The sequence below is a fragment of the Gordoniibacillus kamchatkensis genome (assembly GCF_000829455.1).
GTDB lineage: Bacteria > Bacillota > Bacilli > Paenibacillales > NBRC-103111 > Gordoniibacillus > Gordoniibacillus kamchatkensis.
Genome location: NZ_JXAK01000013.1, coordinates 56,760 through 114,430, shown reverse-complemented (window position 1 = coordinate 114,430; position 57,671 = coordinate 56,760). Strand labels below are relative to the sequence as shown.

Annotated in this window: 50 protein-coding genes and 5 pseudogenes (2 of these 55 cut by a window edge); 14 read left to right on the top strand and 41 right to left on the bottom strand. The window is 58.2% G+C overall.

Annotation, left to right across the window (positions count from 1 at the left end):
* The 4 genes from SD70_RS09810 to SD70_RS09795 form a co-directional block, all read right to left on the bottom strand.
* Positions 1-32, bottom strand: the start of a protein-coding gene (locus tag SD70_RS09810) for a class I SAM-dependent methyltransferase (RefSeq protein ID WP_041047380.1). It extends 691 nt beyond the left edge of the window; 32 of the gene's 723 nt are visible here — the first part of the coding sequence; its start codon is at positions 30-32; the stop codon falls past the left edge of the window.
* Between the two features lie 251 nt (positions 33-283).
* Positions 284-1,009 carry a S1C family serine protease gene (locus tag SD70_RS09805; protein ID WP_041047379.1) on the bottom strand — a complete coding sequence of 242 codons (726 nt, stop codon included), beginning with the start codon at positions 1,007-1,009 and terminating at the stop codon, positions 284-286.
* A 119-nt stretch (positions 1,010-1,128) separates the two neighbouring features.
* On the bottom strand, positions 1,129-1,563 hold the full coding sequence (locus tag SD70_RS09800) for a hypothetical protein (RefSeq protein ID WP_156157950.1): 435 nt from the start codon (positions 1,561-1,563) through the stop codon (positions 1,129-1,131).
* 32 nt (positions 1,564-1,595) lie between these two features.
* Positions 1,596-2,021 (bottom strand): Hsp20/alpha crystallin family protein, encoded by a 426-nt coding sequence (locus tag SD70_RS09795; RefSeq protein WP_041047378.1) that lies wholly within the window; start codon positions 2,019-2,021, stop codon positions 1,596-1,598.
* Positions 2,022-2,280: 259 nt separating this feature from the next.
* Here SD70_RS09795 and SD70_RS09790 point away from each other — a divergent pair, with 259 nt between their 5' ends.
* The 3 genes from SD70_RS09790 to SD70_RS09780 all read left to right on the top strand — a co-directional run bounded on the left by SD70_RS09790 (position 2,281) and on the right by SD70_RS09780 (position 4,815).
* The gene (locus SD70_RS09790; RefSeq protein WP_052487224.1) at positions 2,281-2,826 is read left to right on the top strand and encodes a DUF1003 domain-containing protein; all 546 of its coding nucleotides are present in this window, start codon (positions 2,281-2,283) and stop codon (positions 2,824-2,826) included.
* Positions 2,827-2,914: 88 nt separating this feature from the next.
* The gene (locus SD70_RS09785) at positions 2,915-3,604 is read left to right on the top strand and encodes a metal-dependent hydrolase (RefSeq protein WP_041047377.1); all 690 of its coding nucleotides are present in this window, start codon (positions 2,915-2,917) and stop codon (positions 3,602-3,604) included.
* Between the two features lie 107 nt (positions 3,605-3,711).
* Positions 3,712-4,815 carry a citrate synthase/methylcitrate synthase gene (locus SD70_RS09780; RefSeq protein ID WP_041047376.1) on the top strand — a complete coding sequence of 368 codons (1,104 nt, stop codon included), beginning with the start codon at positions 3,712-3,714 and terminating at the stop codon, positions 4,813-4,815.
* Between the two features lie 312 nt (positions 4,816-5,127).
* Here the strand turns inward: SD70_RS09780 and SD70_RS09775 are convergent, their stop codons facing one another.
* Both SD70_RS09775 and SD70_RS36825 read right to left on the bottom strand, forming a co-directional pair.
* On the bottom strand, positions 5,128-5,379 hold the full coding sequence (locus SD70_RS09775) for a hypothetical protein (protein ID WP_041047375.1): 252 nt from the start codon (positions 5,377-5,379) through the stop codon (positions 5,128-5,130).
* Positions 5,380-5,413: 34 nt separating this feature from the next.
* Positions 5,414-5,578, bottom strand: coding sequence for a hypothetical protein (locus tag SD70_RS36825; RefSeq protein ID WP_197080973.1), 165 nt, complete (start codon positions 5,576-5,578; stop codon positions 5,414-5,416).
* Between the two features lie 128 nt (positions 5,579-5,706).
* On the opposite strand from SD70_RS36825, the gene SD70_RS09770 reads away from it, so the two are divergent.
* The 4 genes from SD70_RS09770 to SD70_RS09755 all read left to right on the top strand — a co-directional run bounded on the left by SD70_RS09770 (position 5,707) and on the right by SD70_RS09755 (position 9,510).
* Complete coding sequence (locus SD70_RS09770; RefSeq protein ID WP_041047374.1) at positions 5,707-5,919, top strand: hypothetical protein; 213 nt, start codon at positions 5,707-5,709, stop codon at positions 5,917-5,919.
* Positions 5,920-6,231: 312 nt separating this feature from the next.
* A complete protein-coding gene (locus SD70_RS09765) occupies positions 6,232-7,194 on the top strand; it encodes a carbohydrate ABC transporter permease (protein ID WP_052487229.1) in 963 nt (320 codons plus the stop codon).
* A complete protein-coding gene (locus SD70_RS09760; RefSeq protein ID WP_041047373.1) occupies positions 7,191-8,018 on the top strand; it encodes a carbohydrate ABC transporter permease in 828 nt (275 codons plus the stop codon). Before SD70_RS09765 ends, SD70_RS09760 begins: the two co-directional genes overlap by 4 nt.
* A 91-nt stretch (positions 8,019-8,109) precedes the next feature.
* Positions 8,110-9,510, top strand: coding sequence for an ABC transporter substrate-binding protein (locus SD70_RS09755; protein WP_041047372.1), 1,401 nt, complete (start codon positions 8,110-8,112; stop codon positions 9,508-9,510).
* 93 nt (positions 9,511-9,603) lie between these two features.
* On the opposite strand, the gene SD70_RS33095 is transcribed toward SD70_RS09755, so the two are convergent.
* Positions 9,604-10,323, bottom strand: coding sequence for a YdeI/OmpD-associated family protein (locus SD70_RS33095; RefSeq protein ID WP_052487223.1), 720 nt, complete (start codon positions 10,321-10,323; stop codon positions 9,604-9,606).
* Between the two features lie 498 nt (positions 10,324-10,821).
* Between SD70_RS33095 and SD70_RS09745 the strand changes: the two genes are divergently transcribed.
* On the top strand, positions 10,822-11,613 hold the full coding sequence (locus SD70_RS09745; RefSeq protein WP_041047371.1) for a VOC family protein: 792 nt from the start codon (positions 10,822-10,824) through the stop codon (positions 11,611-11,613).
* Between the two features lie 344 nt (positions 11,614-11,957).
* Here SD70_RS09745 and lpdA read toward each other — a convergent pair.
* From lpdA to pdhA, 4 genes and pseudogenes are all read right to left on the bottom strand, one after another.
* Positions 11,958-13,375: pseudogene (gene lpdA / locus SD70_RS09740) on the bottom strand (dihydrolipoyl dehydrogenase).
* Between the two features lie 3 nt (positions 13,376-13,378).
* A pseudogene (locus SD70_RS09735) lies at positions 13,379-14,694 on the bottom strand (dihydrolipoamide acetyltransferase family protein).
* Between the two features lie 378 nt (positions 14,695-15,072).
* A complete protein-coding gene (locus SD70_RS09730) occupies positions 15,073-16,053 on the bottom strand; it encodes an alpha-ketoacid dehydrogenase subunit beta (protein ID WP_041047370.1) in 981 nt (326 codons plus the stop codon).
* A gap of 80 nt (positions 16,054-16,133) precedes the next feature.
* Positions 16,134-17,201: a pyruvate dehydrogenase (acetyl-transferring) E1 component subunit alpha gene (gene pdhA, locus SD70_RS09725; RefSeq protein ID WP_041047369.1), complete on the bottom strand. Its 1,068-nt coding sequence runs from the start codon at positions 17,199-17,201 to the stop codon at positions 16,134-16,136.
* A gap of 234 nt (positions 17,202-17,435) precedes the next feature.
* On the opposite strand from pdhA, the gene SD70_RS09720 reads away from it, so the two are divergent.
* Positions 17,436-18,176 carry an alpha/beta hydrolase gene (locus SD70_RS09720; protein ID WP_041047368.1) on the top strand — a complete coding sequence of 247 codons (741 nt, stop codon included), beginning with the start codon at positions 17,436-17,438 and terminating at the stop codon, positions 18,174-18,176.
* 125 nt (positions 18,177-18,301) lie between these two features.
* Here the strand turns inward: SD70_RS09720 and SD70_RS09715 are convergent, their stop codons facing one another.
* A complete protein-coding gene (locus tag SD70_RS09715; RefSeq protein ID WP_052487222.1) occupies positions 18,302-19,159 on the bottom strand; it encodes a lipoate--protein ligase family protein in 858 nt (285 codons plus the stop codon).
* A 248-nt stretch (positions 19,160-19,407) separates the two neighbouring features.
* On the opposite strand from SD70_RS09715, the gene SD70_RS33090 reads away from it, so the two are divergent.
* Positions 19,408-20,691 carry an ATP-binding protein gene (locus tag SD70_RS33090; protein ID WP_052487221.1) on the top strand — a complete coding sequence of 428 codons (1,284 nt, stop codon included), beginning with the start codon at positions 19,408-19,410 and terminating at the stop codon, positions 20,689-20,691.
* Here the strand turns inward: SD70_RS33090 and SD70_RS09705 are convergent.
* The 22 genes and pseudogenes from SD70_RS09705 to cymR form a co-directional block, all read right to left on the bottom strand.
* Complete coding sequence (locus SD70_RS09705; RefSeq protein WP_041047367.1) at positions 20,660-22,450, bottom strand: peptidoglycan D,D-transpeptidase FtsI family protein; 1,791 nt, start codon at positions 22,448-22,450, stop codon at positions 20,660-20,662. The two genes, SD70_RS33090 and SD70_RS09705, sit on opposite strands and share 32 nt — an antisense overlap.
* Before the next feature lie 408 nt (positions 22,451-22,858).
* Positions 22,859-25,051, bottom strand: coding sequence for a methyl-accepting chemotaxis protein (locus tag SD70_RS09700; RefSeq protein ID WP_231571140.1), 2,193 nt, complete (start codon positions 25,049-25,051; stop codon positions 22,859-22,861).
* Positions 25,052-25,234: 183 nt separating this feature from the next.
* On the bottom strand, positions 25,235-26,524 hold the full coding sequence (locus SD70_RS09695; protein WP_041047366.1) for a peptidase U32 family protein: 1,290 nt from the start codon (positions 26,522-26,524) through the stop codon (positions 25,235-25,237).
* A gap of 20 nt (positions 26,525-26,544) precedes the next feature.
* Entirely contained in the window at positions 26,545-27,480 is a 936-nt protein-coding gene (locus SD70_RS09690; RefSeq protein ID WP_041047365.1) for a peptidase U32 family protein, read from the bottom strand.
* Positions 27,481-27,486: 6 nt separating this feature from the next.
* Positions 27,487-28,578, bottom strand: a complete 1,092-nt coding sequence (gene mltG, locus SD70_RS09685) for an endolytic transglycosylase MltG (RefSeq protein WP_231571139.1) — start codon at positions 28,576-28,578, stop codon at positions 27,487-27,489.
* 77 nt (positions 28,579-28,655) lie between these two features.
* Positions 28,656-28,949, bottom strand: a complete 294-nt coding sequence (locus SD70_RS09680) for a DUF1292 domain-containing protein (RefSeq protein WP_041047364.1) — start codon at positions 28,947-28,949, stop codon at positions 28,656-28,658.
* Positions 28,946-29,254: a DUF1292 domain-containing protein gene (locus SD70_RS09675; protein ID WP_041047363.1), complete on the bottom strand. Its 309-nt coding sequence runs from the start codon at positions 29,252-29,254 to the stop codon at positions 28,946-28,948. Before SD70_RS09675 ends, SD70_RS09680 begins: the two co-directional genes overlap by 4 nt.
* A 5-nt stretch (positions 29,255-29,259) precedes the next feature.
* Entirely contained in the window at positions 29,260-29,676 is a 417-nt protein-coding gene (gene ruvX / locus SD70_RS09670; RefSeq protein ID WP_041047362.1) for a Holliday junction resolvase RuvX, read from the bottom strand.
* Between the two features lie 13 nt (positions 29,677-29,689).
* Positions 29,690-29,950, bottom strand: coding sequence for an IreB family regulatory phosphoprotein (locus SD70_RS09665; protein ID WP_041047401.1), 261 nt, complete (start codon positions 29,948-29,950; stop codon positions 29,690-29,692).
* 261 nt (positions 29,951-30,211) lie between these two features.
* Positions 30,212-32,846 (bottom strand): annotated as a pseudogene (alaS, locus tag SD70_RS09660) (alanine--tRNA ligase).
* Positions 32,847-33,223: 377 nt separating this feature from the next.
* Positions 33,224-34,147 carry a hypothetical protein gene (locus tag SD70_RS39760; RefSeq protein ID WP_331436761.1) on the bottom strand — a complete coding sequence of 308 codons (924 nt, stop codon included), beginning with the start codon at positions 34,145-34,147 and terminating at the stop codon, positions 33,224-33,226.
* On the bottom strand, positions 34,147-34,863 hold the full coding sequence (locus tag SD70_RS39755; protein ID WP_331436760.1) for an extracellular solute-binding protein: 717 nt from the start codon (positions 34,861-34,863) through the stop codon (positions 34,147-34,149). Before SD70_RS39755 ends, SD70_RS39760 begins: the two co-directional genes overlap by 1 nt.
* A gap of 108 nt (positions 34,864-34,971) precedes the next feature.
* Entirely contained in the window at positions 34,972-35,868 is an 897-nt protein-coding gene (locus tag SD70_RS09650) for a carbohydrate ABC transporter permease (RefSeq protein ID WP_041047361.1), read from the bottom strand.
* Between the two features lie 15 nt (positions 35,869-35,883).
* Positions 35,884-36,849, bottom strand: a complete 966-nt coding sequence (locus SD70_RS09645; RefSeq protein ID WP_052487220.1) for an ABC transporter permease — start codon at positions 36,847-36,849, stop codon at positions 35,884-35,886.
* Positions 36,850-37,105: 256 nt separating this feature from the next.
* The gene (locus SD70_RS37845; protein WP_231571138.1) at positions 37,106-37,750 is read right to left on the bottom strand and encodes a helix-turn-helix domain-containing protein; all 645 of its coding nucleotides are present in this window, start codon (positions 37,748-37,750) and stop codon (positions 37,106-37,108) included.
* Entirely contained in the window at positions 37,666-39,345 is a 1,680-nt protein-coding gene (locus SD70_RS09640) for a PDC sensor domain-containing protein (protein ID WP_231571137.1), read from the bottom strand. Before SD70_RS09640 ends, SD70_RS37845 begins: the two co-directional genes overlap by 85 nt.
* Positions 39,346-39,424: 79 nt before the next feature.
* Positions 39,425-40,663: an alpha-L-fucosidase gene (locus SD70_RS09635; RefSeq protein ID WP_041047360.1), complete on the bottom strand. Its 1,239-nt coding sequence runs from the start codon at positions 40,661-40,663 to the stop codon at positions 39,425-39,427.
* A 119-nt stretch (positions 40,664-40,782) separates the two neighbouring features.
* Positions 40,783-41,848 (bottom strand): annotated as a pseudogene (locus tag SD70_RS09630) (AI-2E family transporter); the annotation flags it as partial.
* 139 nt (positions 41,849-41,987) lie between these two features.
* Positions 41,988-42,191 (bottom strand): hypothetical protein, encoded by a 204-nt coding sequence (locus SD70_RS09625; protein ID WP_041047399.1) that lies wholly within the window; start codon positions 42,189-42,191, stop codon positions 41,988-41,990.
* A gap of 53 nt (positions 42,192-42,244) precedes the next feature.
* Positions 42,245-42,739 (bottom strand): PRC-barrel domain-containing protein, encoded by a 495-nt coding sequence (locus SD70_RS09620; RefSeq protein WP_041047359.1) that lies wholly within the window; start codon positions 42,737-42,739, stop codon positions 42,245-42,247.
* A gap of 50 nt (positions 42,740-42,789) precedes the next feature.
* On the bottom strand, positions 42,790-43,950 hold the full coding sequence (locus tag SD70_RS09615; protein WP_041047358.1) for a cysteine desulfurase family protein: 1,161 nt from the start codon (positions 43,948-43,950) through the stop codon (positions 42,790-42,792).
* 14 nt (positions 43,951-43,964) lie between these two features.
* A complete protein-coding gene (cymR, locus tag SD70_RS09610) occupies positions 43,965-44,384 on the bottom strand; it encodes a cysteine metabolism transcriptional regulator CymR (RefSeq protein WP_041047357.1) in 420 nt (139 codons plus the stop codon).
* Positions 44,385-44,610: 226 nt separating this feature from the next.
* On the opposite strand from cymR, the gene mnmA reads away from it, so the two are divergent.
* Both mnmA and SD70_RS35895 read left to right on the top strand, forming a co-directional pair.
* On the top strand, positions 44,611-45,753 hold the full coding sequence (mnmA, locus tag SD70_RS09605; protein WP_197080972.1) for a tRNA 2-thiouridine(34) synthase MnmA: 1,143 nt from the start codon (positions 44,611-44,613) through the stop codon (positions 45,751-45,753).
* 242 nt (positions 45,754-45,995) lie between these two features.
* A complete protein-coding gene (locus SD70_RS35895; RefSeq protein ID WP_156157949.1) occupies positions 45,996-46,136 on the top strand; it encodes a hypothetical protein in 141 nt (46 codons plus the stop codon).
* A 92-nt stretch (positions 46,137-46,228) separates the two neighbouring features.
* On the opposite strand, the gene SD70_RS35890 is transcribed toward SD70_RS35895, so the two are convergent.
* Both SD70_RS35890 and SD70_RS09595 read right to left on the bottom strand, forming a co-directional pair.
* On the bottom strand, positions 46,229-46,630 hold the full coding sequence (locus tag SD70_RS35890; protein ID WP_156157948.1) for a hypothetical protein: 402 nt from the start codon (positions 46,628-46,630) through the stop codon (positions 46,229-46,231).
* Positions 46,627-47,979, bottom strand: coding sequence for a replication-associated recombination protein A (locus SD70_RS09595; RefSeq protein ID WP_052487219.1), 1,353 nt, complete (start codon positions 47,977-47,979; stop codon positions 46,627-46,629). Before SD70_RS09595 ends, SD70_RS35890 begins: the two co-directional genes overlap by 4 nt.
* A gap of 315 nt (positions 47,980-48,294) precedes the next feature.
* On the opposite strand from SD70_RS09595, the pseudogene katG reads away from it, so the two are divergent.
* A pseudogene (katG, locus tag SD70_RS09590) lies at positions 48,295-50,468 on the top strand (catalase/peroxidase HPI).
* 93 nt (positions 50,469-50,561) lie between these two features.
* On the opposite strand, the gene SD70_RS09585 reads toward katG, so the two are convergent.
* From SD70_RS09585 to SD70_RS09570, 4 genes are all read right to left on the bottom strand, one after another.
* Entirely contained in the window at positions 50,562-51,314 is a 753-nt protein-coding gene (locus SD70_RS09585) for a tRNA threonylcarbamoyladenosine dehydratase (RefSeq protein WP_041047354.1), read from the bottom strand.
* Positions 51,315-51,327: 13 nt separating this feature from the next.
* Positions 51,328-53,103: an aspartate--tRNA ligase gene (aspS, locus tag SD70_RS09580; protein ID WP_197080976.1), complete on the bottom strand. Its 1,776-nt coding sequence runs from the start codon at positions 53,101-53,103 to the stop codon at positions 51,328-51,330.
* A 25-nt stretch (positions 53,104-53,128) separates the two neighbouring features.
* Positions 53,129-54,382 carry a histidine--tRNA ligase gene (hisS, locus tag SD70_RS09575; RefSeq protein WP_041047352.1) on the bottom strand — a complete coding sequence of 418 codons (1,254 nt, stop codon included), beginning with the start codon at positions 54,380-54,382 and terminating at the stop codon, positions 53,129-53,131.
* A gap of 401 nt (positions 54,383-54,783) precedes the next feature.
* Positions 54,784-55,101 (bottom strand): winged helix-turn-helix transcriptional regulator, encoded by a 318-nt coding sequence (locus SD70_RS09570; RefSeq protein WP_041047351.1) that lies wholly within the window; start codon positions 55,099-55,101, stop codon positions 54,784-54,786.
* A gap of 368 nt (positions 55,102-55,469) precedes the next feature.
* Between SD70_RS09570 and SD70_RS09565 the strand changes: the two genes are divergently transcribed.
* Complete coding sequence (locus SD70_RS09565) at positions 55,470-55,853, top strand: hypothetical protein (RefSeq protein ID WP_041047350.1); 384 nt, start codon at positions 55,470-55,472, stop codon at positions 55,851-55,853.
* A 465-nt stretch (positions 55,854-56,318) separates the two neighbouring features.
* On the opposite strand, the gene SD70_RS09560 is transcribed toward SD70_RS09565, so the two are convergent.
* Positions 56,319-57,671: the 3' portion of an FAD-dependent oxidoreductase gene (locus SD70_RS09560; RefSeq protein WP_041047397.1), read on the bottom strand. Its footprint extends 606 nt past the window's final position; 1,353 of the gene's 1,959 nt are visible here — the last part of the coding sequence; the start codon falls outside the window, past its right edge; its stop codon occupies positions 56,319-56,321.

Below are 57,671 nucleotides of genomic sequence, written 5' to 3'. Positions count from 1 at the left end.
CCGAGGCGGGCCAACATTTCCAAATATTCCATACGCCATGTCCTTTCCGTAATCGGGATCTGTATTGTATCGTATGGCAATCGTCCCGATGCGGAATGGACGAACGCCCTGCCCAGGGCAAATGCTCCAAAAAAAAAACGGATCGGGTGCCGCTCTAGGCGTAAGCTGACCGTGTGACGCCCGGCACGCTGCTCGCCGTTACTCCTCCAGCTTAACGCCTTGGCGTTAAGCTGGCCGTGTGACGCCTAGCACGTTGCTCGCCGTTACTCCTCCAGCTTAACGCCTAGGAAGTCAAAAAGCGGCCGATCCGGCTCTTGATGCTGTCGATGCCGATCGCGAAGCCCAAACCTTGGTTATCTTTGACGACGAAGGCGTTCATGCCAATCGCTTGCCCGTTCAAATTAATGACGGGACCGCCGCTGTTGCCTGGGTTGATGGCGCAATCGGTCTGCAAAATGTCTTCATACACTTTCTTGTTTCTGATGCTGCTCATTTGCCTGTTTTTGGCGCTGACGACTCCGGTCGTAATCGTGTGCTCGAGCCCAAGCGGGTTGCCGACCGAGATGACCATCTCGCCGACCTTCGTCGCCGCAGACGAGCCTAACGGCAGCGGGCGCAGCGCCTTGCCGGCATGGATGCGCAGGACGGCGATGTCGCGCGTCGGGTCCGACCAGACGAGCTGGGCCGGATATTTACTGCCGCTGTGCAGTTTGACCTGAATCGATTCGGCATCATGCACCACATGCTCGCTTGTCAAAATATAGCCGTCACGGTGAATAATAAATCCGGTGCCGACGCTCTCCGTTGCCGAATCCTCTTCCTCGTCGAACGGCCACGACAGCGATGGCCAAAAAGCGTTAAGGCGCCGCGGCTTGGGCGATCTCAGCTTGGCCCGGATCGAGATGACGCTGCGCTTCGCCCGCTCTGCGATCGGGACGAAATAGTTTCCGGGATGCCGGAAGGCCGGCCTGCGGACCGGGGATTTGCTCGATACCGCAATTCGTTTCATGGCACACACCTCCGTTGTGTACCAGTGTATGTAGCGGAGCGAGGACCCGTATGGGTTCGTGCCCTCCGGACGCGGTGGGAGCCCGGCCTATTGTCGGGGGCATGTCCTGCGTCGGCGGCTCAGCGGCGCGCACGGATATGCACCTTCGGTTCGCTCTGCGGCGCATTTTTTCCGCTGCGCTCTTCTTCTCCTTCCGTCTGCCCGGCGGTCTCATCCTTTAACGCATCCAGCGACTGCAGCCCTTCCTTGGCTTCCTCCGGCAAGTCGTCCTTGCGAATCATATAGTTGGCCCCGATATTCAGCTTCCCGCTCAGCTCCTTGACGCCGAGTGCCCCGAAATTGTTGTGATGTTCGATCTTCTCGACCACCACTTTGTCGATGCGAATTTGCTCGATCACGATCGGCGCCTCCCGGCAGCCGCTATCCTCCGTGCGCAGCCGCCGCTCCAGCTCGGCGAGCCGGCGCCGCAGCTCGTCCATTTCGCGGCCGCGCCCCCCTAGCCGCTGCGCAAGCCGCCTAAGACAGGCGGCGATGCCGCTACGCAAATGTGCCATAGGCATTCCCACTTCGATTCCGACATAAAATTTCAGTCAATCTGCACGACGGTTTGCGGCCTCGTCTGCCGGCCGATTCGCACCTCCAGCAGTCCGCTCTCGAACTTGGCCGATATTTTCCCGGGCGATGCCTGTTCCGGCAGCCGGATCGCCCGCTCGAACGAGCCGCTGAACCGTTCCGACTGGATGATTTGCAGTTCCTGGTAATAGTGCCGGGCTGTGCCTTTCACATAGAGAAAATCGCTCGTTACAGACAACTGCACGTCCTCCTTGCGCACGCCGGGAATATCGATGAGAACGATGAATTCGCTATTTCCCCTGATGATGTCCACGCGCGGGTACAACGCCTGTACATCGGTTTGTCCCATATCGGAGAACTCGTTCATGAACTGTTTCGTAAAATCTTGATCGAACACGCCGGTCCAAAATTTTGCCGTGAAACTTTTGCGCCATCTCAAACCATTGACGCAGCTTATCGAAGTCCATCGCCGACCGCCCTTTCTCCCGCGCCGGTATGTTCCACTCCGCCTCGCCGTACTTGGATTTCAGCTTGAAAAAGGAGGAGGAGATTTGGAGATGAGTGCGCCGTCTATTGTATAAATATTTTCATCCTCAAGATTCATGCCTTATAAAACGCAGCGGACGCTGGCTCTGCTTAAATATTGCGCGGCGCGGCATCCTAACATCATCCAATCGAAATAACGGGAGTATGAGGCCATGAGTCAACCGGACGACGAATTGCTGCGCGGCGGCGCCTTCCCCGAAGCGTCCGACATCGAGGGCTTCGACATCGAGCTCGACGAGAGCAGCGCCGGGCGCATCGACCGGCTCGTCAACGATTACGAGGAAACGATTCTCCAGCATTTGAACAGCGAGTACGTGCGCACGACGACGTGGGCCGACCGCATCGCCGACCGGATGGTTGCTTTCGGCGGCAGCTGGCCCTTCATCGTCGTGTTTGCCGTACTGCTTGTCGCCTGGATCGTATGGAACGTACTGCCGTTCATGCCGCATTTCGATCCGGCGCCGTTCATTTTGCTGAATTTGATGCTTTCATTGCTGGCCGCCTTCCAGGCCCCGGTCATTATGATGAGCCAAAACCGGCAGGCGGCGCGGGACAAAAACGAGTCGATCATCGATTTCGCCATCAATTACAAAGCCGAGCAGGAAATCGACGATATGCAAAATCATTTGCACCGCATCGAAGGCGAGCTGCGCGAAGTGAAGAAGCTGCTGCTGGAGCTGAAGGGACGGTCGGAGTGACGCCCGCGGCTCTTTTTTCTTTTGGCTGCCGTTGCATTATACTGGTATTGTTGGCGGATGATCTCATTATCGAAGGAGGAGTTCACTGATGAACGTTCAGTTTCTCGGCCATTCCTGCGTACGGATTACGACCGGCGGCACCAGGCTGCTAATCGACCCGTTCCTGTCCGGCAATCCCCTCGCCGGCGCCAAGGCGGACGATCTGGAGGCGGATTACGTGTTGCTGACTCACGCCCATGGCGACCATATTGCGGATGCCGCATCGATAGCGGTCCGCACCGGCGCGACGGTCGTCGCCACGTTCGAGCTCGCGCAGTATATGCGCTGGCAAGGGGCGAAAACGCATGAAATGAATCTCGGCGGCTCGTTCCGCTTCGACTTCGGCACCGTACAAATGGTACCCGGCTTCCATAGTTCCGGCATCGTGAACGAGGAGACGAAGACGATCGTGTACGGGGGCATGCCGGCCGGATTCGTGCTGACGCTGGAGGGCAAACGGATATACCATGCGGGCGATACTTGCCTGTTCTCCGACATGAAGCTGATCGCCGCGAAAGGGGCCGTCGATCTCGCTTTCCTGCCGATCGGCGACAATTATACGATGGGCCCGGACGACGCCTTGACCGCCGCCGAATGGGTCCAAGCGAAAGCCGTCGTGCCGCTTCATTACAACACGTTCCCGGTCATTCGCCAAAATGCGGAGCAGTTTGCCGCCGCTTTGAACGAACGCGGCATTCGGGGCATCGTGCTTGAACCGGGACAGTCGACGCAGCTGTAGATTGATAAATATTAATTTTCACTCAAATAGAAAACAATAAATTTACAATATCGTGAATTCCGAGTATGCTCATCATATAGCGGTTAAATCAGAAGGGAGCGACCGGAATGGCAAAAGTAACAGGACTGGAAGGCGTCGTCGCCGCCGAGACGGACATCGGGCTTGTCGACGGCGAACGCGGTCATTTGATTTATAGGGGATACTGGGCGAAAGATTTGGCGGTGAACTACAGCTTTGAGGAAGCGGCGCATCTGCTTTGGTACGGCTCGCTCCCGGACGGGCGGGAGCTGGCTGCGCTTCAGACGCGGCTGCGGGAAAGCCGCAAGCTGCCCGAACAGGTGCGGCTGCTGCTCGATGCGCTGCCGAAGACGCTGCCCATGATGGGCGTGCTGCAGGCGGTTGTCGCCTCGCTCGCCACAGAGGAAGAAGCGGTGTGGCCGCCGAAGGTTTCGCAAGCGGAGCGGTTGACGGCGCTGCTGATTGCGATCATCGCTTACCGCCACCGCAGCCTGCAAGGACTGGCGCCGATTGACCCCGACCCGGAGCTGGACCACGCAGCGAACTATTTGTACATGCTGACCGGCGAAAGGCCGAATCCCGACCACGCCAAGGCGCTCACCGCCTACCTTATCCTCGGCATGGAGCACGGCATGAACGCCTCGACATTCTCGGGGCGCGTGACGCTGTCGACACAGTCGGATCTGTTCGCTGCCGTCAGCGCGGCGATCGGCACTATGAAGGGCCCGCTGCACGGCGGGGCGCCGTCGGAAGTCATTGCCATGCTCGAGGAGATCGGTACGAAAGACCGCGCCGAGGCGTGGATGAGGAACGTGCTGGAGAACGGCGGCAGACTGATGGGCTTCGGCCATCGCATTTACAAAACGAAAGACCCTCGCGCCGAAGCGCTGCGCATCGTGACGGAACGGCTGACCGGCGGCGATCCGTCGTTCGAGCTCGCACTCCACGTTGAAGAGACCGCGATTCGGCTGCTGGCCGAATATAAACCCGGACGCAGGCTGTACACGAACGTGGAATTTTTCGCCGCAGCCGTCATGATGGCGATCAAGCTCCCGACCGAGCTATTTACGCCGACGTTTACCGCGGCGCGCACCGTCGGCTGGACAGCGCACATGCTGGAGCAAGCGGGCATCAACCGCATTTTCCGGCCGCAGTCGACGTACACCGGACGGATGCCCGTTTTCGGCGACTGATGCTCGTACACCGGGTGCGGCTGGGCCGTACCTGCAAACGGCAACGGCTTAGGCCATCTTCCGGTACAGGCTGCAATTGGAAGAGGCGATCTCCGAGGTCATCAGTGATGGCCGCGGGATCGCCTCTTTTTCATTTCATCGGAAGAGTATATGCTTTTGCGTTTACGTAGGCAGGTTCCGCTGCTAGACGTTGAGCTGGAGGAGTAAACGGCGGGCAATGTCCGGGCATCGCACAGCCGGCTTAACGCCGGTATATGGGCACGCCCCAAAGGAAAGCGTCAGCGGCGAACTGCTCCACATGCCGCGAGCCGCTTATTTGCCGCCTTTGCGTTCTTTCCGCTGCGCTTGCATATCCCCTGCGCTGATGCCGCCGATGTCGGCGCGCACGTTTTCGCCGGTTGCATCTTCCTTCACGTCGTTGATGCCTACGCTGGAGTACGTGTAAATGTCGTCCAGCTTCTCATCCGTTGCTGCGCTGATACTGTCCGCAGATGCCGCTTTCGTCACATCCCGCTCCGCAGTATCGGCCGCACCCGGCTGTGCGTTTGACCGTACGTCGTCCATCCGGTTCCACCTCCTTCCGCACCGTCTGCTACTTTCAATCCTCCGGCGTCCGGTCAAGGAACAGGCGGGTTACTTCCGTGTATTCGCCCTGCTCGATGTCTTGTTCTGTAGCTTTTTCCTCCAAAGCATCGTGCGTATTCATGCCCGGAGCGATCGTCGGCTCCTGCTCGCCGCGGTCAGCCTGCTGATCTGCTGTCATTCATATAGCCTCCTTCTCATTGCATTCCTCCTTCTACTATGCGCGGAACCGCCATGTTTTATCGATAACGGCGCATACGTTGCAGGCCGAAGGGAATCGTAGAAACGAGCAAAGGAGGGATTAGCGGCATGTCCATATCCGACAGCCGATCGCTTCAAGACAAGCTTAGCGGCCAAACGGCGAGCTGGGAGCAGCTCTCCGGCCCCGACACCGGCGTGCAAGCCGGCGCGCAGCCCGATTCCGGCGCCGTCGAAGTGCCGACAAGCTACCGCAGCATGGGCGAGAGTTACGCGGACATATCGGACTTCGAGGTAAACCGCGAGTCCACAACGCTGGACTAGCGCAAGCAGCCGGCGTTAAAGCCCGCTGGCCGCCCTTTTCATCCCGAGACGCTTTGATGCTTTGAGCAAAGCGGAAGGCGACGCACGGTTAGCGAATGTACCGCGCTGCATCAACAAAACGAAGACTCTGTCACCCCAATTCGAGGGGACGGAGTCTTTTTGCATGCGGCGGCAGCTTCGGTTCACAAAACCTTAACGCCGAATTGACGCGCCTCAAACAATGCACTTGTACACTAGCAAGTGGAAAACATATGTCATTTTTGCCAAATCACGATGAACCTCAAGTTTGGAAAGGAAGCGACGAGTGTGGAAATGTTGGAACAGGAAATGCCTTTTGTAGCGCCGCAGCAAGCCAAATCCGCCCAGCTGAAGGCTGCCGCAAAGCTTGAGTCCGCCGCCGGCGCGCGCCGGAAAGAACATGCGCTGGCCTATTTGTTTTTGGCACCCTCGCTCCTCATCTTCGGCATTTTCTTGTTTTACCCGCTGCTGAAATCCGTTTATTTGAGCTTGCACCTGACCGATCCGCGCGGCCGCGTCGCCGAGTTCGTCGGCTTGAGCAACTATAAGAATTTGCTGGGCTCGACAGCGTTCTGGAACAGCCTGAAAGTAACCGCCCTGTTCACCTTGTTGACGGTGCCTGCCGGCATCGCGCTTGGCCTGATTGCCGCCTCCTTGACTTACTCCAGTCTGCGTTTCATGCGGTTGTTCCGATTCGTCTTCTCCTTGCCGCTGGCGATCTCTGTCAGCACCGCCTCCGTCATCTGGATGATGCTGTTTCACCCGACGCTCGGCATGTTCAATTATTTTCTTGCCGCAGCCGGCCTATCGCCCGTTCAGTGGCTTACGGATCCGACCTATGCACTGCTCTCGGTGGCGGCGATGACCGTATGGATGCACTCCGGCTTCAACTTCATCGTGCTGCTGAGCGGCCTGCAAGGAATTTCCCAGGACATCTACGACAGCGCCAAAATCGACGGCTCCGGGCCGTTCCGCACGTTCGTGCGCATCATCGTGCCGCTGCTGTCGCCGACCGTCTTTTTCCTTGTTATCGTCTCCGTCATCGGCGCTTTTCAATCGTTCGGCCAAATTCACATTTTGACCAAGGGCGGACCGGCCGGCTCGACCGAAGTGTTCGTCTACTCGATCTACAAGGAAGCGTTCATGAATTACCAGTTCGGCACCGGCAGCGCGATGGCGCTCGTGCTGTTCGCCATCATCCTGATCCTCACCGTCATTCAATTTACCGTACTGGAAAAGAAGGTGCACTATCAATGACAGCATCCCGCGCGTTCCATGCCGCCATAGCGTACGCCTTGCTGGCCGTGCTCGCCGCTTTGATCGCCTACCCGCTCCTATATACGCTGCTGTCCGTGTTTCTGACGCCGGCGGAAGCAAGCAAATTCCCGCCTCAGCTGTTCCCGACGAGCCTGTACCTCGGTAACGTGACGGCCGTTCTGAAGCTCATCCCGATTGAACGCTTTATCGCGAACAGCTTCCTGATCGCCGTCATCATTACGGCGGGACAAGTGCTGACCGGAGCGATGGGTTCGTACGCGTTCGCTTATATGCGTTTCCCGTTCAAGCCGTTCTGGTTCGCCTTGTTTCTGTCCACGATGATGATCCCGTGGGAAGTGACGATCATCCCGAACTACCTTACGGTGAAGCAGTGGGGATGGCTCGACTCGTATCAGGGATTGACCGTTCCGTTCCTCGCTTCGGCTTTCGGCGTCTTCCTGCTGCGCCAGTTTTTTCTGCAGCTGCCGCGCGAGCTGTTCGAAGCGGCGCGAATCGACGGCTGCGGCCATATCCGCCACTTCCTGAACATCGTTGTGCCGCTCAGCCGCCCGGCGCTGGCGACGCTTGCCGTGTACGTGTTCCTGCAGTCGTGGAATATGTACTTGTGGCCGCTGCTCATTACGAGCAGCGATACGATGCGCACGGTACAGATCGGCATCAGCATGCTCCAATTTCAGGAAAATACGGACTGGAACCTGGTCCTGTCCGGAGTGGCCGTCGTGCTTTTACCGTCGCTGCTGCTGCTCGTTCTCGGCCTGAAGCAGCTCGTGCGCGGCATTACCGCCGGAGCGGTCAAGGGCTGACAGCCATTATTGGCGCATTATGCGGTGACGTCCGTCCATCCGGGCGGTTCACAATATTTCACCATTTTGAAAAGGGAGAGAAACTGAAACCATGAAACTTTCGAAGCTCCACGGCTTAACGGCGGCATTGGCCGTCAGCTCGCTCATGCTGACCGCCGCATGCGGCAATACCGGCGCGCAGCCGGCGAACGCGGGCGCAGCCACAGGCAAAGATCAGCCGGCCGCAGCCCCCGCCGCTCCGGCAGACAAGAAGCAGCCGGTCAAAGTCATCTGGTGGCATTCCATGGGCGGGGAGCTCGGCAAAGCCGTCGACAAGCTCGTGGCCGACTTCAACGCTTCGCACAGCGACGTTCAGGTCGAAGCCGTTTTTCAAGGCACGTACGACGAAAGCCTGAACAAAATGAAAGCGTCGATGGACTCCAAGTCCGGCCCGTCGATGATCCAGGTGTACGAAATCGGCTCCCGCTTCATGATCGATTCCAAGGCGATTACGCCGGTGCAGAAATTCATCGACCAAGACAAGTACGATGTATCGCAGCTGGAAGAAAACATTCTCGGCTATTATACGTTCGACGGCAAGCTGTACTCGATGCCTTTCAACACGTCCAATCCGATCCTGTATTACAACAAAGACATGTTCAAAGCCGCCGGCCTCGATCCGGAAAAGCCGCCGCAAACGTACGAAGACATGAAAAAAGCCGCCGCCGCGCTGTCGAAGGACAAGCCCGGCGCCGGCGCTTCGCTGGCCATTTACGGCTGGTTTATGGAGCAGTTTTTCGCGAATCAGGGCGCGGAATACCTCGATAACGGCAACGGCCGCACATCCCCGGCGACGAAGTCGCTGCTGAACACCGACGCCGGCGTCAAGACGCTGACTTGGTGGAAAGATCTCGTGGACAGCAAAGCCGCCATGAATCTCGGCCGCAAAACGGACGATACGAAGAAAGCGTTCCTCGCCGGCCAAATCGCCATGACGCTTGATTCCACCGCTTCGCTGCGCGGCATCGTCGACGGGGCAAACGGCAAATTCCAGGTCGGCAACGGCTTCTTGCCGAAGCCTGAAGGCGCGAAGGACGGCGGCGTAGTCGTCGGCGGCGCCAGCAACTGGATTTTGAGCAATAAGCCTGAAGCCGAGCAAAAAGGCGCGTGGGAGTTCATGAAGTTCCTGGCGAAGCCGGAAACGCAGGCGTATTGGCACATCAACACCGGCTACTTCCCGATCACGAAAGCGGCTTACGACCAGCAAAGCGTGAAGGACAACATGGCGAAATACCCGCAGTTCAAAACGGCTGTCGACCAGCTGCATGCGACCAAGCTGAACAAAGCGACGCAAGGCGCCGTGATGGGCGTGTTCCCGGAAGCGCGCCAAATCGTCGAGGGCGCCGTCGAAGAGGCGCTGAACGGCAAGAAGCAGCCGCAGCAAGCGCTTGACGACGCCGCCAAGGCGGTCACCGACAAGATCAACAGCTACAACAAGACGGTGGCGAAGTAAGTCTCCGATAAAAAATGCTGCACCCCCGATTCGGGTGGTGCAGCATTTTTTTACATGCCATTACCTTCACAGCATCGGTATGCCCGGGCCGGCTCACTTCTGCATGCGGCTTTTCTTGCCGCTTTCCAGCATCTCAATTGCTTTGGCGATGCGGTTTTCGCGCGTTTCCGCCTTTTTGGCTTCGGTAATCCAGGTGACGTACTCTTTTTTGTGCGTGTAAGCGATCGAGTCGAAAAGCGCCTTCGCCGCCGGGCTGCGGCTTAGAGCCGCTTGGAAATCGTCCGGCACTTCGACGACGCGCGGCTTGTCCTGCTTTGCCCCGCCCGTTCCCGCTCCGTCAGCCGTACGAACCACTTTGCCGTCGTCCGTCACTTGCTCAAACCGTCGCTGCAGCGTCGGGATGGCATCGACCGGGCGCGCCCGCATGCACGACCACGTATCGTCGAGAGAGATGAGCGACACCCCGGTCCACCCGGCGCCGTGCACCGCTTCCCAGCCGGCATCGCGGCTGATGTCGGTTTTGATTTTGCCGCTCTTTTTCGGGTAGGCGATCCACAGCAGCCCGTCCCTGCGCACGGCGCGTATCGCCGCCGGGGCATAGCTCCCCAGCTCGCTGGCGCTGCGCACGAACAGCTGCACGAAGTCGAATTCCCCCGCCTCCACCGGAAAAGGTCCTGCGGCCGGGTCCCAGACCGTAACCGCTGAGCCGGCCGGCAGCGCCTCCAAGTCGGCCGCGTATTCGCCAGGTGCGTTCATGATCAGCACGCGCTGCGGCCCTTTGATCAACAGTTTTTTCACATGCTCGGCATTCATCGTCCTTAACTCCTCTCGCCTGACGGTTGATGTCGGAACATTCCCTATCCCTTTTGTACCTTTTTTCGGGCGGGAACGCAACAAAGGCCGTATCGGCCGGCAGCTGGGGCGAGAGGTTGTGCGGGAGAAATGCGGGAGTGATAACGGAATGGAGTTCCGTTATCACTGGTATTTCCCGCCATTTCCCAAATTTAGCGGAACAGCGGTACGTTATTTGCCCGCAATTTACGCGCAAGACCGTATATGCCCCGGTAACTGGGCTCGATAGCGGAACAGAAATCCGTTAATATGGCGCAATAACTTTCGTCTTCACCAATAGCGGAACACTGTTCCTTTATGACTTCGCGGGGCGAGATCAAATAATTTTAGGCGCAGAAAAGGAGGGAACATAAATTCCCCAACATGAAAATAAAGGAAATCCACCGGCGGCGCCGAATTAAGAGTGCGAAGACTTCTCTGTGTCCGCGCGAGAAATTTCCTTTAGGAGGAATACCATTTATGGCCAGACAACCGAAACAAATCCACAGCTCGCTCACCGTCCTGTTCGTGTCTGATCTCAAGCGCTCGCAAGCGTATTACCGCGACGTGCTCGGCTTCGACGTCACCGACTGGTGGGCGGAGCGCGGCGGCCTGCAAGGACTCGCGCTCAAGCTGCTGCAGGCGCCCGACGCCTCGGCCGTGAAGCCCAATCCGCCGGAAATCGGCTCCACCCGCGCTTACGACGTTTATGCCTATGTGGAAAACTGGACAGAGCTTGACCGTTTGCATGATGAATTTGTGACGAAAGGCGCTATCATCTCCGGCGAGCCGGTCGTCTATGCCGATCAAGGCCCGTGGAAGGAATTCGTCGTGCAAGATCCGGACGGCTATGGCATCGCTTTCGGCGGCGTCGACGGCCGCAAAGCCGGAGTGCCGGTAAGCCCGATCCGTCCGCAGATCGACTCGGCCATTCTGTGGGTGCGTGATCTCGATGCCGCCGTGCAGCTGTACAGCCGCATTCTCGGCGTGGAAGTGCGCGAGCAGGACCGTTACGGCCATTTGCACATGTTCTTCCTCGAAAATGGAACGTCGCTCATGCTCGATTCCAATCATATGGCAGGCGTGCCTGTGCCGGAGCGCGCAGCGCCGCAGCTCAAGCTGGACTGCGCCGGCATCGACGAAACGTACCGGTATATCAAGGACCAGCTTGGCCTGGAAATCGTGTACGAAATCGAGCGGTACCCGAACGTCTCGTTTTTCAACTTCCGCGACCCCGACGGCAACGTCATTACTGTATCGGAAGATCATTAAGACGTCCGTTGCAATAGCCTTCGTCCGGCAATAGCGCTGGTTGTAATTGCTTTTGGGGCAATTGCATCGGATCACTCCGCTATCTTGCCTTCCGTAGTTGCTTCAAGGGCACTTGGAATTGCGCAACATGCCGATTTCCGGCTCGGGCGCCGAATTAATTGCTTTTTGGGCAATTGCAGTGGAGTCGTCCGCCGTTTCGCCTCTGTAGTTGCTTCAAAGGTACTTGCATCTGGACTATTCGCCGCTCCCACCTCTGCTTTCTTGGAGAAGCGACGCAAAAAGATGCTGTCCGGAAAGCGGAGAACCCCCGCTTCCCGACAGCATCTTTTGTTGTGTATGCTTACTTACATTTTACCCAGCTGGTGAATCGGATGGCCGAGGGCGCCTTCGGCGGCGTCCATGACCATCTCGCCCAAAGTCGGGTGAGCGTGAATCGTGAGCGCGATATCTTCCAGGTTCGCGCCCATTTCGAGCGCGAGCGCGAGCTCGGCGATCAGGTTGGACGCTTCCGGCCCGACGACCTGCGCGCCGAGCAGCGTTTTCGTCTCCTTGTCGGCGACGAGCTTGACGAAGCCTTGCGACGCGTTCAGCGAGTTGGCGCGGCCGTTGGCGGCATACGGGAACTTGCCGGTCACGGTTTCGATGCCTTTCGTCTTCGCTTCCGTTTCGCTGTAACCGACGCTGGCAATTTCCGGATCGGAGAACACGACCGCCGGAATCGCTTTGTAGTCGACGACGCTCGGCAGCCCGGCGATCGCTTCCGCCGCGACTTTCGCCTCGTACGAAGCTTTGTGCGCGAGCGCCGGACCCGGCACGATGTCGCCGATGGCGAAAATGTGCGGGATGCTCGTGCGGCCCTGATTGTCGACTTCGATCAGACCGCGGTCGGTCATTTTCACGTTGATCAGGTCGAGGCCGAGCTCGCCGTCCGTGTTCGGGCGGCGGCCGACAGTGACGAGCAAGTAGTCGGCGGTGACGGTGTGCTCGGCGTCGCCGACTTTATAGGTGACGGTGACGTCTTTGTCCGTCTTCGTGCTGGACTGGGCCAGCGCGCCGGTGACGATCTCGACGCCGGCCTTTTGCAGGTTGCGGGTGACAAGCTGCGACATTTCTTTCTCGAAGCCCGGCAAGATCGTCTCCGAACCTTCGAGGATCGTTACCTTCGTGCCGAACTTGGCGAACGTCTGGCCGAGCTCGATGCCGATGTAGCCGCCGCCGATGACGACCATGCTCTTCGGCAGCTCCGGCAGGCTGAGCGCCTCCGTCGAGGAAATAATGCGCCCCCCGTACGGAAAAGCTTTCAGCTCGATCGGACGCGAGCCGGTAGCGATAATGCAATGCTTGAACCGGTAGCGCGGCGATTCCTGCTCGTTGAAGACGCGCGCTTCGGTCTCGTTGATGAACATCGCTTCGCCTTGGAACATTTGGATCTTGTTGCCTTTAAGCAGCGTTGTGACGCCGCCGGTCTGCTTTTTGACGATCGAGTTTTTCCATTCGATCACTTTCTGGAAGTCGAGCTTGACGCCCTCCGCGCTTACGCCCATATCGGCGCTATGCGACATTTCCTCGTAGCGGTGCGCCGCGGAAATGAGCGCCTTGGACGGAATGCAACCGACGTTGAGGCAAACTCCCCCCCAATACTGCTTATCGACGATAAGCACGCTTTTGCCGAGCTGCGCGGCGCGGATCGCCGCGACGTAGCCGCCGGGGCCGGCCCGATGACGAGCAAGTCGATATCGATGGATGCATCGCCTACAACCATGGCTTACACCTCCATTACGAGCAGCTCCGGATCGCTAAGCAGCTGCTTGATATAGTTCATGAAGTTTTGCGCCGTAGCGCCGTCGACGATGCGGTGGTCGAAGCTGAGCGAGAGCGCCATGACCGGGGCAGCCACGATTTCGCCGTTTTTGACGACCGGCTTTTCCGTAATGCGGCCTGTGCCGAGAATCGCCACTTCCGGGAAGTTGATGATCGGCGTGAAAAACATGCCGCCGGCGGAACCGATGTTCGTGATCGAGATCGTCGACCCTTTCATTTCGTGCGGCGCCAGCTTGCCTTCGCGGCCGCGGGCGGCGAGATCTTTGATCGCCTCGGCGATCGTCCATACGTTTTTGCGGTCGGCGTCGGCGATGACCGGTACGATCAAGCCGTTATCCGTATCGGTGGCGATACCGATGTTGTAGTAATGCTTATAGACGATTTCCTGCTTCTCTTCGTCGATCATCGCGTTCATGACCGGGAATTGGCGGCACGCCGCCACGAGCGCCTTGACGATGAACGGCAAATACGTCAGCTTGACGCCTTTTTTCTCCGCCAGCGGCTTCGCTTTGGCGCGGAGGGCGACGAGCTGCGTCACGTCACTTCGTCCATGAGCGTGACGTGCGGCGCGGTGTACGCCGACTTCACCATCGCATTCGCGATCACTTTGCGAATGCCTTTGAACGGAACGCGCTCTTCCGCGCGTTCCCCGATTGCGGCTGCGGCTGCTCCAGGGGCTGCAGCCGCAGCAGCTGGCGCGGCAGGAGCTGCGCCCGCCGCCGCGCCAGCCGGAGCGGCCGCTGCGCCGCCGCCGGCTGCGAAGGCGAGCACGTCCTCGCGCGTGACGCGGCCGTGCTTGCCTGTCGGCGTCACCTGTGCCAGCGTGACGCCCTTCTCCCGAGCGAGCTTGCGCACGCTCGGGGTAGCCAGCACCTGCCCCGCAGGGGCAGGTGCTGCCGCCGGTGCGGGCGCGGCGCCAGGCGCTGCCGCGTTCACCGGCGCGCTGCTCGCTTGCGCTACCGGCGCAGGCGCCGCCGCAGGCGCTTCCGGCGCAGCTTCGGCGCCGGCGGGCAGGTCGCCCTCCACTTCGATGACGGCGACCGTCTCGCCAACGTGGCATACTTGCCCTTCCTTGACAAGCACCTCGAGCACTTTGCCGTTGACCGGGCAAGGCACTTCAACGACCGCCTTGTCGTTCTGCACTTCCATCAAAATCGTATCGTCCGTGACGACGTCGCCGGGCTTGATATTGATTTTCTGAATCTCGCCCTCGTGAATGCCCTCGCCGAGCTCAGGGAACGGATAATTGTAACGAGCCACGAATCATGACCTCCTTGAGATTAACCAGCCCCGCCGTCCGCAATAGCCTTTTCCGGACAGTCGATCAGCCAAATGCAAAATGTACATGTATCTGAGGAAAAATCAGCGAGATTAACCGACTCAAATGTAAAGAGTACATGTTTTTCACGCTAATCCGCGCATTTGAGGCCATTTTGCCAAAAACACGTGTACATTTTGCATCTTACATCTACTGACTTGCCGAGATCGCCGTTCTGAAATGTACAATTTGCAATTGACGTCATTTGTACACCATGATTCGGCAATCTCTTTTCGGCGTTTTCAGCAACGAATTTCCGGCAGCGGACTATTGCAGCCGCTCCGGAAAGGGAAAACCTTATGTCCTAAATCCCAAGCCGCTTAAAAATCCAATACCTTCTCGATGCCGGCCACGACGCGGGCCGGGTTCGGAATCCACTGGTCCTCGATCTGCGCGAACGGATATACCGTATCCGGCGGCGCGACGCGAAGCACCGGCGCTTCCAGATGCAGAATCGCTTTTTCGTTGATTTGGGCGATCACTTCCGCCGCGATGCCGGCCGTCTTTTGCGCTTCCTGCACGACGACGGCGCGGTTCGTTTTCTTCACCGACTCTACGATTGTATCGATATCAAGCGGCATAAGCGTCCGCAGGTCGATGACCTCGACCGATACGCCGCGCGATTTTTCCAGCTCCTCGGCCGCTTTCAGCGACGTATGCACCATCGCGCCGTAAGTGATCACCGTCACGTCCTTGCCTTCGCGGACAACGTTCGCCTTGCCGAGCGGGACCGTGTATTCGCCTTCCGGCACTTCGGCGCGGAACGAACGGTACAAGTTCAGATGCTCGAGGAAAAACACCGGATCGTTGTCGCGGATCGACGAGATGAGCAGCCCTTTCGCATCGTACGGGTTGGACGGGTACACGACCTTCAGGCCAGGCGTCTGCACGAGCAAACCTTCAAGCGGGTCGGTGTGCAGCTCGGCCGCCTTCACGCCGCCGCCGATCGGCGTCCGGAACGTAATCGGAGCGTTATAGCGTCCGCCGGAACGGTATCTGAGGCGCGCTGCCTGCACGCAAATTTGATCGAGCGCTTCATAGATGAAGCCTACGAACTGAATCTCCGCAATCGGGCGAAACCCTTGCGTCGACAAACCGACGGCGAGACCGCCGATCGCCGATTCCGCCAGCGGCGTATCGAATACGCGGTCTTCGCCGAACTCTCCCTGCAGTCCTTCCGTAGCGCGGAACACCCCGCCGACGTGGCCGACGTCCTCCCCGAATAGCAGCACGTTCGGGTCGCGGGCCAGCTCGACGCGCATCGCGTCTTTAATCGCTTGTATCATCGTCATTTGTGCCATGACTTGCTTGCCTCCCTGAGCGAAAAATGGTTCTCTATCGTAAGCCCGGCGCTCCCAGCGCCGTCATCGCCTGCTTCGTCTTACAAATATTCGGCCTTTTGCTCTTCCAGATGCTTCGGCGTCGTTTCGTACATCGAATCGATGAGGCCGGCTACCGTCATTTTCTCGGTCGCTTCCGCCTTCTTGATTTCCTCGGCGACGGTCGCCTTCGCTTCTTCCTTCACCTTGGCCTCTTCTTCTTCGCTCCACAGCCCTTTGCCCGTCAAATAGTTGCGGAGGCGGGTAATCGGATCTTTTTGCTCCCACTCCGCTTCTTCTTCCTTCGTGCGGTATTTCGTCGCATCGTCGGCCATCGAGTGCGGGCGGAACCGGTACGTCAGCGCTTCGACCAGCGTCGCGCCGCCGCCATTGCGTGCCCGCTCGGCCGCTTCGCTAACGACTTTGTATACCGCCAGCGCGTCCATGCCGTCGACTTGCACGCCGGTTACGCCGGCTGCAAGCGCTTTGTGCGCGATCGACTGCGCCGCCGTCTGCTTGGAGAACGGCGTCGTAATGGCGTAGCCGTTGTTTTGCACGACGAAAATGACCGGCAGCTTGAACGCTCCGGCGAAATTGAGCCCTTCGTAAAAATCGCCCTCGGACGAGCCGCCGTCACCGGTATACGTAATGGCGACGCGCTTCTCCCCTTTTTTCTTGAACGCCATCGCCACGCCGGTCGCATGCAAAATTTGCGCCCCGATAATGATTTGCGGCATCAATACGTGCACGTCCTGCGGAATTTGCCCGCCGTGCTGGTGGCCGCGGGAATAGAGGAACGCCTGGTACATCGGCAGCCCGTGCCAGACGATTTGCGGCATGTCGCGGTAGCCGGGGCAGACGAAATCGTCCTTGTTCAGGGCGAATTCGCTGGCAATCATCGTTCCCTCTTGCCCCGACACCGGAGCGTAGAAGCCGAGTCGCCCTTGGCGGCCGAGGTTGACGGCCCGCTCGTCCCATACGCGCGTAAAAACCATGCGGCGCAGCAATTCGCGCAGCTGGTCGTCCGTAAGAGCCGGCATATATTGTTCGTTCACGATCGTTCCTTCAGGCGATAGGACGGACAGCGGCTTGACTTCCTCCGCACCGACCTCGTAAAACGGCTTGCTCATGACTGGTTCACCTCATAGTGGTTTGGAATGTATCGAAAATGTTAACAATCTGTTATAGTAGTATTATAATGCTGTTTTATCGAAATGTACACCACTTTCCACGCCAATATTGAACTTATACGCCGCATGCGTATAGTACAGTTCTCGAAAATATATAATACAGTTAACGCTTTTAGCGGCAAACTATTATAATACACACCGCCGGTGCCGCTTGCGAAGGAGCCCGATTCCACGATGCACACGCCAGATTCGTCCCGCTATTACAAGCGCACAGTGCTCAAAGAAACGATCTCCTCCGTTCATTTGGGGGAGGACCGTCCGCTGCGCATTTATTTGCCGCCGGGCTACAACGAAGTGCTGTCGTATCCGGTTTTGTACTGTCAGGACGGCGAGCAGTTTTTCAATTTCGGCCGGCTCGCCACGCTGCTAACGGCCGGCATTCTCGACGGCGGTCTGGAACCGGCGATCGCTATTGGCGTCGACGTGCGGACAGCCGTCCGTACGTCCGAATACGCGCCGGAGGGCGAGCGCAACGCCGCCTACATCCGTTTTTTCGCCGAGGAAATGGTGCCTTACATTGAGAGCCGCTATCCGGTCAGACGAACGCCGCAGGAACGAATCGCGGCCGGAGATTCGCTCGGGGGCACGGTTTCGCTGCATCTCGCCCTAGCTTATCCTCACCTTTTTTCCAACGTGTTATCCTTGTCGGGGGCATTTTTCGCCGAGACGCAGCGTCAGCTCGAGGCTGCCGGCGACTTGTCCTGGCTGCGCATCCATATGCTGATCGGGCTGGACGAGACGGAGGTGACGACCGAGCGGGGAACGTTCGATTTCGTTGCCGCGAACCGGCGGACGAAGGAATTGCTCGAAAGCGGCGGGGCGAGGCTGACGTACGAAGAAAAGCCGGGCAAGCACCTGTGGGGATTTTGGCAGCAGGAGCTCCCGGCGATATTGCGCCTGTTTTTGTCCGATTAGGCGTTAAGCCGAAGGTGTAACGGCGAACAATGTGCCGGCGCCACACGCCCAGCTTAACGCCTAGGCGTTAAGCTGGAGGAGCAACGGCTTGCAACGTCGAGGGCGCCACACAGCCAGCTTAACGCCTAGTTCGCTGCGCGATCGGGCCTGGAAGCGTATCTGTTCTCCAGCTCGCTGGCGGTGCGGACGATGTCATCGTAAGACAAAAGCTCGTCCGCTGCGACAAGTTCGACCGCCGCCGCCGCGCCAAGCAAGCCCGCGATGTCGGCGGCTGCTTCGGCCGCCGTCACCGGCTCGCCGGTCAGCTCGCTGAGGCTCCCCATCGTCTCCGGCCTCACGCGCGGGTAATCCGCCTCTGCCGACCTCCCCGCCGCCTTCTCGTAAAAAGCCCGGGCCAAAGCGGCCCGCTCCGCCCCGGTTCCCTCGACGACAAGAAACGCCTGCACGACGACAGCGTTCGCGTGCCGCCGCTGGGCAATGCCGCACAACTTGCGGCCGCCGATCGACAAGTCGAACTCGCCGGGGCAATACGAGCCTTCCACTTCCCCTTCCCGAATATGCGCCGTCCGATGCATGAAGCTCGCTTGAAGCAGCCGCACCATGCGTTCAAAATCGCTGCGGAAGCCGATCGTGCCTTCCGCTTTCGGCAGCACCAGCGACACGTTCAGCACGCCGAGATCAAGCGGGACCGCCGCGCCTCCGGAATTGCGGACGGCAGTGGAATAGCCTAGCTCGCGCAGCCACGCCGCGGCCGCGCCGGCTTCCGGCAGGCGGCTGTCGCGCAGCCCCATGACGAACGCCCGCGGGTGCCGCCACATATGTACAATCGGGTCATCTTCCGCTTTCATTAAGCGGCAAAGCAGCTCGTCCCTGGCAAACGCCGCAAGTACCGGCTCATAGCCGATCTCCCCCGTCCGATCCCATAGCCTCACGCGCGGTGGCAGCGCCGCTTGGGCGGACTGCCCTTTTCCCGTTTCCACCATCCGATTCGCCTTCTTTCCAACTTCCGTAACATGCCCGTAACATGCTCTAGCGCTCAATGTATCGGATTTTGCAACGGCTGTAAAGCGTTTGCCCCAGACGGCTTTTCGCCGCGGACTGCCGCCCGGGATGCCGCGTAGTAGATGGACTCGAATTTTATAATATTTTGCAGTAGGAATTTTGGAGTTTTCGTCGAATTATTGGAGATGTGGGGAAAGTTACCATTTTCCGATAAAGTGGGCGAAGCGAATTGGTCACTTTCGACAGTGTTTTGTACAATGCGGCTATCATTCTCTTGCCGATTTGCCTGTTCGAAATATTCGGCAACGGGTATGGCCCCTGCTCTGGAGACCGGAAACGGAGCTCCGGAGAGTGCTTGCTTGTTGCGGCCGCAAACGTGGTGACCGCCTTGTTCTGCGCAGCGCACCCGATTCCGCTTGGCGGAGATTCGTTCGACTTGCGGCTGATTCCGTTTTTGCTATCTTTTATATACGGCTCTCCGCTCAGCGGCGTGGCTGTGGCTGCGGCCGTCCTGATTTACCAATACGTTGCCGGGCCGTCCCAATTCATCTTTATGGCAGCTGCTTACGGCTTCCTCACCCTCATCTGCTGGGTCGTTTCGGCCAAGGCGGGCAAAACGCTGTTCGCAACCCGGTACTTCTACCCTGTGCTGCTCACCTGCCTTTGTTTCGGCGCGCTGTCCGGGCTAAGCTTCGCCTTGCCGCGCCATCTGCCCGCTCCTTCACATTCGCCGATATGGCTCAATTTTGCCTTCGTTCTCGCTCTTCATATCGCCTTGATGTTGCTCATCGCGCTGATCCACACGCATATTCGCGCCAATGAGGTGCTTACCCGCAAGCTGATCCGCTCCGAGAAGCTTAACGTGCTCAGCGAGCTCGCCGCGGCCGTCGCCCACGAGATCCGCAACCCGATGACCGTCGCCCGCGGCTTTATGCAGCTGCTCAGCCGCAGCGAAGTGGGCGAAGAGAAAAAACGGACCTACACCCAGATGGTCATCGAAGAAATCGACCGCGCGGAAAAAATTATTACCGATTATTTGTCGTTCGCCAGGCCGCAGGCCGTGCACGTAGAGCCTCTCGATTTGCGCGATGCCGTTCACAAAGCGATGCAGCTTATCGGCCCGTACGCAGCCGCACGCGGGGTCGAGCTGCACAGCGCGGCAGCACAGACGCCGATGCCGCTACTGGCCGATGAGGACCGGCTCGTGCAGGGGCTTGTCAACGTATGCAAGCATGGTATCGACGCGATGCCCGAGGGCGGTTCGCTGCGGCTGAAATTCGTATCCGACCCGAATTTTGTCGTGCTTGAGGTGAGCGATGAAGGCGCCGGCATGAGCGAGGAGGTAATTTCCCGGCTCGGCACGCCGTTTTATGCGATGGATACGGAAGGAACGGGGCTCAGCATGATGGTCGCCTACCGTATCGTCGAATCGCTGGGCGGCCATGTCGATGTGCGGAGCGCTCGCGGGAAGGGCTCGACATTCACGATTTCGCTCCCGCGCCAGCGGCCATAAAGTCGGCGACCGACTTATACAGCGTCAAGGCCCGATTCGCGCTGCCGCTCGGCACGTTCGCCGCCAGCACGGCGATCGCATATTTCGGCTTGTCGGCCGGCGCGTAGCCGATAAACCATTCGTTGTCCGCCGGCATGCCGCCGGCTTTCACTTGCGCCGTACCCGACTTGCCCGCCAGCGGCCATATCGCCTGCTGCAAGCTTGTGCCGGTTCCGTATGCAACCACCTCGCGCATCCACGTCAGCAGCTTGCGCGCCGTCGCCGCCGAAATGCCGTCCTCCTGCATGATCAGCTTCCGCTCCGGAAACGTCTCCAGCTCCTTGCCATCCTTCAAGGCGACTTTGGTCGCTACCCTCGGCTCCAACACTTCGCCGCCGTGCAGCAGCGTCACCACGAGATTCGCCGCCTGCAGCGGCGTCACGCGCACGTCCCTTTGGCCAATAGCCGTCTGCATCAGCACTCCTTCGTCATTGCGCGGCGTGCCGGCGGCAAAGAGCTGACCCTTGCCCTCCCCGTCGAGCTGGCTCCATTCGCTGCCCCGCACCCGGCCGTGCCAGCCGACAGGAGCGAGGAAGCCGAGCTTGCGCGCAGTTGCCTCGACCTCGTCGGCCGTCAGCCGCATCATCACTTTCGCGAACGTGATGTTGCACGACTCCGCGAACGCTTGCTCCAGCGTGAGGGCGCCGTGGCCGGGCTTGTACCAGCAGCGGAACCCGTATTTCCCGAGCTCTCCTGCGCATTCGAACGTCTCGTTCGGGCGTACAACCCCTTTTTCCAAAGCGGCGGCGGCAATGACCGTTTTGAAAATCGAGCCCGGCTCCGTCGGCGCAAGCGCCCGATTCGCCCAACCGCCGGCGCCAAGGTCGATGTCGTTCGGATCGTAGCCGGGACGGCTCGCCATCGCCAGCACGTCGGCCGTCGCGGCATCGAGCACTACGACTGCTCCATCCGAAACTCCAAGCTTGTCCATCCGCTGCTCGATCGCCCGCTGCAGCCCCGCATCGAGCGTCGTATGCACAGTCAGCGGATAGTAGGCCGTTTCGGCGCTCACCGTGCGCGTATCGAGCCCAGGCAGCGGCCGCCTTCCCGCATCCATAAAATACGAGATCGTCGTCGGACCAAGGCTGCGCAGCCACGGCTCGAACGTTTTCTCAAGCCCCGAAACGCCGATCTCGCTGTCGAGATGCAGCTGGCCCCTCTCCAGCTGATCGCGGAATACGGTCTCGATCCGCTCCGGATTGCGGCCGACATAGCCGATAAGCTGGCTGGCCGGCATCCGCTCCGGATAGCGGATCGTCAGCTCGGCGACGCGAACGTTCGGCAGCTGCAGCTCATCCAGCATAGCCGCTTCCGAGGCGGTGAGCGCCGCCGGCTCCCCTCGCTCATCGCTCCACCAAGCCGGCTCCTTCAGCCCCGCAACGAAGGCGCGCCAGCGGACTTCATCGGTGTGCAGCAGCTGGAACAGCTTCCGTTTCTGCTCCGTCCCTCCGTCGTAGCCGCTGCGTACCGGGAAGACGAGCGCCCCTTTGCGCACCTCTCCCGTCAGAGCCTCGCCATACCGGTCAACGAACCGCCCTCTCCCGGAGTCGAGCACAAGCCCCCGCTGCCGTTGCAGCACCGAATTGCGCACCAGATCGACGCCGCGTTCCGTAAAATCCCGCGCCGCCGCTACCTGAATCCAAAACAGCCGCCCCGCAATCCCTATAAAACCGCCCGTCAGCACCATCAGCGCCAGAAACACCCGTCTCCGATCGACCATCCGCACATTCACCTAAATCCCGCGTTTTTATCCATTATGTTCATGTGCGCGGCGATGCAAACTTGATGGCCTTTATCCATGCGCAGCATGGAGCCGGCCCACCTTACGCAGATAACCTTCGGGGGGCTCCGCTGCGGATTGGCATGTGGGGGCTCCGGCTTCGTTGAAATCGGGTTCCCTGATCTACTAAGACATTTCGAGGAGGGAACCCGATTTCAAAGGCGCACGTTCCACTCTCCGCCCCCTAATGCCATCCTCGGCTCCGCGAAGGTTATCAACGCAAAATGGCCTGCTTCCCAAAACGTGGGAAGCCCATATGCCGATCCGCAGCGCAGCCCCTGAAGGTTATACAACCACAAAAACGGCCCGCTCCCCAACCGCGGGGAGCGAGCCATTTTTCAAAACATACTAAATCCGGAACCGTGTCAAAGAATCTTTCAACGAATTCGACAAATTTTCCAGCCTTTCCACCAATCGGACTAGGCCTTCGCTAATGTTAAGCTGCTCCTGGCTGAGCGACGACACTTGCTCGCTGGTCGCCAGCGACTGTTGCGCTACCGCGCTTACGTTGCTCATCGCCTCGGACAAAATGATTTGCGACTGGTCGAGCTCGCTGATCGAGTCGCTGACGTTGCTAAGCTGCAAGATGAACCCGCCCATATGCTCGCGCACGCGGGCGAAAATCGTGTCCGCTTCTTTCACCGACGTAATTTGCTGCTGGAAAATCGGGTATGCGTTCGAGAGCACGGTGACCGTCTCGTCGATTTCCCGTTGAATCGTCTCCGTAATTTCGCCGACGACGCCGATCGATTGCCGCGACTGGTCCGCCAGCTTGCGGATCTCGTCGGCAACGACCATGAAGCCTTTGCCGGCTGCGCCCGCGCGGGCCGCTTCGATCGTGGCGTTGAGCGACAAAATGTTCGTCTGCTTGGATACATTGTTCAGCACGTCGAGAATTTTCCGGATCGAGCGCGTGCTCTCTTTCAGCTTGTCGACTTTTTCGACCATGGCGCGAATCGTCGTTTCCGCGTCGTTCGTTTTCTGGATCAGTTCCGACATGTACTTCGTGCCGAGCTCGGACGAGCTTTGCACGTCGGAAGCGGAGCTGCCCATTTCCAGGTTGGCCTGAATGACGTTTTTCATCCGTTCGCCGATTTGCTGGGTCAGCTCGTTGCCGCGTTCGGACTCGTTCGCCAGGCCGGAAGCCCCGACCGAAATTTCTTCCGTGGCGACGGCGATTTCCTTCGCCGACGTCGCCGTCGTGCGCGAGGCGTTCGTCAGCTCCGCCGCCGTCTCCATCACTTGCGCGGCGGACTGTTGGGTCGTCAGGACGAGCGATGTGATCTGCTCCATCATGACGTCGAAGCTGTTGCCGAGCTGGCCGATCTCATCCTTCCTCGTGAAATCGGCCCGCACTTGCAAATTGCCGCGTGCGCCCTGATCCATCAAATCGCGCAGGCGGTTGATCGGACGGCGAATCATGCCGGCGACGAAATAACCGATGACGATGGCCACCACAGTCGCAACCAGCGCCATGATGATCGTCATTTGGGCGATGACCGTCGCGCTGGACGTCAGCGAAGCTACCGGCATCGCTCCAACCAAATACCATGACGACACCGGAGACTTATAGAACACAACCTGCTGGCCGTTCGTCGTCACCGAGCCGCTATCTTCCGCCAGGCTGTCCTTGCTGAGCTCAATGGCCGATTTTTTGGCAATGTCTTCGGCTTTGCTCGTATAGACGTTCATATTGTTCGCCGTCAACACCCGGATGCTGCTGCCGTCCCCGAACGATATGCCGTCGACCTGCTTCCCGAGCACATCGGTCGCCACTTCCATCACCAGCACGGCATTGATGTTGTTCGACGTCGTATCGCGCAGCGAGCGGCCGATTGCGAAGCCCGGCGACGACATCGTTTGCGAGTAGCCCTTCTGCTGACTTTCGAGCCATACGGCCTTGCCCGAGGCGTCGGTGATGCGCTTGAACCAGTCTTTGTCGCCGAAATTGTCGCCGGTCATCGACGCTCCCGAGACGTTGATATATTCCCCGTTCGGGCGCAGAAGATGAATCGCCTTGATGTTCTTGTCGGCGTATAAATACACGTTCAGCTTGTCGCCAAGCTTGCGGGTCAGCTCCAAATATTCATACGACCCTTTAGTGATGCGGTTCAGGTCATTGAGCTGCCCCTGCAAATCTTTGTCCAGCATAATTTGCAGCGACAAGTTCTCCAGCGAATTGTACAAAAAGTCGAGCTTTTGTCCCGCTTGAACGATCGCTTCCAGCGACGCTTCCGACACTTTGCTCTTCAGGACGTCTCTGGATTTTATGTACGAAATGCCCCCTACCACTGCCACAAACGTAACAATGCTTACGAAGAAAACGATAAATAGCTTCATCCCGACGGACTTGAGCGGATTCCCGAGCAGAACGCCGCCCGATGACGCATCTCCCTGCCGGTTGTCTCCGCTCTCCGGCCGCTTGCCGGCCGCCTTCATGCGCTGGCCCGTCGCGCTCCAGTCAATCCGCTTTGCCCCCCTGGTGAGAGCCGCCCATCCTTGCTTCATTGCGGAGATAGTTTTGGCCATCCATGCTTTCATCTTTTTACACCACCATCACATAGTCATTGCTGCGCATTGCAAATAACTGCCAAAGGATATAGTGCCCTCGGTTATATTCGACAACAAGAGACATATTCCTTTCGGATTCGGGACAATTGCACAAAAAAATTCCATCCGAGGCGCCCTATGGCAGCTTCAGATGGAATTTTCCCCTACGGCCGGCTATTGCTTAGGCCCCGTACGCTTGCGCATCATGTCGAAAGGCTTGACCGGAGCCGCCGTCTTCAGGCGGATCGGCTGCAGCGGATGGCGGGCCGCGCTCAGCTCTGCGCCGTTCTCATCCCACAGATGTTCGACGATTTGCTTGAAATGAGTGCCGTCCGGGCCGAAAAACTCGACCTCCTGCCCCGGCTTGAAGTAGTTGCGCTGCTGCACGGTAGCAATTCCGGTATCCGCGTCGTAATCGGTCACGAGCCCGACAAAATCGAACTGCACCGCTTTGTCCTCCGGCCCGAAAATATGCTCCTCGTGTCCCGGCTCGTCGTAGAAAAAGCCGGTATTGACCGGGCGGTTCGCCGCCTTGTAAATTTCCTCCAGCCATTCGCGCTTCAGCTCGTACCGCTCCGGGTCGTCGAAATAGGCGTCGATCGCTTGCCGGTACGCGTTCACGACGGTAGCAACATAGTGGACGCTTTTCATCCGGCCTTCGATTTTGAAGCTGTCGACGCCGGATTCGATCAGATCGGGAATGTGCTCGATCATGCACAAATCTTTCGCGCTCATCATGAACGGGTCGTCCCCTTCGTCAAACACGGGCACGTCGCGCGCGATCGGCCCTTCCGCCGCCGTCCCGCCCGCGAACAAATCGTACTTCCAGCGGCACGACTGGCAGCAGCCGCCGCGGTTCGAATCGCGGTCGGTGAAATGGTTCGAAAGGACGCAGCGCCCGGAATATGACGAGCACATGGCGCCGTGGATAAACACTTCGATCTCGACGTCGACATGCCGTTTGATCTCGTCGATTTCGGCCATGCTCGCTTCCCGCGCCAGAACGACGCGCTCTACGCCTTCGTCTTTCCAGAACTGCACCGCCTGCCAGTTCATCGTCGATTGCTGCGTGCTCAGATGGATTTCCAGCTTCGGCGCGACACGCTTCGCCGTCTCGACGATGAGCGGATCGGCGACGATGATCGCCGCGATGCCGACGTCCTGCAAATTTCTCAAGTAATCTTCCAAACCTTCGATATCTTCGTTATGGGCGTAAATGTTCGTCGCCACGAACACCTTGGCCCCGTAGCGGCTGGCGAACTCGACGCCTTCGCGCATTTCCTCGAACGTAAAATTGTCGGCCGCCGAGCGCAGCCCGTACTTCTGTCCGCCGATGTAAACGGCGTCGGCGCCGTAATGCACGGCGAATTTCAGCTTCTCCAGGCTCCCGGCCGGCGCCAGCAGCTCCGGCCTCTCAAGCCGAACCCGCCGGCCGCGGGCGCGCCGTTCCAATACGGTCGTCATAGGTCATCCCCTCCCTTTCGTCAATACACTTGCTCTTTATAAAAAAATCCGTACGACAGCTCGCGGTCGCTCGGCTGCAGCGCCTGGATCGTTTCCAGCCACGTTTGGTCGAACGTGAATCCGGCCGGGTCGGTGCAGTAGGCGTCGATGCAGGCGCGATAGCTGCGCAGCGCCGCGATATTGTATTCCGCGCTTTTCAGCACGCTTTCGATTTTGAAGCTCGCAATCCCGGCGTCCATAAGCTCCGGCAAATTTTCCAGCATGCAGATGTCGTCCGAGCTCATGACGTGCGTGCCGCTTTCGTCCTCATATATCGGGAAACGCTCGGTCGGGCGCTCCTGCTCGACAAGATAAAGCCCCCGCTCCGGATTATACGACTGCCCTTCGGACGGGCGGCCGAGATGTTCGGTATAGTTGTGCAGCAGCTTTCGCTTGGAATGATAAATGTTCGTCATGCCGTGCACCTGCACTTCGACTTCCATGACGCCTTTCAGGCGAGAGGCCATTTCGGCCAGCTCCTCCAAGTTCAGCTCGCGGGCGGCGACGACGCGAGTTGCTCCTTTGCGCCCCCAGAAAGAAGCCGTCGCCCAGTTCGTCGACGTCATCTCGGCGTTCCAATGCAAGGCAAGCTGCGGCGCGTGAGCCTTCACTGCGGCGAGCACGGCCGGGTCGCCGTACACGACGGCATCGACGCCTGCGGCGGCCAGCTCCTTGACGTAATCCGGCAGCGTGCGCACCGTATCGTTATCCATGATATGATTCAGCGCGGCGTACACTTTGACGCCGGCTTTATGCGCTTCCGGTACGGCGCGGCGCAGCGCTTCCGCCGGGACGTCGCCCGGCAGCCGCAGGCCGTAGCGTTTGTCGCCGACGAGCAGCGCATCCGCCCCGGCTTCGGCGTAAGCTGCCATCTGCTCGGCGGAGCCCGCCGGTATGAGCAATTCTGGTTTGTTCACGACGCTTCACTTTCCTTCCTGAGTTTTGCTCGCCGCAATGTTCTTCTTATGCTGTTCGAACGTCTCGGCGAACAAATGGCCTTTGGAGCCGTCCTTCTTCGTAACATAGAACAAATACTTCGTATCCGCCGGCGACAGGGCGGCCCGTATCGATGCGGCGCTCGGACTGGCGATCGGCCCCGGCGGCAAGCCGGTGTGCAAATACGTATTATAAGGGCTTTCGAGCTGCAAATCTTTCTCTACGAGACGATCTTTCGGCTTGTCGAACAAATACTGAACCGTGGCGTCGATTTGCAGCGGCATATTCCGTTTGAGCCGGTTCACGATAATGCCGGCAACGACAGGCCGCTCTTCGTCGAGAACGACCTCGCGCTCGACGAGCGAAGCGATTGTCAGCACTTGATGCAGTGTAAAGCCGGAACGCTTCAGCTGCTCGTCCCAGCCCGGGATAGCCGCGATTTTGCCGTCGGTTTCCGCCAGCATGCGCTGCACCATTTCCTCCGGCCCGGTGCCTTTCTTGAATTCGTATGTCTCGGGAAACAGGTAGCCTTCGGCTTTATGCTTCACTTGCGGCGAATCGGGCAAAGCGGGGATGACGGCGCCGCGGTAAGCCCCTGGCCGGTCGATCAGGCGCATGACCTCTTCGTTCGATTGGCCTGTCGCTTGGGCAATTTTGTCGGCAATTTGCACCGCTGTATATCCTTCCGGAATCGTCAGCCTGATCGTATCCTCTTTGACCGTATCTCCGTCGTTTAGCTTGGCGATAATGGCATCCAGCGGCGTCCCGGGCGTCATCGCATATTCGCCGGCTTGAAAGCGGGAGCCTTCTTTCCTCCACTTCAAATAGTATGTGAAAATGCGATCGTCGCGAATCAGCCCGCTTCTCTCCAGAATGCCGGCAATTTGCGCGGGGCGCGAACCGGCAGGGACGGTAAACCGCACTTCTTGCGAAGATGCCGGTACGGGGCGGAGCGCTTGCGACACGTAGAGGGCTGCGCCCGTAATCGCCCCCAAAGCGATGACAATGAATAAGGCCGCGACGATCATTACGATTTTCCATACGGACCGTTTCGGCGGCAGCTGCGTCGTCGATTCCACGGCATACTCCTTCGGCTGATCAAGTTTGGCGAGCAACAGAAAAAGAGCGGACAAGCCGCTCCTTCAGCGCTCGCTATTTATTCGTCTTCAAGCGGGAACAACATCTCGTCATACAGCTCCGATACCGTCTCCCACTCGTCGTCGTCTTCGATGTTCTCCAGCTCGAGCACGCCGCCGTTTGCCACGACGCGAAATATCGCCACTTCATCTTCTTCGCGGAGCGCCTCGGATTGCAGCACCGCGTAGCCTTGCCCGTCATGGATGAACTCGGCGACGATGCGATACGCGGCGGATTCATTTTGCTCATCGTACAAAATGATATCATCTCCGTACGCAGCGCGCAAGGTATCCGTCGTCTTCACTCCGTTCATTGGTCCTCTTCCTCGTCGTATTCGGCCATCAGCGTGTTGAACGTCTCTTCGACGATGTTCCATTCTTCCTCGTCTTCGATCGTATAAAGCTTCAGGTCGTCTCCGTTTTCGTCTTCCTCATAGCGGAAAGCGTACACTTCGTCGCTTTCCTCGTCCGCTTCGACCGGCACCACCATCATATACTTTTTGTCGGAACCGTCGACCTCGAACTTCATAATCACTTCGAACTCTTCCTCGTTGCCTTCCTCGTCCGGAATATAAATGATTTCCGGCTCTTCGTGCTGCTCTTGTTCTTTCCCGGCCACGGCCTTCACCTCGCGTTCTTGGAATCCATATAGCCTTGCAATATAAGCGCCGCCGCCATTTTATCGATGACGGCTTTGCGCTTTTTGCGGCTGACGTCGGCCTCGAGCAGCGTGCGCTGCGCGGCGGCGGTCGTCAGCCGTTCATCCCAAAGGCGGACAGGCAGCCCTAGTATGGCCTCCACTTCGCGTGCGAATGCAATGCAAATTTCGCCACGCGGGCCGATCGTGCCGTTCATGTTTTTCGGCAGGCCGACAACGATTTCACCGACGTTAAATTCCGCTACAAGCTCTTTCAAGCGGGCAAAATCGCGCTCTGCCGTCGTGCGGCGAACCGTCTCGACGCCTTGCGCCGTCCAGCCGAGCTCGTCGCTGACGGCGACGCCGATCGTCTTATCCCCGTAGTCGAGCCCCATCGTTCTCATCCGGCGTCTCCTGTCATTTGTGCTGATTGATGTAGGAGCGCACCAGTTCTTCGATCAGCTCGTCGCGCTCGCGTTTGCGGATCAAGCTGCGGGCGTTGTTGTGGCGCGGAATGTAGGCCGGGTCGCCGGAGAGCAAATAGCCCACGATCTGGTTAATCGGATTGTACCCTTTCTCCTGCAGCGCTTCGTACACCGTTAAAATGACTTCTTGGGGTGACGTTTCGACCTCTTCCGCTTTCACATTGAATTTCATCGTTTTGTCCATGGAACTCATCGCGATCACCCTCGCTCTCTTACCGATATGCCATAATGTGATATATTCTGTACGCGGCAGAAAATTCCTTTTTCGCCGTATAATTTTTAAGGCTTTTGAGAAAAAAGGGCTGCGCTGCGGGTTGGGAATATGGGTCTCCGGCTTCGCCCACAATCGTGTTCCCATGAATCGAATAGAAGGTGGGAACACGATTTCAAAGGCGCACGCTGCGCTCTCCGCCCCCACATTCCCATCCTCCGCTCCGCCTTGCTCAGCATTTATTTAAGCGTGCTGCTTCGCTACCAGCTCTTCGACAAGGCGCAGCGCTTCGCCGAGCTTGCCCGGCTCCTTGCCGCCGGCTTGCGCCATTTCCGGCTTGCCGCCGCCGCTGCCGCCGCATGCCGCCGCGGCTTCTTTGATCAGCTTGCCGGCGTGGAAGCCTTTAGCCGCGAGATCCGGGGTCACGGCTGCCACCAAGTTGACTTTCCCGTCGGCCGCAGCGCCGAGCACGATGACCGCGGAGCCAAGCTTCGCTTTCATTTCGTCGACAATGCTGCGCAGCGAGTCCATATCGCCGGCGTTCGTCTGCGCCGCCAGCACCGTGATGCCGGCCACCGTCTTCGCCTGCTCCGCCAGCGCGCCCGCTTCCACGCGGCTCAGCTTGGCGCGGAGCGATTCGTTCTCGCGGCCCAAATCTTTGATCTGCGCCAGGACGGCCTCGATCCGCTTAGGCACATCGTTTACGTTCGCCTTGAGCAGAGCGGCGGCATCTTTCAGCTGCTGCAGCTGGGCGTCGAGATACTGGTACGCATGGCGGCCGGTGACCGCCTCGATGCGGCGCACGCCGGAGCCGATGCCGGACTCGCTGACGATTTTGAACAAGCCGATCTGGCCGGTGTAAGCGACGTGGCAGCCGCCGCACAGCTCCAGGCTGTAGTCGCCGACCTGGACGACGCGCACCGTTTCGCCGTATTTCTCGCCGAACAGGGCCATCGCTCCGAGCGCTTTCGCTTCGGCGAGCGATTTCGTATAAATGTCCAGCTTCGTATTGCGCCATATTTGCTCGTTGACGCGCTGCTCAACATCCTGCAGCTCTTCGGCGCTGACCGCGCCGAAATGCGAGAAGTCGAAGCGAAGCCGCTCCGGCTGCACGAGCGAGCCTGCTTGATTGACGTGCGTGCCCAGCACTTCCTTCAACGCTTTATGGAGCAGGTGCGTGGCCGTATGATTTTTCACGATGTCTTCGCGCAGCGAAGGGCTGACGGCCGCTTGTACCGTCTCGCCCTTGCGCAGCACGCCCGCTTCGACGCGGACGGTGTGCACGTGCTGGCCGTGCGGCGCTTTGCTTACGTCTTCGACAACGAGCTTCAGCTTGCCGTCAGCGCCTGTAATCACGCCGTGATCGCTCACTTGCCCGCCGCTTTCAGCGTAAAAAGGCGTGCGGTCGAGCACGATCCGGCACGTTTCGCCGGTGCCGGCGAGATCGACGAACTCGTTCTCGTGGACGATGGCGATTACTTTGGCAGACACTACCAATTCAGTATATCCAACAAACTCGCTTTTATCCGTAAAATCGGCCAGCGGACCGCCCTGCACCTTCATGCTCTCGGATTCCTGGCGGGCGCCGCGGGCGCGGTCGCGCTGCTCCTGCATCGCCGCGTCGAAGCCGGCGCGGTCGACCGTCATCCCTTTTTCGGCGGCGAAATCCTCGGTCAAATCGAACGGGAAGCCGTACGTGTCGTACAGCTTGAACGCGTCGGGGCCGCTGATTTCGTTCTTGCCCTCGGCTTTCGCCTTGGCCGCCATCTCCGTCAAAATGTGCAGTCCGTCGCTCAGCGTCTCGTGGAACCGTTCCTCCTCGGTGCGGATGACGCGCTCGATGAACTCGCGCTTCTCCACAACTTCCGGATAGTAAACGCCCATAATGTCGCCGACGATGGAAACGAGCCGGTGCAGGAACGGCTTCTCGATGCCGAGCGTCGCTTTGCCGTAGCGGACGGCGCGGCGCAGCAAGCGGCGAATGACGTAGCCGCGGCCTTCGTTGGACGGCAGCACGCCGTCGGCAACGGCGAACGTCACGGCGCGAATATGGTCGGCGACGACTTTCAGCGCAACATCGGTGTCGCTCTTTTCGTGATACTTGACGCCGGCCAGCTTGCAGGCAGCTTCGATAATCGGCATGAACAAATCGGTGTCGAAGTTCGAATCGACGTCTTGCAAAATCGACGCGAAGCGCTCGAGGCCTGCGCCCGTATCGATATTTTTGTTCGGCAGCGGCGTATACGAGCCGTCCTTATTATGATTGAATTGGGAGAAGACGAGGTTCCACACCTCGAGGAAGCGCTCGTTTTCCCCGCCCGGCCAGCATTCCGGATCGCTTAAGTCGCCGTACTTGTCGCCGCGGTCGTAAAAAATTTCCGTACACGGCCCGCACGGCCCTTCGCCGATATCCCAGAAGTTGTCCTGCAGCTTGTAGATGCGCTCCGCCGGCAGCCCGATTTTTTCGTTCCACAGCTTGAACGCCTCTTCGTCTTCCGGGTATACGGTCACCGACAGCCGGTTCGGGTCGAAGCCGATCCATTTCGGGTCCGTCAAAAACTCCCATGCCCACGTAATGACTTCTTCCTTGAAATAGTCGCCGATCGAGAAGTTGCCGAGCATTTCAAAAAACGTATGTGCGGCGCGTCTGTCGCACATTCTCGATGTCGTTCGTGCGGATGCATTTTTGCGAGTTGGCGATGCGCGGGTTTTCCGGCACCATGCGGCCGTCGAAATACGGCTTTAGCGGCGCCATGCCGGCGTTGATCCAAAGCAGTGACGGATCGTTATGCGGCACGAGCGGCGCGCTCGGCTCGATGTGGTGTCCTTTCTCCTTGAAAAATTGCAGCCATTTGGCTCGGATTTCGCTAGCTTTCATCGTAGGTCAGACTCCCTTCACGGAAAAAATAACGCCCCTGTCAATGACAGGGACGATTGCTCGCGGTACCACCCTGGTTACCGCCTGCGCATGCGCGCCGAACCTTACGGTCCCGCCGCCGCTTGCTAGCGATCTCCTTATGCGGACTGTAACGGGTCCCCCCGGCGGAGTTCGTCCGCGCTCCGAAAGCAGCCTTCGGCCGTTCTTCGCCGCAGAGCCCTTCCAGCCGGCGCTTTCCGCATCGCAAATCGCTTGCGGTTCGGGCGTCCGGGGCTCTTTCTCTGTGGGGCGGGCTACAGCCTACTCTCTTTCATCGTTGCGTTAGTGCTATATCGTAAAAATTATAGCCGTCCGCCGCAGCGATGTCAACATATGGGTCATTTCTTCAAAGCCTTCTGGTAAATGTCCAAATATTTGTCAAGCTGCAGCCCTTTGAACCCGGCAACGTAGCTGTCCCAATCTTTGTCGATGTCTTTGCTGCCGGTAATGAACTGGGCCATGTTCGATTTTACGTAGTCTTTGATCGTCGTTTTGAGCTGCGCGGCGAGGGAAGCGTCGGCAGGGTCGATAAACACGTCGGACGGGTACACCGCATCCGGTTTGGCGTACGGCTCGTACTTTTTCGACTCTTTCCACAGGCGGTACTCGTAACCGTCGCTTCCAAGCGGATCTTTCGGCGCCACAAAGCCTTCGCGGATCGAGTTCGTCATCAGCATGAGGCCCAATTGCTGCCACGAGTCGTTTTGGACCTCCACCCCTTTATTCGACGCAATGACCGCGTATTTGGCCGGCTGCCCGTTGTAATCCGTCTCGCCGCTGTTCGCTTTTCTCCATCCTTCGTTTTCGAAGCCCCACGACGTAAGCACGGTCGCCTCCTCCGAGTACAAATAGTCGGCCATGCGCATGGCGGCGATTTGCTGGTCTTTGCTCGCTTTGTTCGTAATGACGAATTGCCCGTTGCCCGCTCCAACCGAATAGCCGGCCAGCTGTACCCCGCCGGGCCCTTTGAGCGGAGGCACGACTTCGAAATCTTTATGGCGCGGCGTAGCGTCGTTAGGCGAGTACAAGTAACTGATCAATGCGGTAGTGACGGAGCCAACGACCTGATCCGGCTTGCTGGCAAGCTGCTTGACCGCATCGGTGTTTTGCGTGAACGAAGCTTTGTCGATGAGCCCTTCGCTATACAGCTTGCGCAAATATTTGAGCCCTTCCTTCCACTCGGGCTGAGCTGCGGACAGCAGCACCTTCCCGTCCTTCACGCTGAAATACGAATCCATGTCATCGTAAATGAACGCGTTCATCAGAAGCCGTCGACGCCTCCGGCCCACATATCGTACGAGGTGGTGAACGGAATCTCGTCCGCCTTGCCGTTGCCGTTCGGGTCTTTTTCCTTAAACGCTTTCAATACCTCGTAAAATTCGTCCGTCGTCGTCGGCATCTTGAGCCCGAGCTTATCGAGCCATGCTTTGTTGATCCACATTTTTTCGCCATATGTGCAATGGAAGCATTCGTTAATTTTCGGGATGGCGTAAATTTTCCCGTCCGGCGTCGTCATGGCGGACTTCAAATACGGGATGTCGGCCATCGCCTTTTTGATATTGGGGGCATATTTGTCGATCAAGTCCTTCAGATCGATGAACGCGCCCTGCTGTCCGTATTTCATTTGATCCGCTTTGCTGAATGCCGCCCCGAGCAGTACGGCCGGGTAGTCGCCGCTCGCCATCATGAGCTGCTTTTTATCGTCCAGCGATTTGTCGGGGACGACGTTCCATTTGATTTTGACCTTGGACTTGTCTTCCACAACTTTCGTAAACCGGTTCGTCTCCAAATTTTCGATCGCCGGCGACTGCGGCGCGAATACCGTCAATTCTACCGGCTTGTTCGGATCTTGCGTCCGGGCCGCATCTTTGGCATCGGCTTGCCCGGCCCCGGCCCCGGACTTCCCTGATTCGCAAGCGGACAGGATCAGCGATATGCCGAGCAGCAAGCTTGACAGCACCATTAGCGATTTTTTCATTTGTACCCCTCCTGATACGTTTGTATGAATCGCAGCTTTCTTTTGAAACGCTGTTTCGGCTCCGGTCAGCCCCACCTCCTGCAAATGCCGCGATTTTGCTTGCCCCGCTCAGCCTTTCAGCGATCCGATCATCACCCCTTTGACGAAATGTTTTTGCACAAACGGATAAATGATCAGCACCGGCGCGCTGGAAACAACGATCAATGAATACTTCAGCAGGTCTTTCAAGCCTTGCTGCACGAGCAGGTCGTTGACATTGGCCACCATCGCCGGATCGACGGTGTTCAGAATCAAGATGTTGCGCAGAAAAATTTGCAGCGGAAACAAGTTGGCGTTTTTCAAATAAATGAGGGCGTTGAAATACGCATTCCAGTGTCCGACGGCGTACATCAAGGTCATGACGGCGAGAATCGGCTTCGATAAAGGCAGGACTACGTTCACCATGAACTTGAAGTCGCTGCAGCCGTCGATCTCCGCCGCTTCGGCCAGCTCATCCGGTATTGTCGTTTGAAAAAACGTGCGGGCTACGATCACCTGAAACACCGCCAAGGCGCCGGGCACGATCATCGCCAGCCTCGTGTCGAGCAGCCCCAGCGACTTGACGACCAAATAGTTCGGGATAAGGCCTCCGTCGAAAAACATCGTAAACGCGAGCGCGAACATGATGGCGCCGCGGCCGTAAAACGTTTTCCGGGCGAGCGGATAGGCGATCATGACCGTCATCGCGACGTTTACGAGCGTCCCGAACACCGCGTAAAAAAGCGAATTTCCGTAGCCGATCAAAATGTTCGCATTCCGGAACACCGCTTTGTACCCTTCCAGCGAAAAATCGACGGGCCACAGCCACACTTTGCCCGAAGTCACCGCTGCCGGCGAGCTGAACGATGCGCTCAAAATGTACAGCAGCGGGAACAAAATGACGCACAGCACCACTGTCAAAAACAAATAGACGGCTGCTATGAACAGCCTGTCGGCTGCCGATTCGCGAATGGCGCGTTTTCCCATGCCGCTCCCCCTTCGTTACCATAAACTTGTCGATGACAGCTTCTTGGCCGCCGTGTTGACGACGATCAGCAGGACGAAATTGACGACCGAATTGAACAGCCCGATGGCGGCCGAGAAGCTGAAGTTGGCGCCGAGCAGACCGACCTTGTACACATAAGTGGAGATCACTTCGGAGGCGGTCTGGTTGAGCGGATTTTGCATCAAATAGATTTTCTCGAAGCCGAGGCTCATCACGTTGCCCAAGTTCAGGATCAGCAAAATGACGGTGACGGGAACGAGGCTCGGGATGTCGATGTGAACGATCTTCTGCAGCCTCGTAGCGCCGTCCACTTTGGCGGCTTCGTACAAGTCCGGATTGACGCCGGACAAGGCGGCAATGTAAATGATCGCTCCGTACCCGGTATATTGCCACACGTCGGACCAGACGTAGATCGATTTGAACAGCTCCGGCTTTCCCATCAAATCGACCGGCTCGACGCCGAACGCCGTAAGGATGTTGCTGAACAGCCCTACGTGGGGGGACAGGTTGACGATAATAATCGAAACCATAATGACCGTAGAAATGAAATAGGGGGCGTAAGTGACCATTTGCACCGATTTTTTGAACCATCCGTTTCGGATTTCGTTCAATGCGAGCGCCAAAACGATCGGTGCGGGAAAGCCGACGATCAGCCCGTACAGCGTAATGCCGAGCGTATTTTTGATGTACTGCCAAAAAAACGGAGTGTCGAAAAACTGCTTGAAATACTTGAACCCGACCCACGGGCTGCCGAAAACGCCCTGAACGACGTTGTACTCTTTAAAAGCAATCAGCACGCCGAACATCGGCACATATTTGAAGATCGCGATGTAAAGCAGCGGTGCGAACACCAGCAAGTAAAACTGCCAGTGCTTTTTTATTTTTTTGTAAACGCCGTATTTGTTCGGCTTGCCCTGAGCCGCCTGCCGCTGCAGAACCGCTTCGCTTCGTGCTCCTGCCATCGATCGCTCCCCTTTGCCCTGACGATTGTTTTCATTGTAAGAGGCGCCGTTTCCCTCAGGCAACAAACAAGATTCGCAAGCCTAACCCGATTCGCCTGGGCCCGAACCCGTTCATCGGCAACGTTCGCCCGCTTGGAGCAAACCGTTTTCTCCCCCTTAACCGGATTCGCTTAGGTGCCGGACAACGAAAAATCCCGCCAAGGATCGCTGCCCTTGTGCGGGATTTTTGCTCAGCCCGATTCTTTTTCCAGTCAAGTCATCCTGCCTCGCCTGCCTGTTGCTCCCGGTAATCTCCGGGCGAAACGCCCGTAACCTTCTTGAACACGCGGCTGAAAGAAATAGCGCTTGCGTATCCGACCTCTTCCGCAACTTCTTGCACCGACCGGCCGGATTCGGCAAGCAGCTTCCGGGCGTGCCGGATACGCAGCTCGATCAAGTAATCGACAAACTTCTCCCCGGTCTCTTCTTTAAACAGCTTGCTCAAATATTTTCCGTTGATGCCGAACTTTTCGCTCAAGTAATCGAGGGACAAGTTCGGGTTGGCGAAACTTTGCTCCATATAGACCCGAATGTCGCGGATGATGCCGGCGTAGTTGCGCTTTTCCCGAATCGCCTTCATCCGTTCGAACAGCAGGCCCAGCGCATCTTCGAAGCGAAGCTCCATCCGCTCCAGCGTATCCGATTGGCGCAGCGCCTCGTGCAGGGCCGGCTGCCCTTCGCCGCTCCACAGCTCTTGAAATTCTTTGGCCATCGACGCCATTTCGCGCCCGAGACAATAGATCATGTAATCCGCCAAGTACGTAATGTCGTCCTTGTTCAGCAAATCCCGCCCGATATTGCGGACGATCGTTTTGTACCGGTCCCGCCAATCTTCCTTCGCCAGCCGGAACGACTGCACCATGCGTGCACGAGATGCAAGTACGCGAACGCGCTCCCCTGCTCTTCCTTCGCCACCGCCGCATAAGGAATGATCTCGTTTTCGCCGAGAATCATTTTATATTTCAACGCCTGCAGCGCCTCTGCGTAAGATTCCGGAATGAGCGTAAAATCGTCCGCCGGTTCTCCGGCCCCGGCCGTGATCGTCAGCTTCAGGTTCTCCTCCACCCACGTGCGGACATGCTCCAGGACGGACAGCACTTGGCGCCGGCCGTCCTGGCCGTCCTCGATCTGCGCCAGGACGCCCAGCGTGGATACGGAGAGCCATTCCGCCCAGACGGCGGTATCGTGCTTCTGCGCGATTTCCTGGATGACGCTTTTCAGCGCGAATTTGATCAAGTATTGATCCCGCTCCGGATACATGGCGCAAAACTGCGCGTAGTTGTCGATTTCGACCACGCTCACCGACTGCCGCTGCGACAAATCGGGCAGCTGCATCGCCGCGCGCTGCCCCTCCCATTGCTCAATGCTGCGCGGATAACGGCCGTCCAGCAGCTGCTGGAACAAGTACGCTTTTTTCAGCAGCAAATCTTCCCGGTGCTCCTGCTGAAACCGGTTCGACTGCTCCATGATGCTGTCGAGCGCCGATTCGATGAACGCGAATTCGTCCTGGCGCTTGCCGTGCAGCAGAGCGTTTGATTTAGTCAAGGTAAAGCTTTGGATGCGGGTGACGATCTGTTCGATCGGTTTGTAATTTCTTCTCGTCACGAACACGATCCAGCCGACGCCCGCCGCGATCATCAGGACGCCGATCATGACCCAGACGCTGTACAGCTGATTGGCGATGCTGACGAGCTTGCCGCTGACGAGACCGCTTTGGTACACCCAACCGGTATAGGGCGACGTATAGCGCGAAAAAATTTCCGCCTTCCCTTCCTTCGGCCCGTGAGAAGCGAACATGTTGACGCCGTTCGAGTCCAGAATCCGGATAAAGCTGACTTCAGGATTGTACATGCTCTCGATCGAGCTGTAGATCGAATCGGCGGAGACGTTGATCACGACAAAGCCGGCGCCGTTCGCGGCGAACGGGGCTTTGCGCACAAGCGTGACCATGTGCTGCACGTCTTTGAAGCTGAATTCCCGGAAATCCCGCAAGCGTTTCCAGCTCGTTTGGCTGCCCTCCGCTTCCAGCTGCGATTTGATAAACTCGTAATCGGCGTAGTCCTGAAGCCGGGAAGAAGTCGCGTTGCTGATAACGAATTGATCCGACGTCCGTACGAGATACATCGAGCCCACGAGAGGGTACGACAGCATGAACTGGTTCATCGCCTTGACGACTTGCATGTTAAGCAAGACGTCATCCTGCTTCCCGCGGGTAAAAAAAGCTTGCAGGTCCGGGTTGTTGATCATTTCCGTCAACAGCATCTGGTCGATCGTTTTCAACGAAGAGTCGACCGAGTGCATAGCCTGAAGCAGCAACGTTTCGTTCGCTTTCATCGCTTCTTTGCGGTTCTGTTCACTGAGCAGCTGGAAAAAGACGAAGAAAATGAATGAGACGACGATGAAAAAAGCCGGCATATACGACAGCAGCTGACGGTAAAACCATGCTTTTCGGCTCATAAATTCCTCCCGGGCGCATTCGGACTGAAAACGGAGGAAAGCCGGCCCAGGCTTCCTCCGAAATGGCCGAACATCATCGTCAAACGCCAGCGCGGAAAACGGCGAACGAGCGGATCATCGGCTTATCGGCGCTGGCCGTCACGCGCAAACGAAGCTCCGTTGCGGCGACCGGCTCGAAGCGGTCGATTTTTTTGTGGCCGATCGCGCTGCCGCGGACGAGCTCGATCCACCTTCCGGCTTGCCGGGCCTCGAGCACATATTCCTGCACGCGCTCGCCATGGGCGATGTCCTCCATAAGCACTGCATGATCGACGGTCGTCTCCGCTCCCAGCCGCACGGATACCGTTTCTCCTTCGCCCGCCCCCGACGCAAGCGGCCGGGAAAACCGGCGCCGAATTTCGCGGCCGAATTCCAGGAGCCGTTCGGCATCGGCGGCGGGAAGCAGCCCCCGGTCGTCGGGAGCGACATTGAGCAGCAGCGTCGCTCCGTGCCCGACCGACCGGTAATAAATGTCCAGCAAATCGTCCAGCGTGCGCAAGCTGCTCTCGTCGTCCGGGTGCCAGAACCAGTGCTTTTTGCGGATCGGCACATCGCATTCTGCAGGAACCCAATTCGGCGTTCCCGGCATCCAGGTAAGCATATCGCTCGTAAACATGCTTTCCCGCGCGGTAGTCGCCGTATTCCAGCACGGATAAGGCGCAACGCCGTCTTCGTTGCCGACCCAGCGGATCGTCGGCGAGCCCATATTGAAAATCATCGCATCCGGCTGGTGCCGCTTGACAAGCCCGATGATGCGCGGCCAATCGTATTCGCGGCCCTGCGAGCCCGCCCCGTCGAACCATACTTCCACAAGCGGCCCGTACTGTGTCAGCAGCTCGGTCAACTGCCGGCAATAAAAGTCGTCGTATGCGGCTTTATCCGAATAGCAGGGGGCGTTTCGGTCCCACGGGGACAAATACAGCCCGAACAGCATCCCCTCTTCGCGGCAGGCGTCGGCAACGCCGCGGACAACGTCGCCCTTGCCGTTTTTCCACGGGCTCGATTTGACGGAATAAGCGGTCGTTTCGGTCGGCCACAAGCAAAATCCGTCGTGGTGCTTCGCGGTCAAAACGACATATGTGAAGCCCGCTTCCTTGGCCGTGCGGACCCACTGCCGGGCATCCAGCATTTCCGGGTTGAACAATTGCGGCGAATCCGTCCCGTCCCCCCACTCCTGGTCGCAAAACGTATTGATGCCGAAATGGCAAAACATGCCGAGCTCCAAGTCCTGCCAACGCATTTGCTGCGGCGTCGGCCTGGCGAGCGCCAGCCGGGTCATACGCACCTCTCCCTTATTTCACTGATGGTTTTCTTCTCCAGTTTAAAGGGGGGTCCGGTCATCGCACAATAAACAAATTTCGAGCGGGCAACCGATTTCGCCGGCCGCGGCTCACGTCGCGTCCGCCGATGGACGTAATGGAGTATGACGTGCTGCACGATCACCTTAAGCACGGCGAAGAACGGCACGGCGAGAATGAGCCCGACGATGCCCCCGACCTCGCCGCCGACAATGAGCGCGAAGATGATGACGAGCGGATGGAGATGAAGCGAGCGGCCGACGACCTGGGGCGAGATGACGTTGCCTTCGAGCACCTGGACGACGAGGTTGACGGCGGCGACGAGCAGCCACCATTTTCATCGAAACGGTTGCGGCCATCAGGAGAGCCGGCGCAGCCCCGAAAAAAGGCCCCAAATAAGGGATGATGTTGAACACCGCGACGATACTGGCCAAGAGCAGCGGGTAAGGCATGCCGATCAGCCAGTAGCCGAGATAGGCCAGCCCCCCGATGATCAGGCAGACGAGCAGCTGGCCGCGGATATAATGGCCGAGCGCTCTGTCGATATCGAGCAGCAGCCGCACCGCCCGTTTCCGCTGCGACTTCGGCACGACGGCGAGGGCGGCTTTTTCCAGCAGTTGAAAGTCCTTCAGCATATAAAATGCGACGAACGGCACAATGAAGATGACGAGCAGCACGCCGATCGTGTTGCCGATGCCGCTTACGTAGTTAGCGACCGCTTCGGAAATGCCTTGCTCGAACCTGGCGAGCGAGCGGTTAATGCCGTCGCGCACGCTGATCGGCAGCAGATCGCTTTTGTTGTAACCGTCGACGATCGATTGCGCTTGCAACGTGAACTCCGGAAGGTGCTCGTTCAGCTCGTTCACCTGTTTCAAAAACATCGGCGTCAAGTTCATGAAAATGACCGTAAGCGACGTAATAAATACGCTGTAAATGAGCAGCACGGCGATCGTGCGCGGCACTTTGCGCCGCCCGAGCAGGCTGACTACCGGATTGAGAATGTAGGAGATCATAAGCGCAATAAGAAAAGGCGTCAGCACCGCCTCCAAAAACGAAAACACGCCGCGCAGGATCGGCCTGATCTGCAGCAGCATGTACAGGATGAGCAATCCGAGCAATGTGTAGACGAGACCGGCAAACCAGCGGTTGCGAAACAGCGGCTCCATGCGGATCCCTCCCTATCCGGTAATTTCCGCCTCGCTACAGTATATGTAGGGCGAGTCCCGGTTATCCTGCAAAAACAAACAAGCCTCCGGCAACAAAGCCGGAGGCATCCCATAAGCAAGCCGCGCATAAACTGAATGTTTAGGTAGCGTGAACTTGCGCTTCTTGCATGTCCTCTTCAAAGAACAGGTCGTCTAGCGAGCTTAGCGTACCGTCTTCTTCGACTTGGTAGACGGACATTTTGTCGCCGTTCACCGTAAGCTCGATAAAGCAGCCCCAGCAATAAAATTGATGGGAGCCGATTTTGCCTATATCTTTGGAATTGCAGTTGGGACAACGCATCATCATACATCACACCTATTCCTATGAGTTACGAAGAGATCTCCAGACAGAGTCGGCTATTGCAAGCTGGAAGACGGGACGACTACCGCATCTTCCCCTAACACGGCATGCTCGGGAATCGGAAACGTGATGCGCCCTTCCCGCAAATCTGACAGAAATCCTTCGGACAATTCCAATCCAATAACTGGTATTCCCACTTCCGCTGCAAAATAAACATCTTCGATCATGCCCATCTGATCGCCGCTCTTCGTCAGCACCGGCAGCCCGAACAGCTTGCCGTCTCCGTCCGCGAGCGGCCTTGCCTCTTCATCCGCGGCATCGCTGTCCGCTGCGATAGCGTCCGCAGAGCGGATCGTCACGGCGTCTTCGCCGATGCCGACAACATCTTCGGCGCGCACGCTACGCTGCGCCGCGAGCCAGCTTCGCGCTTCCAGCACGAGCTTCTTCAATGTCCAATCCGAACCAATCATCATATCTTTCACGGTACCTACCTGCTTGCCCGTATCGACGGTAAAGACAGGCAGGCCGATGATGTGTTTCGCCTTGCGCAAGCTGGGCCCTCCTTGGGGGAGCGAGAAGCGGCCGGAGCCGCTCCCGCTACCTACCTATACGTTAGGCGGCGCCGAATGGTTGCAATGATGTCGGCGACCTTCTCAACCTGCGGTATAGAGTTCCCCAATCCGAGGCTGAACCTGATGGCAGTTCGTGTCACTTCATCCGGCAGATTCATCGCCTGCAGCACATGGGACGTTTCCAACGAGCCGGCAGTGCATGCGGATCCGCTTGATGCGGCCACACCCTCGAGGTCGAGATTCATGAGCAGCGTCTCGGTATCAAGCCCGAAGAAACTGATGTTGATAATATGGGGCACGCGATGTACGGGATGGCCGCTCACGGCAAAACCGTCCGGCCCGAGCGCCGCGGCCAGCCGCTGCAGCAGCGTGTCGCGCAGCCGCTCGATGGCGGCATTGTTCGCCGCGACGTCCTGGGCAAATAGCTGCGCGGCCTTGGCAAAGCCGACGATGCCTGCGACGTTCTCCGTGCCGGAACGGCGTTTGCGCTCTTGATTTCCGCCGTACAAGTAAGGAGGAAATGCGAGCGTGCTGCGCATGTACAGCAGCCCGACCCCTTTGGGGCCGTATATTTTATGAGCGGACAAGCTCATGAGGTCGACGGGTAGCTCATCGAGCTTCAGCGGAAGCTTGCCCAGCGCCTGCACGGCATCGACGTGAAACGGAATGCCGCGCTCGCGGGCGATCGTTCCGATCGCTTCGATCGGCTGGACCGTCCCTACTTCGTTGTTGACGTACATTACGGAGATGAGAGCCGTCTCGGGACGAAGCGCCGCTTCCACGTCGGACGCGTTCACCAGGCCCGAGCTGTCGGCAGCCACATAAGTGACGTCGCAGCCGAGCTGCTCGAGCCGCTCGCACGGGTGCAGCACGGCGTGATGCTCGACAGCTGTCGTCACGATATGCGGACGCACCCCTGGACGCTTGGCCTGAGCGGCGCTGACCGCGCCGAAAATGGCCGTATTGTTGCTCTCCGTACCCCCGCTCGTATAAATCAGCTCGCCCGGCTTGCAGCCGAGAATAGCAGCCATGCCGTCACGCGCCCGGTTCAGAGCCGTACGCGCGTCACGGCCGAAGCTGTGTATGCTTGACGGATTCCCGTAATGTTCGCGAAAGTAAGGAAGCATCGCTTCCAGCACCTCGGGGTGCATTGGCGTCGTGGCGGCGTTATCCAAATAAATGGCGTCCATATACCGTCCCCAGCCTAAATGTAAAACATATAGTTGTCGTTCTTGCCTTCGTCCTTGTAGGCGTTCAGGCTCGCCAGCGTCGTCGAATCGAGCACCTCGGCGATGCTGTCGCGAATCCGAATCCACAAATCCCGCTTGGCCGGATCGTCTTCCTCGGTAAAATCGACTGGGCTGATCGGACCTTCGAGCACGCGAATGACGTCGCCCGCTGTCAGTTCCTCCGGCGACTTCGATAACACGTAACCGCCGTAGGCGCCGCGGATGCTTTTAACAAGCCCGGCGTTGCGCAGCGGCGCGACAAGCTGTTCCAAATAATGCTCGGAGAGCTGATGCTTTTCCGCGATGCTTTTCAGCGATGTAGGACCTTCCCCGAACTTAAGGGCGAGCTCCATCATAATGGTCAGGCCGTAACGGCCTTTCGTCGAAATTTTCAAAACCCACCATACCTTTGCGCCAAACCATATTGTTCCTGCGATACGCTTGTACTGTGTATAGTTTCCATCTATGACGGACCCCATACGTGCAGGCATACATGTGCATCATATACATGTTAACACAATTCCATGTATTATGGGAGCATAACGATGACATTCTGGTGAATAAAATTTTCATTTTGCCGCTTGCAGCGTTATAATAGATGGAATACAGTTCAGAAAGAAGGTGTGCCGCATGGGTGGCAAAGCTCGCGTCGTGCTCGGAATGTCCGGCGGCGTCGATTCTTCGGTGGCCGCTCTGCTGCTGAAAGAGCAAGGCTACGAAGTGATCGGGATTTTTATGAAAAATTGGGACGATACGGACGAATTCGGCCATTGCACGGCGGAGGAAGACGCCGAAGACGTGCGCCGGGTATGCGATCAGCTGGGAATCCCTTTCTATACGGTCAATTTTGAGAAACAGTACTACGATAAAGTGTTCACTTATTTCCTTAACGAGTACCGCGCCGGGCGGACGCCGAATCCGGACGTGATGTGCAACCGGGAAATCAAGTTCGGCGAATTTCTGGACAAGGCGCTGGCGCTCGGCGCCGATTATTTGGCGACGGGACATTACGCCCGCGTCGAGGAAAAGGACGGCGCCTACCGGCTGCTGCGCGGAGTCGATCCCAATAAGGATCAAACTTACTTCCTCAATGCGCTGAACCAGCGCCAGCTGGCCAAAGCGATGTTCCCGATCGGCCATTTGCCGAAGCCCGAAGTGCGCCGCATCGCCGAAGCCGCCGGCCTCGCAACGGCGAAAAAGAAAGACAGCACCGGCGTCTGCTTCATCGGCGAGCGGAACTTCCGGGAGTTTCTGAGCGGCTACTTGCCGGCTCGTGGAGGCGAGATCCGGACGCCGGATGGCGAGCTCAAAGGGCGCCACGACGGGCTTATGTATTACACGCTGGGCCAGCGCCAAGGGCTCGGCATCGGCGGCTCCGGCAGCGGCGAGCCGTGGTTCGTCGCCGGCAAAGACTTGGAGCGCAACGTGCTGATCGTCGTGCAGGGCGAAAAGCATCCCGCGCTGTACTCCACAGCGCTGACGGCAAGCGGCGTCAATTGGATCGCGCCCGATGCGCCGGCCGCCGGAACCGAGTTTCGCTGCACGGCCAAATTCCGCTACCGCCAACCCGACCAAGGCGTGACGGTAACGGTTCGCGAGGACGGATTGTGGGACGTCGCCTTCGACGTGCCGCAAAAAGCCGTCACGCCAGGGCAAGCGGTCGTCTTTTACGACGGCGAAGTTTGTCTCGGCGGCGGCACTATCGAGGCGACGGCTCCGCTCGCCCCCGAATACGGGTTGGCAGGCGCCGGAACGGCGGGATAAGGCCGTTGATGGTGCGGTTTTGCGGTAACCGCCTGTCCATAAATGCGACAAAAAGGCTCTATTCCCGCGAATGCTCGGGAATAGAGCCTTTTTTTATGCTTTGGACCGGGGAAGGGGTGCCGCGTTGGAAATGATCCAATGGATTCGGTCTCTCACTCTCGCTTAACCGTCTCCGTTGGAAAACGTGCAATGAAAATCGAACTTGCAACCGTGTACAACCCGGATAGGGAAGATTCTGCTGGATGAATTCCAATCACCTTCTGTGCAGCTTGCCCCAACCGCCAAAAACATTGGATGATTTCCAGCGGAACGATCAGCCATCAGCTATCGCCAAGCAGAAGCCGGATTTGCCGGGCGATCTCGACAGGAAGCGGCAGGCGTGACAATGCCGCCAGCCTGTCCGCACGCGCAAGTCCCTTGTCCAGGAGATGCCGCTGGAGCGCCGCCGCTTTGGCTTGCTTTGAAGTGGCAGGCATTAAAGAGTACAGCAGCCACCAGTCCTCCAGCAGCGAGAGAGGTAGCCGGCCTCCACCCCGCTCTGCTGCAATGGCGCTGCGGTCGAACGGAAAGTCGAACAAACCCGCTTCGTGCTCGATGCGGAGGCCGGCCATAACCTCCACATCGTTCCCGCCGATCCGATACCGGTAAAATGCGCGGTGCGAAACGGCGCCTTTGCCGCACCGCGCTCCCACTGGCCTAATCTCCGCAGCGCTTCGTGCGAAGCGGCGGCGTCCGGGAGAGCGACCAAAATGTCGAGATCGTTCGGCTCCGCAGCCAATCCGTATTCGCGCAGCAGCACAGAGCCGCCGGCCGCCCAGGCGACACCCGCCCGATTCAGCGCGTCGGTGACAGCGCCGATGGTGCCGTTCAAGCTCATTCGGCGTCTCCCCTGGAGCTTTCGGCATGTGCCGCAATGTGCCCTTTCCCCCGCCGCCGCTGCTGGTTGAGCCGCATTTTCTCCTCCATTCCCTGCTCGCTCGCCTCGAACAGGACGAGGTTCTCATGCCCGATCGGGAAGTAATCTTGCCTGACATAGTGCCCCGGATAATTGTGCGGGTACTTGTAGCCGACATGGCCGAGCTGTGCGGCGCCTTTGTAATGCCCGTCCCGCAAATGAAGCGGCACCTCGGCCGATTTCATGCGCTCCATCGCCTCCAGCGCGCGGTCCACCGCGAGCGGAATCGAGTTCGACTTCGGGCTCTCGACCGCGAACAAGATCGCTTGCGCGATAATATAACGCGACTCCGGCCAGCCGATTTTATGATACGCGTCCATCGCCGTGACCGCCTGCACCATCGCTTGCGGATTGGCGAGCCCGATGTCCTCGCTGCAGGCCACAATAAGACGCCGCAGGAACGTCATCGGGTCCATGCCCAGCTTCTCGACGGCATACAGAAACCAGAACAAAGCCGCGTCGGAAGAGCCGCGCACGCTTTTGTGGAAAGCGGACAGCACATCGTATTGCGTCGATTCGTCCGCCTTCACCGTCGGCCGGCGAATCGACTCCTCGGCGACAGGCAGCGTAATGCGGATCGTTCCGTCCGCATCCGGGTGCGTCGTGAGCGCCGCCAGCTCCAGCGCGTTCAAAGCGCGACGGATGTCGCCGTTCGCCATATGCGCGATGTGCTGCAAGGCGTCCTCTTCTGCCGCAAGAGAGAGCTCGCCGAGTCCGCGCTCGCGGTCAGCCAAGGCGCGCCGCATCGCCAGCAGCGCATGCTCGTGCGTCAGCGGCTGCAGCTGGAACAGCGTCGAGCGCGACAAGAGCGCCCCGTTCACATGGTGGAACGGGTTTTCCGTCGTCGCCCCAATGAAAATGATGATGCCCTGCTCTACCGCCGGCAGCAGCGCATCCTGGCGTGACGTATTGAACCGGTGCACCTCGTCCAAAAACAAAATCGTCTTCGTTCCGTACAGCTGCTTGTTCGCTTTCGCCTGCTCAATCACGTCGCGCACGTCTTTCACCGAGGCGTCGACGGCGTTCAGCTTCACGAACGCGCCGCGCGTCCGCTTCGATATAATGTTAGCCAGCGTCGTTTTGCCTGTGCCCGGCGGGCCGTACAGCAGGATCGACGTCACCTGGTCGGCCTCGATGGCGCGACGCAGCAGCTTGCCGGGGCCGACGATATGCTCCTGGCCGATATATTCGTCCAGCGTTTGCGGCCGCATCCGGTCCGCCAGCAACTGGCCGTTCGGCCGGGACTCGTCCATATAAGAAAATAAATCCATAATTCGTCAGCACCTTCATACACTGTTTATAGGACATCGTTTTATTATACCTTGCCGGAGCCCGATTTGAATACTCCATTATTAACATGAATATTTAATAATAATAATAATTATAATTTAATATTGACTATTGATTATCGCCTTGTTAATCTAATCAGTAGAAAATGAAAGGGGGATGAGTAAGTATACCCCATAAACTTGTTCATGAAGCTATTTTCAAAAATGTTCGTTCCAAATCAACCAGTTTGCAAGCTTTTTACTATAGGCATAATGATTCGCTGCTTACCTTAATTTTCGCATTGAGGAGGAAAACGTATGGACGCTAACAACACTGGAAAGTGCCCGGTACATCACGGCGGCGCTACTAGTCACAAATCCAGCGGTACGACAAACAAAGACTGGTGGCCCAACCAGTTGAACTTGAATATTCTTCACCAGCATGACAGAAAATCTAACCCTATGGGAGAAGACTTTAATTATGCGGAAGAATTTAAAAAGTTAGACTACCATGCTCTTAAGCAGGATCTTTACGACCTAATGACAAACAGTCAAGACTGGTGGCCTGCTGACTATGGACATTATGGTCCGCTCTTTATCCGTATGGCTTGGCACGCAGCAGGAACTTATCGTACAGGTGACGGTCGTGGCGGCGCCGGAACTGGCGCACAGCGTTTTGCTCCGCTTAACAGCTGGCCTGACAACGGAAACCTTGATAAAGCCCGACGTCTGCTATGGCCGATTAAGCAAAGTACGGCAACAAGATCTCATGGGCCGACCTGCTCGTTCTAACAGGTAATGTTGCTATTGAATCAATGGGCGGCAAGACGTTTGGTTTTGGAGGTGGACGCGCGGATATTTGGCATCCGGAAGAGGACATCTACTGGGGTACTGAAACGGAATGGCTGGGCGATAAGCGCTACACAGGCGATCGCGAGCTTGAGAACCCGCTCGCTGCCGTTCAGATGGGTTTGATCTATGTGAACCCGGAAGGTCCAAACGGCAAGCCGGATCCGCTTGCAAGTGCCCGCGACATACGCGAAACCTTTGCACGCATGGGAATGAACGATGAAGAAACCGTTGCACTGACGGCCGGCGGCCATACTTTTGGCAAGGCGCACGGCGCAGGAGATCCTTCCCATGTCGGTCCAGAACCGGAAGGTGCTCCAATTGAAGCGCAGGGCTTAGGTTGGCTAAGCACGCATGGCACCGGCAAAGGTCGTGACGCCATCACCAGCGGCATAGAAGGTGCTTGGACCGCGAACCCGACACAGTGGGATAATGGTTACTTTGATATGCTGTTTGGATATGAATGGGAACTTACGAAGAGTCCGGCGGGCGCATACCAGTGGGCTCCGGTAAATCCTGCCGACGAGCATCTTGCACCGGACGCGGAAGATTCGTCCATTCGTGTTCCGACGATGATGACCACGGCGGATATGGCATTGCGTGCGGATCCGGTATACGAAAAAATTGCTCGCCGTTTCCATCAGAATCCGGAACAGTTTGCGGATGCATTTGCTCGTGCGTGGTTCAAACTCACGCATCGCGACATGGGTCCTCGCGCAAGATATTTAGGCCCGGAAGTTCCTGAAGAAGTTCTGATCTGGCAAGATCCCGTACCGGCTGTCGATTATGAATTAACTGATGCAGAAATTGAAGATTTTAAAACAAAGATCCTGGACTCTGGACTTACAGTCAGCGAACTGGTAACAACGGCTTGGGCTTCGGCTAGTACTTTCCGTGGCTCTGATTATCGCGGCGGTGCGAACGGTGCCCGCATCCGGCTTGCTCCGCAGAAGGATTGGGAGGTAAATCAGCCGGAACAACTTGCAAAAGTGCTTACTGTGCTGGAAGGCATTCAAAATCAGCTGGATAAGAAAGTCAGCATCGCCGATTTGATTGTACTGGGCGGTAGTGCCGCAGTAGAAAAAGCTGCACGGGACGCAGGCTTTAACGTAACCGTTCCTTTTGCTCCCGGACGCGGCGATGCAACTCAAGAGCAAACCGATGTAGAAAGCTTTGCAGTGCTAGAGCCGATCGCCGATGGCTTCCGCAACTATCAGAAGAAGCAGTATAGTGTAAGTTCAGCAGAGCTCCTAGTAGACAAGGCACAGCTGTTAGGCCTTACTGCACCGGAAATGACAGTACTTGTAGGCGGCATGCGCGTTCTAGGTACAAACTTCGGCGGCACAAAGCACGGGGTATTCACTGATCGTGTAGGCACACTCACGAACGACTTCTTTGTTAACTTGCTTGACATGGGAGTGCAGTGGAAGCCTGTAGACGGAGGCGTATACGAAGGACGCGACCGCAAGACAGGTGAAGTCGTGCGTACAGCGACTACAGTTGATCTTGTGTTCGGTTCAAACTCTGTTCTGCGTGCCCTCGCAGAAGTTTATGCCCAAGACGATAACAAAGAAAAATTTGTGCGTGACTTTATAGCTGCTTGGGTCAAGGTCATGAATGCAGACCGTTTCGACCTTAAGTAACGGTTGACGGAACGGCAATAATACTATTTTCTAAAAAAAGGTACCTTAAACCCTCACCGCGTTTAAGGTACCTTTTTTACATTGCAGATTCCTTTACAGCCCCGCCTTGGCGAGCAGGTCGCGGACGGCAACGCTGACCATAATGAGCCCGACAACCGGCGGCACGAACGAGTTGCTCGCCGGCGGCTGCTGCGCCTTGCGGAATTCCGGCGCGTTCTCGGGCACGATGCGCTGCGTCACGTCTTCGCGCGGCTTTACCGGCTCCTCGGTCGAGAATACAACCTTGACGCCTTTCGCAATCCCTTCTTTGCGCAGCTTCTGGCGGATGACGCGGGCCATCGGATCCATCGACGTCTTGGAAATGTCCGCGACCTTGAAGCGGGTCGGATCCATTTTGTTGGCGGCGCCCATGCTGGAGATGAGCGGAATCCGGCGCGCCAGACACTGTTTGATCAGGTGAATTTTGTACGAGATCGTGTCCGATGCGTCCAGCACGTAGTCGAGCGGGTATTCGAACAGCTTCTCGTACGTTTCTTCCGTGTAGAACATGCGCAGCGAGACGGCGTCGCAATCCGGGTTGATCAGCTTGATCCGGTCGCGCATCAGGTCAGCCTTAGGCTGCCCGACAGTCGTCGTGAGCGCATGAATTTGCCGGTTGATGTTGGTGATGTCGACGACATCCTTGTCGATCATCACGATGCGTCCGACGCCGTTTCGCGCCAGCGCCTCGGCTGCGATCGAGCCGACGCCGCCGATGCCGAGCACGGCGACCGTGCTCCGCTTCATGACGTCGAGCCCCTCCGGACCGATAGCCAGCTCCGTTCTGGAAAACTGATGAAGCGTCATATGCGTAAGCCTCCTACTTGCCCGCCGGCTGCTTGAGCGCGACGCGGATCGCCAGCTGCTCCAGCTGCTTGTCGTCGACCGTGCCCGGAGCGTCCATGAGCAGGTCGGTTGCGCTGGCCGTTTTCGGGAAGGCGATCGTCTCGCGCAAGTTCGTGCGGCCGGCGATCAGCATGACGAGCCGGTCGAAGCCGAAGGCGATGCCGCCGTGCGGCGGGGTGCCGTATTCGAACGCGTCGAGCAGGAAGCCGAACTTATCGTGCGCTTCTTCCTGGCTGAAGCCGAGCGCCGCGAACATTTTCTCCTGCACGTCGCGCTTGTAAATCCGCATCGAGCCGCCGCCCACTTCATAGCCGTTCAGCACGAGGTCGTACGCCTGAGCGCGGATGCGTCCCGGGTCGGTGTCGAAGTAAGGAATGTCCTCTTCCACCGGACGGGTGAACGGATGGTGCTCCGCCACCCAGCGCTTGTCGTCTTCCTCCCAGCCGAGCAGCGGGAAGTCGACGACCCAAGCGAACTTGAACACGGACTCGTCGATCAGGCCGAGCTCTTTGCCGATTTTCAGGCGCAAGTTGCCGAGAACGTCGGCGACAACTTTCTTCTTGTCGGCGGAGAACAGCAGTACGTCGCCTTCCTCGGCGCCGAGGCGGTCGCGCAGCGCCGCGATCTCTTCCTCGCTGAAAAACTTCACGATCGGCCCTTTCCACTCGCCGTCCTTCACGACGATATAAGCGAGCCCTTTGCCGCCGTAGCGCGCCGCAAACGGAGTCAAATCGTCAAGCTCCTTGCGGCTCCAATGGGCGCAGCCTTTGGCGTTGATCGCCTTCACTTCGCCGCCGCCGGCGACGATTTGCGCGAACACCTTCACGCCGCTGTTCGCTACGAGGTCGCTGACGTCGACCAGCTCGAGGCCGAAGCGCAGGTCCGGCTTATCCGAACCGTATTTGCCCATCGCATCGGCATAAGTGAGCCGCTGGAACGGGCGCTCGATGTCGACGCCGGCCGTCTCCTTCATCAGCTTGACGACGAGCTCTTCCATCAGATCGAGCAGCTGATCGCGCGAAAAGAACGATGTCTCGATGTCCACCTGAGTGAACTCCGGCTGGCGGTCGGCGCGCAAATCCTCGTCGCGGAAGCAGCGGGCGATCTGGTAGTACCGCTCCAGGCCCGACACCATGAGCAGCTGCTTATAAATTTGCGGCGACTGCGGCAGCGCGAAAAATTCGCCCGGATGCACCCGGCTCGGGACGAGGTAGTCGCGCGCTCCTTCCGGGGAGCTCTTTGTCAAGATCGGCGTTTCAACCTCGATAAAGCCGTTCTCGTCAAGGAAGTTGCGGAACAGCTTCGCCGCTTTGGAACGGAGCATGAGCGTGCGCTGCATTTCTGGGCGGCGCAAGTCGAGGTAGCGGTATTTGAGGCGCACCGACTCGTCAACTTCGACGCCGTCTTCGATGAAGAACGGCGGCGTTTTGGCGGCGTTCATGATTTCGATCTCGGTAACGCGCACTTCGATCTCGCCGGTGTCCAGATTCGGGTTGACCGTATCCGGGTCGCGCAGGACGACCCCGCCTTTGACCGCCAGCACGTATTCGCTGCGGGCGCGGTCGGCGATTGCCAGCGCTTCGCCGGAAAAGTCCGGGTTGAACACGATCTGGACGATGCCGGAGCGGTCGCGCAAATCGATGAACAGCACCCCGCCGAGGTCGCGGCGGCGCTGCACCCAGCCGTTCAGAGTAACCGTTTCGCCGACGTTCGCTTTCGTCAGCGTGCCGCAATTGTGAGTTTTAAGCATCATAGTTTGAGCATCCCCTTCGCATCTATTGGTTAGCTTTCACATAATTCGCCAGTTCGCCGAGCGGCACCGCCGTCTGTTCGCCGGTAGCGAGCGTTTTGACGGTAATGACGCCTTGCGCCAGCTCGTCGTCGCCAAGAATCGCCGCATACCGCGCGGCAAAACGGTCCGCCGATTTCATCTGGGCTTTCATCTTGCGTCCCGTATAATCTTTGTCGACTTTGAGCCCGGCGCCGCGCAGCTCATACGCTAGCCGCACCGCTTCCGCTTCCGCGGCGTCGCCGAGCGCGATAAGGTATACGTCCAGCTGCGGCTCTGCCGGCAGCTCGACGCCTTGCGCCGCCAGCACGAGCAAAATGCGCTCAAGGCCGAGGCCGAACCCGACGCCAGGCTGGTCCGGTCCCCCGACTTCGCCGACGAGCCCGTTGTAGCGGCCGCCGCCGCCGATCGTATCGATCGCTCCGATGCCCGCCGCTTTAAACTCGAACGCGGTGTGCGTATAGTAATCGAGGCCGCGCACGAGGCGGGGATTGAGGCGGAACGGAATGTCCATCGCCGTCAAATAGGATTGAACTTTGGTAAAGTGCGCCGCAGCTTCATCGTCCAAATAGTCGATCACCGACGGCGCATCCGCGAACCGGTGCTGGTCGACTTTGCAGTCGAGCACCCGCATCGGGTTGCGCTCGTAGCGCGACTGGCAGTCGCGGCACAGCTCGCCGAGCATCGGCTTCAAATATTCCTGCAGCTTCGTACGGTACACCGCGCGAATTTCCGGCGTGCCGACGGAATTGATCTCCACCGTCACGTCCCGCAGCCCGATTTCTTTGTAAATCGCGTAGCCGAGCGCGATGACTTCCGCGTCAAGCCCCGGATCGGTGGAACCGAACACTTCCGCCCCGAACTGGTGGAACTGCCGGTACCTCCCGGCTTGCGGCCGCTCGTAGCGGAACATCGGTCCGACGTAATACAGCTTGCTGATGTCCGGATCGCCGTACAGTTTGTTCTCGGCATAGGCGCGCACGACGCCGGCCGTGCCTTCGGGGCGCAGCGAAAGACTGCGGTTGCCCTTGTCCTGGAACGTGTACATTTCTTTCTCGACGATGTCCGTCGTCTCGCCGACGCCGCGGACGAACAGCTCCGTATGCTCGAAAATCGGGGTGCGGATCTCTTTATAATGAAAACGGCGGCACACGTCGCGCGCTTTCTCCTCGATCAACTGCCATTTCTCCACTTCGCCCGGCAGCAAATCCTGTGTTCCTGTCGGCTTTTGCATGCTCATTTTCTACCACCTCCGATAAATGAAAAAATCTCCCGCCCCAAGCGTAATTGCTAGGGACGAGAGATGGAACAACCGTTCATCACCCGCGGTACCACCCGCATTCGGAGCATCTTGCCATTGCCGATTTGCCGCTCCGCTCTTGCCGCGGTTAACGCCCGCCATACGCGATACGGCTACTGCACCGGCGCCCTTGTGTCATGATGGCGCTAGCGTTTCCCCGCACGTCCTCCGGGAGGTCCTTCGTTCGGTTCGGCTTAAGGAAGCTTGCAGCCTGCGGCTTCCCTCTCTGCATAAGCGAAGGCGAACTACTTCATCCCTTCAACGGATCAGTGAATGAATGCTTTTACATTACTAGCTATTCTAATGAACTTGTCAGTCCGTGTCAAGTCAGGCTTATCGGGTCAGGCGTAGCGGTCCGCCCACTTCTGAAGCTCTTCCATCGCCGGCGCCAGGCCCTTGCCCTTTTCCGTCAGCTCGTATTCGATCCGCACCGGCGTTTCCGGATATACGTGGCGAACAAGGATGCCGGCGGCTTCCATCTCTTTGAACCGTTCCGACAGCATCCGATCGCTCATGCTCGGAATCAGATCGGAAATGTCTTTGAAGCGCTTCGGCCCGCTCAGCAGCACTCTGATGATGAGTCCCGTCCATCTTTTGCCGAGCAGCTCGAACGCGGATTCGAATTTCGGGCACAGCTGCAAATCTTGATGGTCTCCCATGTCAGTCCACTCCCTCGGGCGTAATGCTTCGTACGTAGCTTCATTCTACCATAGGAACTTGGGAAAAGTAAGTGTTTTGCGCCTCGCCCGGATTAGCATTTCACGCCTGCCTATCCCCTATGCCCGAGTGCAAAAAAAATCGGCCCGCAGCTCCGAGCTGCAGGCCTTCCAGCGTGATTCTATATTGAAAAGGGGGTCGATTGTTATTATAGCCGAGTAACATTAACGCCACATGAAAACAAGGTTACAATTACGTTACATAATTGGAAGGTCTTTTACAGTTTCATCACGAAGCATATGTAAACCCTTTCATCATATATATGGTAACGCGAAGATGACCTTCGCACATTCGATAAGGAGGAAGTTGCATGAACGAAGCAGCGGTAGGACAAGAACAGGAAGATCTCGTCGTTTGGCTGGAAGAAGAAGCGGACGAGGCAGACGACAGCGCAGGCGGCGAGGCCGGCGAAGAGGGCGGCGGCGAAGAGGGAGGCAGCGAAGCGGACGAAGCCGGGGAAGATAGCGCGGCGGCGGACGGCGACAGCGGAGAAGGCGATGCCGACAGGGAAGCGGACGCCGACGGGGATGGGGATGGCGGAGACGAAGCGGAGCCGGATGCGGAAACAGATGAAGGCGCAGACGATGCGGACGCGGCAGATGACGCAGATGACGGCGCGGAGGCGGCAGACAACGCAGATGACGGCGCGGAGGCGGCAGACAACGCAAGCGACGGTGCCGAGTCGGCCGACTAGCGCCTCCGCCCTCCAAACCCCAGTACCTGCATAAAAGCCATCCGAATGCGCTTTAGCGCAGTTCGGATGGCTTTTTTACTACGTCAGAAAGTATTAGCTGCGCCTATGCCCGGCTGACTCCTTTACGGTAAACGCGCTCGCCTGAAGGACGGCGCAAGCCGTTTATCGTTGGCATGCTATGGACGCGGTATGCAAGTCCGGCAGCCCCTGTTCAGGTGTGTCCGATGCACAAGCTGCGCTAAAGCGCCGTCGCGCGAATTCATAAAGGAACGCAGTTCCGCTATTTGTGAAAATCAGGATGCTGGCGACCAATTAACGGATTGCCGTTCCGCTATTTGCCGCAAGTACATGATCGTCTACGTTTCTTGCAGCCATTAGCGGGCAAATAACGGATTGCCGTTCCGCTAATTTTGGGAAATTGCGGGAAATTCCGCATATAACGGAACTCTGTTCCGTTATCCCCTGCTAAGATGCGGCTTGGCGCGCAATAACGTCCCGCGCGTCTTTGATCAGCATCCATGTGTCGGCGTTAGTCAAGCTTTGCTTGTTTGCGATCAGAGCGATCGTTTCCGGCTTGATCAAGCCGCGCTGCTGCAGCAGCTGTACAGCTTGCTCCGGCGTCCCGTTCAAGCCGAGCGCCCGCACGACGGTATAAGCGGCCTGATCGAGCGTCAGCGGCTTTTTGTCGGCATCGGCCATGTTCGCGATCGCGGCGCCGGCGTCCCCGGGGAACGCCGACGGCTTCATTTTCCTCGCGCCGCCGACGAGATTCACCATTCGTTTCGGATTGGACGCTTCGTCGAGCTTGAAATCGTTGCTATAGCCGCCCCCGACGAGGCCGAGCTCCAGCACTGCCTTCAACCCGGCATACTCCTTGTGCTCCATATAAGGCTGAGGCTTGATCGTGAACGGCTTCAGCTCCATGCCCTGCTTGTTCAGGCCGTCCTGCAGCTTGCCGATGAGCTCCTTCGACGCAGACAGCTGCCGCAAAGTGACGCCGGCGTCCAGCGCCGTTTTCACAGCCGCCCCGGCTGCTTCGCCTTCGGCCATGCCGACCGGAATGACGCGGGCCGACCCGTGCGGCAGCGAATCGTAGCCGGCTGCGCGGCCGACGACGAGGAGCCCGTCCACTTTAAGCGGAACGAGGCTTCGGAACGGAACCGCGAATTTGACCGGATTGAGCACGACCGTTCCGTAATCGGCGTACGAAAGACGCTGAATGTCGACCGGATAAGAGCCGAACGCGATGCGGTCCCATTGGTCGCGGTTTTCGGCCACGTCCAAAATATTGAGCCTGTATTCCGCCTCCAAATGTCTCGTTTCCCGCACGTAGAGCTCGGGAGCGAAGCCGCCCAGCTCGACGTTTTTGAATTCGGGATACTTGCTCTTCATATAATCGACAACGTGCGGGATTTCCGCCTTGCCGATCTCCATCGCTTCTTGCAGCTGCTTCGGGTCAAGTCCGTCCACGTGAAAAATTTGCAGCGCATTGATAAGCACCGAATTGTCGTTCTGGCGCCCGATGTTGAGCCCGCGCATCGCCACCCGATCCTTGTTCGTCGACGGATAATCTTTCATATCGCCGTAGCCGGCCGCGCTCATTTCGGTCGCGTTCGTGTCCGGATTGTTGTCCCCGTTCAGCCGTTTGCGGATTTGCTCCCACACTTCCGGCGTCACGTTGTTCAATTTGAACACGAGCGTCACCGGCATTTTGGCGTTCGGATCGCCCATGTCGGCCCGGCCGTATGTAAACGGCGCGCCGGCGGCAGCGGCGATGTCTCCGTCCTGCGTCGCGTCGATGACGGCTTTGGCTTTGAC

Coding starts and splice junctions, on each gene's coding strand:
- SD70_RS09700 (WP_231571140.1), bottom strand. CDS start 25,051: ATGAAAGCATGGATGGCCAAAACTATCTCCGCAATGAAGCAAGGATGG.
- SD70_RS09585 (WP_041047354.1), bottom strand. CDS start 51,314: ATGACGCTTCATCAGTTTTCCAGAACGGAGCTGGCTATCGGTCCGGAG.
- pdhA (WP_041047369.1), bottom strand. CDS start 17,201: ATGAGCAAGCCGTTTTACGAGGTCGGTGCGGAGGAAGTCAAGCCGCTG.
- SD70_RS09625 (WP_041047399.1), bottom strand. CDS start 42,191: ATGATGCGTTGTCCCAACTGCAATTCCAAAGATATAGGCAAAATCGGC.
- SD70_RS09770 (WP_041047374.1), top strand. CDS start 5,707: ATGTCCATATCCGACAGCCGATCGCTTCAAGACAAGCTTAGCGGCCAA.
- SD70_RS09645 (WP_052487220.1), bottom strand. CDS start 36,849: ATGGCAGGAGCACGAAGCGAAGCGGTTCTGCAGCGGCAGGCGGCTCAG.
- SD70_RS09805 (WP_041047379.1), bottom strand. CDS start 1,009: ATGAAACGAATTGCGGTATCGAGCAAATCCCCGGTCCGCAGGCCGGCC.
- SD70_RS09765 (WP_052487229.1), top strand. CDS start 6,232: ATGTTGGAACAGGAAATGCCTTTTGTAGCGCCGCAGCAAGCCAAATCC.
- SD70_RS09775 (WP_041047375.1), bottom strand. CDS start 5,379: ATGGACGACGTACGGTCAAACGCACAGCCGGGTGCGGCCGATACTGCG.
- SD70_RS09790 (WP_052487224.1), top strand. CDS start 2,281: ATGAGTCAACCGGACGACGAATTGCTGCGCGGCGGCGCCTTCCCCGAA.
- SD70_RS09745 (WP_041047371.1), top strand. CDS start 10,822: ATGGCCAGACAACCGAAACAAATCCACAGCTCGCTCACCGTCCTGTTC.
- SD70_RS39755 (WP_331436760.1), bottom strand. CDS start 34,863: ATGAAAAAATCGCTAATGGTGCTGTCAAGCTTGCTGCTCGGCATATCG.
- SD70_RS09780 (WP_041047376.1), top strand. CDS start 3,712: ATGGCAAAAGTAACAGGACTGGAAGGCGTCGTCGCCGCCGAGACGGAC.
- SD70_RS33095 (WP_052487223.1), bottom strand. CDS start 10,323: ATGAATGCCGAGCATGTGAAAAAACTGTTGATCAAAGGGCCGCAGCGC.
- ruvX (WP_041047362.1), bottom strand. CDS start 29,676: ATGAGAACGATGGGGCTCGACTACGGGGATAAGACGATCGGCGTCGCC.
- SD70_RS09570 (WP_041047351.1), bottom strand. CDS start 55,101: ATGGGAGACCATCAAGATTTGCAGCTGTGCCCGAAATTCGAATCCGCG.
- SD70_RS09680 (WP_041047364.1), bottom strand. CDS start 28,949: ATGAACGGAGTGAAGACGACGGATACCTTGCGCGCTGCGTACGGAGAT.
- hisS (WP_041047352.1), bottom strand. CDS start 54,382: ATGAGCATGCAAAAGCCGACAGGAACACAGGATTTGCTGCCGGGCGAA.
- SD70_RS09565 (WP_041047350.1), top strand. CDS start 55,470: ATGAACGAAGCAGCGGTAGGACAAGAACAGGAAGATCTCGTCGTTTGG.
- SD70_RS09755 (WP_041047372.1), top strand. CDS start 8,110: ATGAAACTTTCGAAGCTCCACGGCTTAACGGCGGCATTGGCCGTCAGC.
- SD70_RS09715 (WP_052487222.1), bottom strand. CDS start 19,159: ATGGTGGAAACGGGAAAAGGGCAGTCCGCCCAAGCGGCGCTGCCACCG.
- SD70_RS09615 (WP_041047358.1), bottom strand. CDS start 43,950: ATGGACGCCATTTATTTGGATAACGCCGCCACGACGCCAATGCACCCC.
- SD70_RS35895 (WP_156157949.1), top strand. CDS start 45,996: ATGAATTCCAATCACCTTCTGTGCAGCTTGCCCCAACCGCCAAAAACA.
- SD70_RS09800 (WP_156157950.1), bottom strand. CDS start 1,563: ATGGCACATTTGCGTAGCGGCATCGCCGCCTGTCTTAGGCGGCTTGCG.
- SD70_RS37845 (WP_231571138.1), bottom strand. CDS start 37,750: ATGGTGCAGTCGTTCCGGCTGGCGAAGGAAGATTGGCGGGACCGGTAC.
- SD70_RS35890 (WP_156157948.1), bottom strand. CDS start 46,630: ATGAGCTTGAACGGCACCATCGGCGCTGTCACCGACGCGCTGAATCGG.
- SD70_RS36825 (WP_197080973.1), bottom strand. CDS start 5,578: ATGACAGCAGATCAGCAGGCTGACCGCGGCGAGCAGGAGCCGACGATC.
- SD70_RS09665 (WP_041047401.1), bottom strand. CDS start 29,950: ATGAGTTCCATGGACAAAACGATGAAATTCAATGTGAAAGCGGAAGAG.
- SD70_RS09760 (WP_041047373.1), top strand. CDS start 7,191: ATGACAGCATCCCGCGCGTTCCATGCCGCCATAGCGTACGCCTTGCTG.
- SD70_RS39760 (WP_331436761.1), bottom strand. CDS start 34,147: ATGAACGCGTTCATTTACGATGACATGGATTCGTATTTCAGCGTGAAG.
- SD70_RS09640 (WP_231571137.1), bottom strand. CDS start 39,345: ATGAGCCGAAAAGCATGGTTTTACCGTCAGCTGCTGTCGTATATGCCG.
- SD70_RS09650 (WP_041047361.1), bottom strand. CDS start 35,868: ATGGGAAAACGCGCCATTCGCGAATCGGCAGCCGACAGGCTGTTCATA.
- SD70_RS09730 (WP_041047370.1), bottom strand. CDS start 16,053: ATGGCACAAATGACGATGATACAAGCGATTAAAGACGCGATGCGCGTC.
- SD70_RS09695 (WP_041047366.1), bottom strand. CDS start 26,524: ATGACGACCGTATTGGAACGGCGCGCCCGCGGCCGGCGGGTTCGGCTT.
- SD70_RS09635 (WP_041047360.1), bottom strand. CDS start 40,663: ATGACCCGGCTGGCGCTCGCCAGGCCGACGCCGCAGCAAATGCGTTGG.
- SD70_RS09720 (WP_041047368.1), top strand. CDS start 17,436: ATGCACACGCCAGATTCGTCCCGCTATTACAAGCGCACAGTGCTCAAA.
- SD70_RS09595 (WP_052487219.1), bottom strand. CDS start 47,979: ATGGATTTATTTTCTTATATGGACGAGTCCCGGCCGAACGGCCAGTTG.
- SD70_RS09705 (WP_041047367.1), bottom strand. CDS start 22,450: ATGGTCGATCGGAGACGGGTGTTTCTGGCGCTGATGGTGCTGACGGGC.
- SD70_RS09785 (WP_041047377.1), top strand. CDS start 2,915: ATGAACGTTCAGTTTCTCGGCCATTCCTGCGTACGGATTACGACCGGC.
- aspS (WP_197080976.1), bottom strand. CDS start 53,103: ATGCTTAAAACTCACAATTGCGGCACGCTGACGAAAGCGAACGTCGGC.